This window comes from Pseudomonas sp. BGI-2, from assembly GCF_004310295.1.
Lineage (GTDB): Bacteria > Pseudomonadota > Gammaproteobacteria > Pseudomonadales > Pseudomonadaceae > Aquipseudomonas.
Genome location: NZ_SISB01000021.1, coordinates 57,672 through 109,970, shown reverse-complemented (window position 1 = coordinate 109,970; position 52,299 = coordinate 57,672). Strand labels below are relative to the sequence as shown.

53 protein-coding genes are annotated in these 52,299 nt (G+C 60.0%); 30 read left to right on the top strand and 23 right to left on the bottom strand.

The genetic code is table 11. The annotated features are described in order from the left end of the window. Positions 1–220: 220 nt before the first annotated feature. Positions 221–1,162, top strand: coding sequence for an AEC family transporter (locus EYC95_RS16000; protein WP_131061230.1), 942 nt, complete (start codon positions 221–223; stop codon positions 1,160–1,162). A gap of 134 nt (positions 1,163–1,296) precedes the next feature. Here EYC95_RS16000 and EYC95_RS15995 read toward each other — a convergent pair whose 3' ends face one another. The 6 genes from EYC95_RS15995 to gatC form a co-directional block, all read right to left on the bottom strand. Further along, complete coding sequence (locus tag EYC95_RS15995; protein ID WP_095129461.1) at positions 1,297–1,677, bottom strand: carboxymuconolactone decarboxylase family protein; 381 nt, start codon at positions 1,675–1,677, stop codon at positions 1,297–1,299. Then, positions 1,674–2,732: a calcium/sodium antiporter gene (locus tag EYC95_RS15990; protein ID WP_131061229.1), complete on the bottom strand. Its 1,059-nt coding sequence runs from the start codon at positions 2,730–2,732 to the stop codon at positions 1,674–1,676. Before EYC95_RS15990 ends, EYC95_RS15995 begins: the two co-directional genes overlap by 4 nt. A gap of 50 nt (positions 2,733–2,782) precedes the next feature. Beyond that, positions 2,783–3,157 (bottom strand): septal ring lytic transglycosylase RlpA family protein, encoded by a 375-nt coding sequence (locus EYC95_RS15985; protein WP_131061228.1) that lies wholly within the window; start codon positions 3,155–3,157, stop codon positions 2,783–2,785. A 149-nt stretch (positions 3,158–3,306) separates the two neighbouring features. Next, on the bottom strand, positions 3,307–4,752 hold the full coding sequence (gene gatB, locus EYC95_RS15975) for an Asp-tRNA(Asn)/Glu-tRNA(Gln) amidotransferase subunit GatB (RefSeq protein ID WP_131061227.1): 1,446 nt from the start codon (positions 4,750–4,752) through the stop codon (positions 3,307–3,309). A 149-nt stretch (positions 4,753–4,901) separates the two neighbouring features. Continuing rightward, positions 4,902–6,353, bottom strand: coding sequence for an Asp-tRNA(Asn)/Glu-tRNA(Gln) amidotransferase subunit GatA (gatA, locus tag EYC95_RS15970; RefSeq protein ID WP_131061226.1), 1,452 nt, complete (start codon positions 6,351–6,353; stop codon positions 4,902–4,904). Between the two features lie 16 nt (positions 6,354–6,369). After that, positions 6,370–6,657, bottom strand: a complete 288-nt coding sequence (gene gatC / locus EYC95_RS15965; RefSeq protein ID WP_007901429.1) for an Asp-tRNA(Asn)/Glu-tRNA(Gln) amidotransferase subunit GatC — start codon at positions 6,655–6,657, stop codon at positions 6,370–6,372. Between the two features lie 210 nt (positions 6,658–6,867). On the opposite strand from gatC, the gene mreB reads away from it, so the two are divergent. The 8 genes from mreB (at position 6,868) to tldD (ending at position 18,153) form a co-directional block, all read left to right on the top strand. Further along, positions 6,868–7,905, top strand: coding sequence for a rod shape-determining protein MreB (mreB, locus tag EYC95_RS15960; RefSeq protein WP_002555108.1), 1,038 nt, complete (start codon positions 6,868–6,870; stop codon positions 7,903–7,905). Between the two features lie 141 nt (positions 7,906–8,046). Beyond that, positions 8,047–9,201, top strand: a complete 1,155-nt coding sequence (mreC, locus tag EYC95_RS15955) for a rod shape-determining protein MreC (RefSeq protein ID WP_131061225.1) — start codon at positions 8,047–8,049, stop codon at positions 9,199–9,201. After that, a complete protein-coding gene (mreD, locus tag EYC95_RS15950) occupies positions 9,201–9,692 on the top strand; it encodes a rod shape-determining protein MreD (protein WP_109627971.1) in 492 nt (163 codons plus the stop codon). The genes mreC and mreD overlap by 1 nt, the downstream gene beginning before the upstream one ends. A gap of 43 nt (positions 9,693–9,735) precedes the next feature. Then, a complete protein-coding gene (locus EYC95_RS15945; protein WP_131061224.1) occupies positions 9,736–10,332 on the top strand; it encodes a nucleoside triphosphate pyrophosphatase in 597 nt (198 codons plus the stop codon). Between the two features lie 57 nt (positions 10,333–10,389). After that, entirely contained in the window at positions 10,390–11,847 is a 1,458-nt protein-coding gene (gene rng / locus EYC95_RS15940; RefSeq protein WP_131061223.1) for a ribonuclease G, read from the top strand. Positions 11,848–11,922: 75 nt separating this feature from the next. Continuing rightward, complete coding sequence (locus tag EYC95_RS15935) at positions 11,923–15,726, top strand: YhdP family protein (RefSeq protein WP_131061222.1); 3,804 nt, start codon at positions 11,923–11,925, stop codon at positions 15,724–15,726. A 119-nt stretch (positions 15,727–15,845) separates the two neighbouring features. After that, a complete protein-coding gene (locus EYC95_RS15930) occupies positions 15,846–16,706 on the top strand; it encodes a carbon-nitrogen hydrolase family protein (protein ID WP_131061221.1) in 861 nt (286 codons plus the stop codon). A 4-nt stretch (positions 16,707–16,710) separates the two neighbouring features. Continuing rightward, positions 16,711–18,153 carry a metalloprotease TldD gene (gene tldD / locus EYC95_RS15925; protein ID WP_131061220.1) on the top strand — a complete coding sequence of 481 codons (1,443 nt, stop codon included), beginning with the start codon at positions 16,711–16,713 and terminating at the stop codon, positions 18,151–18,153. Positions 18,154–18,201: 48 nt separating this feature from the next. On the opposite strand, the gene yjgA is transcribed toward tldD, so the two are convergent. Further along, positions 18,202–18,726, bottom strand: coding sequence for a ribosome biogenesis factor YjgA (gene yjgA, locus EYC95_RS15920; protein WP_131061219.1), 525 nt, complete (start codon positions 18,724–18,726; stop codon positions 18,202–18,204). Between the two features lie 108 nt (positions 18,727–18,834). Here yjgA and pmbA point away from each other — a divergent pair, with 108 nt between their 5' ends. From pmbA to EYC95_RS15885, 6 genes are all read left to right on the top strand, one after another. Further along, complete coding sequence (gene pmbA / locus EYC95_RS15915) at positions 18,835–20,181, top strand: metalloprotease PmbA (protein ID WP_131061218.1); 1,347 nt, start codon at positions 18,835–18,837, stop codon at positions 20,179–20,181. 248 nt (positions 20,182–20,429) lie between these two features. After that, positions 20,430–20,837 carry a FagA protein gene (locus tag EYC95_RS15905; RefSeq protein ID WP_131061217.1) on the top strand — a complete coding sequence of 136 codons (408 nt, stop codon included), beginning with the start codon at positions 20,430–20,432 and terminating at the stop codon, positions 20,835–20,837. Continuing rightward, on the top strand, positions 20,818–22,194 hold the full coding sequence (locus EYC95_RS15900) for an aspartate ammonia-lyase (protein ID WP_131061216.1): 1,377 nt from the start codon (positions 20,818–20,820) through the stop codon (positions 22,192–22,194). Before EYC95_RS15905 ends, EYC95_RS15900 begins: the two co-directional genes overlap by 20 nt. Before the next feature lie 27 nt (positions 22,195–22,221). Continuing rightward, positions 22,222–22,650: a hypothetical protein gene (locus EYC95_RS15895; protein WP_131061215.1), complete on the top strand. Its 429-nt coding sequence runs from the start codon at positions 22,222–22,224 to the stop codon at positions 22,648–22,650. A 1-nt stretch (position 22,651) separates the two neighbouring features. Then, the gene (locus EYC95_RS15890; RefSeq protein ID WP_131061214.1) at positions 22,652–23,263 is read left to right on the top strand and encodes a superoxide dismutase; all 612 of its coding nucleotides are present in this window, start codon (positions 22,652–22,654) and stop codon (positions 23,261–23,263) included. Between the two features lie 30 nt (positions 23,264–23,293). Next, positions 23,294–24,187, top strand: a complete 894-nt coding sequence (locus EYC95_RS15885; RefSeq protein ID WP_131061213.1) for a ZIP family metal transporter — start codon at positions 23,294–23,296, stop codon at positions 24,185–24,187. Between the two features lie 8 nt (positions 24,188–24,195). Here the strand turns inward: EYC95_RS15885 and EYC95_RS15880 are convergent, their stop codons facing one another. The 10 genes from EYC95_RS15880 to EYC95_RS15835 all read right to left on the bottom strand — a co-directional run bounded on the left by EYC95_RS15880 (position 24,196) and on the right by EYC95_RS15835 (position 31,223). Continuing rightward, entirely contained in the window at positions 24,196–24,471 is a 276-nt protein-coding gene (locus tag EYC95_RS15880; protein WP_131061212.1) for an HPr family phosphocarrier protein, read from the bottom strand. A gap of 15 nt (positions 24,472–24,486) precedes the next feature. Next, complete coding sequence (gene rapZ / locus EYC95_RS15875) at positions 24,487–25,344, bottom strand: RNase adapter RapZ (RefSeq protein WP_131061211.1); 858 nt, start codon at positions 25,342–25,344, stop codon at positions 24,487–24,489. 2 nt (positions 25,345–25,346) lie between these two features. Then, positions 25,347–25,811, bottom strand: coding sequence for a PTS IIA-like nitrogen regulatory protein PtsN (gene ptsN, locus EYC95_RS15870; RefSeq protein WP_131061210.1), 465 nt, complete (start codon positions 25,809–25,811; stop codon positions 25,347–25,349). Between the two features lie 12 nt (positions 25,812–25,823). Next, positions 25,824–26,132, bottom strand: a complete 309-nt coding sequence (gene hpf / locus EYC95_RS15865; protein WP_131061209.1) for a ribosome hibernation-promoting factor, HPF/YfiA family — start codon at positions 26,130–26,132, stop codon at positions 25,824–25,826. A gap of 74 nt (positions 26,133–26,206) precedes the next feature. Next, the gene (locus EYC95_RS15860; RefSeq protein WP_131061208.1) at positions 26,207–27,700 is read right to left on the bottom strand and encodes an RNA polymerase factor sigma-54; all 1,494 of its coding nucleotides are present in this window, start codon (positions 27,698–27,700) and stop codon (positions 26,207–26,209) included. 184 nt (positions 27,701–27,884) lie between these two features. After that, the gene (gene lptB, locus EYC95_RS15855) at positions 27,885–28,610 is read right to left on the bottom strand and encodes an LPS export ABC transporter ATP-binding protein (RefSeq protein WP_109627985.1); all 726 of its coding nucleotides are present in this window, start codon (positions 28,608–28,610) and stop codon (positions 27,885–27,887) included. Beyond that, positions 28,610–29,158 (bottom strand): lipopolysaccharide transport periplasmic protein LptA, encoded by a 549-nt coding sequence (gene lptA / locus EYC95_RS15850; protein WP_131061207.1) that lies wholly within the window; start codon positions 29,156–29,158, stop codon positions 28,610–28,612. Before lptA ends, lptB begins: the two co-directional genes overlap by 1 nt. Then, positions 29,145–29,717: an LPS export ABC transporter periplasmic protein LptC gene (lptC, locus tag EYC95_RS15845; protein ID WP_131061206.1), complete on the bottom strand. Its 573-nt coding sequence runs from the start codon at positions 29,715–29,717 to the stop codon at positions 29,145–29,147. The genes lptA and lptC overlap by 14 nt, the downstream gene beginning before the upstream one ends. Before the next feature lie 7 nt (positions 29,718–29,724). Further along, positions 29,725–30,249: an HAD family hydrolase gene (locus EYC95_RS15840; protein ID WP_131061205.1), complete on the bottom strand. Its 525-nt coding sequence runs from the start codon at positions 30,247–30,249 to the stop codon at positions 29,725–29,727. Beyond that, on the bottom strand, positions 30,249–31,223 hold the full coding sequence (locus EYC95_RS15835; protein ID WP_131061204.1) for a KpsF/GutQ family sugar-phosphate isomerase: 975 nt from the start codon (positions 31,221–31,223) through the stop codon (positions 30,249–30,251). The genes EYC95_RS15840 and EYC95_RS15835 overlap by 1 nt, the downstream gene beginning before the upstream one ends. A 277-nt stretch (positions 31,224–31,500) precedes the next feature. Between EYC95_RS15835 and EYC95_RS15830 the strand changes: the two genes are divergently transcribed. From EYC95_RS15830 to hisC, 10 genes are all read left to right on the top strand, one after another. Next, positions 31,501–32,310, top strand: coding sequence for an ATP-binding cassette domain-containing protein (locus EYC95_RS15830; RefSeq protein WP_131061203.1), 810 nt, complete (start codon positions 31,501–31,503; stop codon positions 32,308–32,310). Next, the gene (gene mlaE / locus EYC95_RS15825; RefSeq protein WP_131061202.1) at positions 32,310–33,107 is read left to right on the top strand and encodes a lipid asymmetry maintenance ABC transporter permease subunit MlaE; all 798 of its coding nucleotides are present in this window, start codon (positions 32,310–32,312) and stop codon (positions 33,105–33,107) included. Before EYC95_RS15830 ends, mlaE begins: the two co-directional genes overlap by 1 nt. Then, positions 33,107–33,574 carry an outer membrane lipid asymmetry maintenance protein MlaD gene (gene mlaD, locus EYC95_RS15820; RefSeq protein ID WP_131061201.1) on the top strand — a complete coding sequence of 156 codons (468 nt, stop codon included), beginning with the start codon at positions 33,107–33,109 and terminating at the stop codon, positions 33,572–33,574. The genes mlaE and mlaD overlap by 1 nt, the downstream gene beginning before the upstream one ends. A gap of 11 nt (positions 33,575–33,585) precedes the next feature. Continuing rightward, the gene (locus EYC95_RS15815) at positions 33,586–34,239 is read left to right on the top strand and encodes a phospholipid-binding protein MlaC (RefSeq protein WP_131061200.1); all 654 of its coding nucleotides are present in this window, start codon (positions 33,586–33,588) and stop codon (positions 34,237–34,239) included. Further along, positions 34,236–34,541 carry a lipid asymmetry maintenance protein MlaB gene (locus tag EYC95_RS15810; protein ID WP_131061199.1) on the top strand — a complete coding sequence of 102 codons (306 nt, stop codon included), beginning with the start codon at positions 34,236–34,238 and terminating at the stop codon, positions 34,539–34,541. Before EYC95_RS15815 ends, EYC95_RS15810 begins: the two co-directional genes overlap by 4 nt. A 113-nt stretch (positions 34,542–34,654) precedes the next feature. Continuing rightward, on the top strand, positions 34,655–34,894 hold the full coding sequence (locus tag EYC95_RS15805; protein ID WP_131061198.1) for a BolA family protein: 240 nt from the start codon (positions 34,655–34,657) through the stop codon (positions 34,892–34,894). 22 nt (positions 34,895–34,916) lie between these two features. Next, a complete protein-coding gene (gene murA / locus EYC95_RS15800; protein WP_131061197.1) occupies positions 34,917–36,182 on the top strand; it encodes a UDP-N-acetylglucosamine 1-carboxyvinyltransferase in 1,266 nt (421 codons plus the stop codon). Positions 36,183–36,325: 143 nt separating this feature from the next. Then, positions 36,326–36,961, top strand: a complete 636-nt coding sequence (hisG, locus tag EYC95_RS15795; RefSeq protein WP_007901570.1) for an ATP phosphoribosyltransferase — start codon at positions 36,326–36,328, stop codon at positions 36,959–36,961. 126 nt (positions 36,962–37,087) lie between these two features. After that, positions 37,088–38,425 carry a histidinol dehydrogenase gene (gene hisD / locus EYC95_RS15790; RefSeq protein ID WP_131061196.1) on the top strand — a complete coding sequence of 446 codons (1,338 nt, stop codon included), beginning with the start codon at positions 37,088–37,090 and terminating at the stop codon, positions 38,423–38,425. 1 nt (position 38,426) lies between these two features. Next, positions 38,427–39,479 carry a histidinol-phosphate transaminase gene (gene hisC / locus EYC95_RS15785; RefSeq protein ID WP_131061195.1) on the top strand — a complete coding sequence of 351 codons (1,053 nt, stop codon included), beginning with the start codon at positions 38,427–38,429 and terminating at the stop codon, positions 39,477–39,479. Positions 39,480–39,612: 133 nt separating this feature from the next. On the opposite strand, the gene EYC95_RS15780 is transcribed toward hisC, so the two are convergent. The 3 genes from EYC95_RS15780 to algW all read right to left on the bottom strand — a co-directional run bounded on the left by EYC95_RS15780 (position 39,613) and on the right by algW (position 43,698). Beyond that, complete coding sequence (locus EYC95_RS15780) at positions 39,613–40,332, bottom strand: DUF4198 domain-containing protein (RefSeq protein WP_131061194.1); 720 nt, start codon at positions 40,330–40,332, stop codon at positions 39,613–39,615. Between the two features lie 13 nt (positions 40,333–40,345). Beyond that, complete coding sequence (locus EYC95_RS15775) at positions 40,346–42,451, bottom strand: TonB-dependent siderophore receptor (RefSeq protein ID WP_131061193.1); 2,106 nt, start codon at positions 42,449–42,451, stop codon at positions 40,346–40,348. Positions 42,452–42,537: 86 nt separating this feature from the next. After that, positions 42,538–43,698 carry a Do family serine endopeptidase AlgW gene (algW, locus tag EYC95_RS15770; protein ID WP_131061192.1) on the bottom strand — a complete coding sequence of 387 codons (1,161 nt, stop codon included), beginning with the start codon at positions 43,696–43,698 and terminating at the stop codon, positions 42,538–42,540. A 102-nt stretch (positions 43,699–43,800) separates the two neighbouring features. Here algW and EYC95_RS15765 point away from each other — a divergent pair, with 102 nt between their 5' ends. The 3 genes from EYC95_RS15765 to cysN all read left to right on the top strand — a co-directional run bounded on the left by EYC95_RS15765 (position 43,801) and on the right by cysN (position 47,648). After that, entirely contained in the window at positions 43,801–44,559 is a 759-nt protein-coding gene (locus EYC95_RS15765; RefSeq protein ID WP_131061191.1) for a Nif3-like dinuclear metal center hexameric protein, read from the top strand. A 263-nt stretch (positions 44,560–44,822) separates the two neighbouring features. After that, on the top strand, positions 44,823–45,740 hold the full coding sequence (gene cysD / locus EYC95_RS15755) for a sulfate adenylyltransferase subunit CysD (RefSeq protein WP_131061189.1): 918 nt from the start codon (positions 44,823–44,825) through the stop codon (positions 45,738–45,740). A gap of 9 nt (positions 45,741–45,749) precedes the next feature. Beyond that, entirely contained in the window at positions 45,750–47,648 is a 1,899-nt protein-coding gene (cysN, locus tag EYC95_RS15750) for a sulfate adenylyltransferase subunit CysN (protein WP_131061188.1), read from the top strand. A 178-nt stretch (positions 47,649–47,826) separates the two neighbouring features. Here cysN and EYC95_RS15745 read toward each other — a convergent pair whose 3' ends face one another. The 3 genes from EYC95_RS15745 to EYC95_RS15735 form a co-directional block, all read right to left on the bottom strand. After that, positions 47,827–48,729, bottom strand: a complete 903-nt coding sequence (locus tag EYC95_RS15745; RefSeq protein ID WP_131061187.1) for an acyltransferase — start codon at positions 48,727–48,729, stop codon at positions 47,827–47,829. Further along, positions 48,730–50,829 carry a phosphate acetyltransferase gene (gene pta, locus EYC95_RS15740; RefSeq protein ID WP_131061186.1) on the bottom strand — a complete coding sequence of 700 codons (2,100 nt, stop codon included), beginning with the start codon at positions 50,827–50,829 and terminating at the stop codon, positions 48,730–48,732. A gap of 61 nt (positions 50,830–50,890) precedes the next feature. Continuing rightward, positions 50,891–51,229 carry a DUF3565 domain-containing protein gene (locus tag EYC95_RS15735; RefSeq protein ID WP_131061185.1) on the bottom strand — a complete coding sequence of 113 codons (339 nt, stop codon included), beginning with the start codon at positions 51,227–51,229 and terminating at the stop codon, positions 50,891–50,893. Between EYC95_RS15735 and EYC95_RS15730 the strand changes: the two genes are divergently transcribed. Both EYC95_RS15730 and EYC95_RS15725 read left to right on the top strand, forming a co-directional pair. After that, positions 51,198–51,683 carry a peptidylprolyl isomerase gene (locus EYC95_RS15730; protein WP_045061434.1) on the top strand — a complete coding sequence of 162 codons (486 nt, stop codon included), beginning with the start codon at positions 51,198–51,200 and terminating at the stop codon, positions 51,681–51,683. The two genes, EYC95_RS15735 and EYC95_RS15730, sit on opposite strands and share 32 nt — an antisense overlap. 123 nt (positions 51,684–51,806) lie before the next feature. Further along, entirely contained in the window at positions 51,807–52,289 is a 483-nt protein-coding gene (locus EYC95_RS15725) for a glutathione peroxidase (protein ID WP_131061184.1), read from the top strand. The last annotated feature ends 10 nt before the right edge of the window (positions 52,290–52,299 follow it).

The following is a 52,299-nucleotide window of genomic DNA, read 5'->3' as shown; positions in this document are numbered from 1 at the left end:
AGATCGGATTGAGTTTGGTAACTTCTTGAAGGGCGTTTTGTAGGGACATGAAGCGGGCTCATAAAAACATAAGCCCGTTTCTATTACTGCTGGGCGGGCAAGTCAATTTCTTAACTGACTGGCATTAAGGCTTGCCCGCGAAAGCGGTCTACCAGACGGCAGAGGGGTTGGTGGCTTATCATTAGCCCCCTAACGACGCTCACCCAAGGTTACCCCCGGCATGCTGGCTATCTTCCTCGAAACCCTGAACATCACCGCGCCGGTGTTTGCCATGCTGTTTCTGGGTGTGGTGCTCAAACGCATCAACTGGATCAACGACAACTTCATCCACACCGCCTCGGCCCTGGTGTTCAACGTCACCATGCCGGCGTTGCTGTTTCTGGGCATCCTGCATGCCGACCTGCACGCCGCGCTGCAACCGGCGCTGCTGATCTATTTCTCGCTCGCCACCCTGGTGGGTTTCGCCATCGCCTGGGGCTGGGCGATCTGGAAGTGCCCGCGCGAAGACCGGGGGATCTACACCCAGGGTGCATTTCGCGGCAACAACGGCGTCATTGGCCTCGCATTGGCGGCGAGCATGTACGGCGACTACGGGATTTCCCTCGGGGCGATTCTCGCGGCGCTGGTGATCCTGTTTTACAACACGCTCTCGACCATCGTGCTGGCGGTGTACAGCCCGGTGATCAAGTCCGATCCGTGGAGCATCTGCAAAAGCGTGATGGTCAACCCGCTGATCATTAGCGTGTTTGCGGCGGCACCGTTTGCCTATTTCAAGATCGGCTTGCCGGGATGGCTGGAGACATCCGGTCAGTACCTGGCACAAACCACGTTGCCATTGGCGCTGATCTGCATCGGCGGCACATTGTCGCTGGCGGTGATGCGCAAGAGCGGCTCGATGGCGCTGAGCTCAAGCCTGGTGAAGATGATCGGCCTGCCGGTACTGGCGACGCTGGGGGCGTGGCTCTGGGGTTTTCGCGGCGCGGAGTTGGGGATTTTGTTTCTGTACTTCGGCAGCCCGACGGCGGCGGCCAGTTTTGTCATGGCCCGTCAGGCGGATGGCAATCATGAACTGGCGGCGGCGATCATCGTCATCACCACGTTGATGGCGGCGGTCACCACCAACATCGGGATTTTTTTGTTGCAGTGGGGTGGGTGGATTTAACGTCAGATTTTTTTGTGTTCTTTAAATCGCCTTCGCGGGCAAGCCTCGCTCCTACAGGTCCGTGTCGTGCGGGGGAAATATTTACGACTCGGACTTGTAGGAGCGAGGCTTGCCCGCGAAGGCGATAGACCCTCTTACTCAGGCTTCTGATAGGTGTCGATCACTTCCTGCGCCGCGCGAAACGCATCGATCGCCGCCGGCACACCGGCATACACCGCGCAATGCAGCAGCGCCTCACGAATCTCTTCCACGGTGCAGCCGTTGTTCAGCGCACCGCGCACGTGACCTTTCAGTTCCTGCGGGCACTTCAACGCGGTCAGCGCGGCGAGGGTGATCAGGCTGCGGGTTTTCAGCGGCAGACCTTCGCGATTCCACACACCGCCCCACGCGTGTTCATTGACGAAGTCCTGCAACGGCTGGGTGAACTCGGTGGCATTGCCCAGCGCGCGGTCGACGAACGCATCGCCCATCACTTGGCGGCGGACTTCAACGCCAGGCTTCTTATTGTCGGTCATGGCATTTCCCTCTTGTGGTGTTGGCGACGCCAGGCGCGCAGTGATGTGAACAGCAGATAGGCCACCAGCGCCGGCAGGACGAAAAACAGCATCAGGTGTTCAAGCTTGCCGGCCAGTGGCATGCCGGTAGTGAACGACACCACGTGCAGACCGTAAGCGAGATACAGTCCCAAAAACAGCAGACCTTCGGCGCGGGTCACCCGGTAACCGGTGTAGAACAGCGGCAGGCACAGCATCGCGACACCGAGCATCACCGGCAAGTCGAAATCCAGTGCATTGGGCGAGACCGACAGCGGCGAGGGTGCGACGAGCGCGGTCAGGCCAAGCACGCCCAAAAGGTTGAACAGGTTGCTGCCGATCACGTTGCCCACGGCAATGTCCCGTTGACCGCGCAATGCGGCGATCAATGAAGTGGCCAGTTCCGGCAGGGACGTGCTGATGGCGACGATGGTCAGGCCGATGATCCGCTCCGACAGCCCCAGATCGGTCGCGACCGCCACGGCGGCGCCCAGCAACAAGTGGCCGGCGTAGACCAGCATCGCCAGTCCGGCGACGATCATCAGCAAGCTGCTGAACCACGGCACCTGGTGTGTTTCATCATGGGAGGGCGGACGGGTCGAGTTCCGCGACTGGCGCAGCAGCAAGCCCAGATACAGCGCCAGTGCGGCCAGCAGAATCATGCCGTCCACGCGGTTCAGCTCTTCATTCCACGCCAATACAAACACCAGCAGGCTGGCGCCGATCATCAGCGGAATATCCAGGCGCACCAGTTGGCGGGAAACCCGCAATGGAATGATCAGCGCCGAGAGCCCGAGGGTGACGAGGATGTTGAAGATGCTGCTGCCGATCACGCTGCCGACGGCGATGTCGGCGTTTTGCGCCAGGGTGGCTTGCAGGCTGACCGCCATTTGCGGTGCGCTGCTGCCCAAGGCGACGATGGTCAGGCCGATGATCAGCGGCCGCACTTGCAAGCGCGCAGCCAAGCGCACGGCGCCACGGACCATCAGCTCGGCACCGGCGATCAGCAACAGCAGGCCGCCGAGCAACTCAATCACGCTGATCAGGGGTAAATCGGCAAGTCCGAAAATGGTCGGGGCTCCGTCTGTTAATCGTCGATGGCTTGCACGCGAACCCGCGCAGTACCGCTACGGAGCATACCCAATTGTTCGGCGGCCTCGTGTGAAAGATCAATCAGGCGTCCACGGGTGTGCGGCCCGCGATCGTTGATACGGACCACGCAGGACTTGTCGTTGTTCAGATTGGTGACCTTCACCCGCGTGCCGAACGGCAACTGGCGGTGGGCGGCGGTCAGGGAATTCTTGTTGAAAACCTCGCCACTGGCGGTGCGTTTACCTTGGTGTTTGGCGCCGTAATACGAGGCAACGCCGGTCTTGTCATAGCCGTGTGGATCGATGGCATCGGTGCTGGCGCAACCGGCCAGCAAAGAGAGCAGGGCGCAGGCACCCAGTAGACGCTTCATTCAAAGGTTCCCACATACGAATGTGGGAGCGGGCTTGCTCGCGAAGAGGCCATCACATTCAACTTAACTGTTGGCTGTAATACCGCCTTCGCGAGCAAGCCCGCTCCCACAGGGGTTTGAGCCAGGCTTGGGATCTGGCTCAACGCTCATCAGCCTTCGAGCTTGCTTTTCAGCAGTTCGTTGACCTGTTGCGGGTTGGCCTTGCCTTTGGAGGCTTTCATGGCCTGTCCGACGAAGAAGCCGAACATCTTGCCGCGTTTGGCTTCGTCTGCCGCGCGGTATTGCTCGACCTGCTCGGCGTTGGCCGCCAGCATGTCGTCCAGCACCGCGGAGATCGCGCCGCTGTCGGTCACTTGCTTCAGGCCGCGCTTGTCGATGATCTCGTCCGCGCTACCTTCGCCGTTGGCCATCGCTTCGAACACGACCTTGGCGATTTTGCCGGAGATGGTGTTGTCCTTGATGCGAAGCAGCATGCCGCCCAGTTGCTCGGCCGAGACCGGCGACTGGTCGATTTCCACGCCTTGCTTGTTCAGCAGGCTGCCCAATTCAACCATGACCCAGTTGGCCGCCAGCTTGGCGTCGCCGCTGATGCTCACGACTTTCTCGAAGTAATCGGCTTGCTCGCGGCTGGTGGCCAAGACGCTGGCGTCATACACCGACAGGCCGAATTGCGCCTGGAAGCGCTCGCGTTTCTGCGGTGGCAATTCCGGCAGGGTGGCGCGCACGTCGTCGAGGAACGAGTCCTCGATGACCACTGGCAGCAGGTCCGGATCGGGGAAGTAACGGTAGTCGTTGGCTTCCTCTTTGCTGCGCATCGGACGGGTTTCGTCCTTGTTCGGATCGTACAGGCGAGTCTGCTGGATCACCTTGCCGCCGTCTTCGATCAGCTCGATCTGACGGCGCACTTCGCTGTTGATCGCCTTCTCGATGAAGCGGAACGAGTTGACGTTCTTGATCTCGCAGCGGGTGCCATATTCAGCCTGGCCCTTCGGACGGATCGACACGTTGCAGTCGCAACGTAGCGAGCCTTCGGCCATGTTGCCGTCGCAGATGCCCAGGTAACGCACCAGCGCGTGGATGGTCTTGACGTAGGCCACGGCTTCCTTGGCGCTGCGCATGTCCGGCTCGGAAACGATTTCCAGCAGCGGCGTACCGGCACGGTTCAGGTCGATGCCGGTGGCACCGTTGAATTCTTCGTGCAGGCTTTTGCCGGCGTCTTCTTCCAGGTGCGCACGGGTGACGCCGACACGTTTGATCGTGCCGTCTTCCATGGCGATGTCCAGGTGGCCCTTGCCGACGATCGGCAATTCCATCTGGCTGATCTGGTAGCCCTTCGGCAGGTCCGGGTAAAAATAGTTCTTACGGGCGAACACGTTGTGCTGGCCGATTTCGGCATCGATGGCCAGGCCGAACATCACCGCCATGCGCACCGCTTCCTGGTTCAGCACCGGCAATACGCCGGGCATGCCGAGGTCAACCAGACTGGCCTGAGTGTTCGGCTCGGAACCAAACGTGGTGGAACTACCGGAAAAGATTTTCGACCGGGTGGTGAGCTGGGTGTGAATCTCCAGCCCGATCACGACTTCCCATTGCATGTGTTTCTCCTCAGAAGCCTAAACAGGGGATTTTGAAACGTCGCGAGCGAAGGTAAGGCAAGGCGAAAACTGGCGAGTAAGCGGAGTTGACTTTAGTCAATGAGCATTACGAGCCAGTTTTCAACGCTGCATTACCGAGCGCAGCAGTTTCAAAACCCCTGTGGGGTGCGGGTGTGCCAGTCAGTGTGTAACTGATACTGATGGGCAACGTTCAACAGGCGGCCTTCCTGGAAATACGGGGCGAGCAGTTGCACGCCGACCGGCAGACCATCGACAAAACCGGCTGGCATGGACAAGCCCGGCAGGCCCGCGAGGTTGGCGGTGATGGTGTAGACGTCTTCCAGGTACGCAGCAACCGGGTCGCTGTTCTTGGCGCCGAGCTTCCAGGCCGGGTTCGGCGTGGTTGGGCCGAGGATGATGTCGACCTCATTGAAGGCCGCCATGAAGTCGTTCTTGATCAAGCGACGAATCTTCTGCGCCTTCAGGTAATAAGCATCGTAGTAACCGGCCGACAGCGCGTAGGCACCGACCATGATCCGACGCTGCACTTCCGGGCCGAAACCTTCGCCACGGGAACGCTTGTACAGGTCTTCCAGATTCTTCGGATCTTCGCAGCGATGGCCGAAGCGCACGCCGTCGAAACGCGACAGATTGGACGAGGCTTCCGCCGGGGCGATCACGTAGTACGCAGGAATCGCATGCTGCATGTTCGGCAGGCTGATTTCCTTGATTACGGCGCCAAGCTTTTTCAGCTCTTCGACACTGGCCATGACCAGGTCGGCGATGCGCGGGTCCAGGCCGGCGCTGAAGTATTCCTTCGGCACGCCGATGCGCAGACCTTGCAGCGAACCGTTGAGGCCGGCGCTGTAATCAGGCACGGGCTCGTCGATGCTGGTGGAATCCTGCGGGTCGAAACCGGCCATGCCTTGCAGCAGGATCGCGCAGTCTTCGGCGGTGCGGGCCAGAGGGCCGCCCTGATCGAGGCTGGAGGCGTAGGCGATCATGCCCCAGCGCGAAACGCGACCGTACGTCGGTTTCAGGCCGGTGAGGTTGGTCAGTGCGGCGGGCTGTCGGATCGAGCCGCCCGTGTCGGTGCCGGTGGCCGCAGGCAGCAGGCGTGCGGCAACCGCAGCCGCCGAACCGCCGGACGAACCGCCCGGTACGTGTTCCAGGTTCCACGGGTTTTTCACCGGGCCGTAGTAGCTCGATTCGTTGGCCGAACCCATGGCGAATTCGTCCATGTTGGTCTTGCCCAGGGTCACGGCCCCGGCGGTGGCCAGCTTGGCAACGACAGTGGCGTCGTACGGTGCTTTAAAGTTGTCGAGCATCTTCGAACCGCAGCTGGTGCGGATGCCCTGAGTGCAGAACAAGTCTTTGTGCGCGATCGGCGCGCCGAGCAGGGCGCCGCTCTCACCCTTGGCACGGCGTGCGTCAGCGGCTTTCGCCTGCTGGAGCGCCAGGTCTTCGGTGAGGCTGATGAAGCTGTTGAGCTGAGGATCGAGCTGGGCGATACGCGCCAGCAGAGTTTTGGTCAGCTCTTCGGAAGAAAACTTTTTATCGGCGAGTCCGCGGGCGATCTCGGCCAGAGTCAATTGATGCATTGCAGGCTCTTTCCCTTTAGTCGATGACTTTCGGAACCAGGTACAGGCCGTTTTCGACCGCTGGTGCGATGGACTGATAGGCCTCGCGATGATTGGTCTCGGTCACGACGTCTGCACGCAGGCGCTGGCTGGCTTCCAGTGGGTGGGCGAGCGGCTCGATACCGTCGGTATTGACCGCCTGCATTTCGTCAACCAGCCCCAGAATGCTGTTCAGGGCCGAAGTGATGTGTGGAAGATCGGCATCATTGAGGCCAAGACAGGCCAAATGAGCGATTTTTTCCACGTCGGAGCGTTCAAGCGCCATGGGAATCTCCAGTGGAAAACAGAACGGACGGCGTCCGTGTGTTAGATTGTCGGAACACTACCGCATTTCTACGGTCATAAGGCCGCGATTGTGGGGGTTGGTGCACAGAAAAGCGGCCAATTTAACATATTGGCGCCTTGCCCAAAATCCCTGTCGTTGTTAGAGTTTGCCGCACTTTTTTACCCACGCGTTGCCTAGGGTCCCTTTCCCATGTTCAAGAAACTGCGTGGCATGTTTTCCAGCGATCTTTCCATTGACCTGGGCACTGCCAACACCCTTATTTACGTGCGCGAGCGCGGTATCGTCCTGAATGAGCCATCGGTTGTGGCTATTCGGACACACGGTAACCAGAAAAGTGTCGTTGCTGTCGGCACCGAGGCGAAGCGCATGCTCGGCCGTACGCCGGGCAACATTGCTGCCATTCGTCCGATGAAGGACGGCGTCATTGCCGACTTCAGCGTCTGCGAAAAGATGCTGCAATACTTTATCAACAAGGTTCACGAAAACAGCTTCCTGCAGCCTAGCCCGCGGGTGCTGATCTGCGTTCCGTGCAAATCCACCCAGGTTGAGCGTCGTGCCATCCGTGAATCGGCCCTTGGCGCCGGTGCTCGCGAAGTGTTCCTGATCGAAGAGCCAATGGCTGCTGCGATCGGTGCCGGCCTGCCGGTTGAAGAAGCACGCGGTTCGATGGTCGTCGATATCGGTGGCGGTACCACTGAAATCGCACTGATCTCCCTGAACGGTGTGGTTTACGCCGAATCCGTACGGGTTGGCGGCGACCGCTTCGACGAAGCGATCATCACCTACGTGCGTCGCAACTACGGCAGCCTGATCGGTGAATCCACCGCTGAGCGCATCAAGCAGGAAATCGGTACGGCCTACCCGGGCGGCGAAGTTCGTGAAGTCGACGTTCGTGGCCGTAACCTGGCCGAAGGCGTTCCACGTGCCTTCACCCTGAACTCCAATGAAGTGCTGGAAGCTCTGCAAGAGTCCCTGGCCACCATCGTTCAGGCCGTGAAAAGTGCGCTGGAGCAATCGCCTCCGGAACTGGCTTCCGATATCGCCGAACGTGGCCTGGTACTGACCGGTGGTGGCGCCTTGCTGCGTGACCTCGACAAGTTGCTGGCCCAGGAAACAGGTCTGCCGGTGATCGTTGCCGAAGATCCGCTGACCTGCGTTGCTCGCGGCGGTGGCCGTGCATTGGAAATGATGGATAAACACACCATGGACCTGCTTTCAAGCGAGTGATCTCGCAGGTTGCATCTATGCTGTGGCGCGCAGGCAGCACTTTGCAGTGCTGCCTGTTGGCGTTTATCTTCTGTCACTCTGCATCCAGGCCGGTTTGATGCCGTATGAATAAAGAAAACAATTGCCTGGGAGGAGCGGCTTATTAAACCGCTTTTCACCAAAGGGCCTTCACTGGGCGTGCGCTTGTTGGTGCTGGTCGTGCTATCGGTCGCGCTGATGGTGGTCGATGCCCGCTTCACACTGCTCAAGCCAGTGCGTAGCCAGATGTCGCTGGTGCTGATGCAGTCTTACTGGATCACCGACCTGCCGCAGCGGCTATGGCAGGGTGTGGCCAGCCAATTCGGCAGCCGTACCGAGCTTGTCGCCGAAAACGAAAAACTCAAGACCGAAAACCTGCTGTTGCAGGGCCGCATGCAAAAGCTTGCCGCCCTCACCGAGCAGAACGTTCGGCTGCGCGAGTTGCTCAATTCCTCTGCGCTGGTCAACGAGAAGGTCGAAGTGGCCGAGTTGATCGGCATGGACCCCAACCCGTTCACCCATCGCATCATCATCAACAAAGGTGAGCGCGACGGTGTGGTCCTCGGTCAGCCGGTGCTCGATGCCCGCGGCCTGATGGGCCAGGTGGTCGAGTTGATGCCGTACACCTCCCGCGTGCTGCTGTTGACTGACACCACCCACAGCATTCCGGTGCAGGTAAACCGCAACGGGCTGCGGGCGATTGCCAGTGGCACAGGCAACCCGGAACGCCTGGAATTGCGTCACGTCGCTGATACGGCTGATATCAAGGAAGGTGATCTGCTGGTCAGTTCCGGCCTCGGTCAGCGGTTCCCGGCCGGGTATCCGGTGGCGACGGTCAAGGAAGTGATCCACGATTCCGGCCAGCCGTTTGCCATTGTGCGTGCTGTGCCGACCGCCGCGTTGAACCGCAGCCGTTACTTGCTGCTGGTGTTCACTGACGGCCGCACCGCCGAAGAGCGGGCCAACGACGCTGCCCAGGCGCAAGAAGCGCTGGACCAGCACGGTGGTGGGCCGATCATTCCGGCGACCGTTCCAAAACCAGTGCCTGCCACCGTCGTGGTGCCCGCCGCAGCCGCAGCCGCAGCGCCCGCTGCAACTCCAGCGGCACCTGCACCGGCACCGGCGACTACCCCGGCCAAACCTGCACATCCCGCAGCCGCCAAGCCGCCAGCATCGCAACCTGCCGCAACCAAACCGCCAGCCGCTCAACCGGCTGCGGTGAAGCCTGCCGCCAAACCGCCTGTCTCCGCACCGGCTTCCACTGGGGGACGAGAATAATGGTCGGTGCTACCGCATCCCGAAATGGCTGGATGATCTGGCTGACGTTTGCCATTGGCCTGCTGCTCAGCGTTTCGCCGCTGCCGCAATTCATGGAAATCCTCCGTCCGCTGTGGCTGGCCTTGCTGCTGGCTTTCTGGGCGTTGTACTTGCCGCAGAAAGTCGGGATGGTCACCGCCTGGTGCCTGGGCCTGGCCGAAGACGTGCTCTACGGCACATTACTGGGCCAGAACGCGTTGATTCTGTGCCTGATCACCTTTCTGGTGCTGTCGTTGCAACAGCGCCTGCGCATGTTCCCGATGTGGCAACAGAGCCTGGTGATCCTGGTGATCTTCGGCCTCGCGCAGCTTGTTCAACTCTGGCTGAGCGCCTTGACCGGCAACCGTCAGCCAACCCTGGCGCTAGTGCTGCCGGCCTTGGTCAGCGCCTTGCTCTGGCCTTGGATCAGCTACGGTTTGCGCGGTTTGCGTCGACGCTACAAGATCAATTAATTCGGTCAGGCATCTGCCAATACCTCGACAGGGAGATGTCTAGATGAAAGTGCTTTACCTCGCCTCAGGCTCACCGCGTCGGCGTGAACTGCTCACGCAGATCGGCGTGCCGTTCTGCGCCATCAGCGCGGACATCGATGAAACCCCTTTAGCTCAAGAATCCCCGTCGGCCTATGTCGAGCGCCTCGCGCGCGGCAAGGCCGAGGCCGGGCGCGGCACGGTCGTGTCCGCCGCCGATTTTTGCGTGCTGGGCGCCGACACCGCTGTGGTACTCAACGGGAAAATTCTCGGCAAACCGGTGGACGAAGCTGGCGCGTGCGCCATGCTTATGATGTTGGCGGGGCAAGAGCATGAAGTGCTGACCGCCATTGCAGTGCTTGACGGCGAGCGTTGTGAGTCCCGGGTGGTGCGCAGTCTGGTGCGCTTTCGCAACATCGCTCGCGATGAAGCGGCGGCTTACTGGGCCAGTGGCGAACCCCGGGACAAGGCGGGTGGCTATGGCATTCAAGGACTGGGCGCGGTGTTTGTCGCCCAGCTGATTGGAAGCTACTCGGCGGTGGTCGGACTGCCGCTGTGCGAAACCGCTGAGCTGCTCGGCCATTTCGGCATACCCTGTTGGCAAACCCTTAACGCGCGCTGAGCGTCGTACTGACAAGATGCGGCCATTATCGTGAACATGCCTGAACGAGACCCTGCCATGAGTGAAGAGATCCTGATCAACATCACGCCGATGGAATCGCGCGTGGCGGTGGTCGAAAACGGTGTCCTGCAAGAGGTCCACGTCGAGCGCACGCAAAAACGCGGGATCGTCGGCAACATCTATAAAGGCAAGGTCGTGCGGGTATTGCCGGGCATGCAGGCGGCCTTCGTCGATATCGGTCTGGACCGCGCCGCGTTCATTCATGCCTCGGAAATTTCCCTGCGTGAAGGCCCTACGGTGGAGAGCATCAGCGCGCTGGTCCACGAAGGCCAGAGCCTGGTGGTCCAGGTCACCAAGGACCCGATCGGCTCCAAAGGAGCACGCCTGACCACTCAGTTGTCGATTCCTTCCCGCTATCTGGTGTACATGCCGCGTACGGCTCACGTCGGCATTTCGCTGAAGATTGAAGACGAAGCCGAACGCGAACGTCTCAAGCAAGTCGTCACCGATTGTGTGGCCAAAGAAGGCATCAAAGAGGCGGGCGGTTTCATTCTGCGTACCGCCGCCGAAGGGGCCGGTGCCGATGAAATCCTCATGGACATCCGCTACCTGCGCCGTCTCTGGGACCAGATCAACGAACAGATCAAAACCATCGGCGCACCGAGTGTGATCTATGAAGACCTCGGCCTTGCGCTGCGCACTTTGCGCGACCTGGTGAGCCCGAAGATCGAGAAGATCCGCATCGACTCCAGGGAAACCTTCCAGAAAACCACGCAGTTCGTCGCCGAACTGATGCCGGAAATCGCTGATCGTCTTGAGCATTATCCGGGCGAGCGGCCGATTTTCGACCTGTACGGCGTCGAAGACGAAATCCAGAAAGCCCTTGAGCGCAAAGTGCCGCTCAAGTCCGGCGGTTATCTGGTGGTCGATCCGGCGGAAGCCATGAGCACCATCGACGTCAACACCGGGGCGTTCGTCGGCCATCGCAACCTCGAAGAAACCATCTTCAAGACCAACCTCGAAGCCGCGACCGCCATCGCCCGCCAGCTGCGCCTGCGCAATCTGGGCGGGATCATCATTATCGACTTCATCGACATGGAAGACGAAGAGCACCAGCGCCAGGTCCTGCGCACGCTGGAAAAACAACTGGAGCGCGATCACGCCAAGACCAACATCATCGGCATCACCGAGTTGGGCCTGGTGCAGATGACGCGCAAGCGCACCCGAGAAAGCCTCGAACAAGTGCTGTGCGAGCCGTGCAGCAGCTGTCAGGGCCGCGGCAAGCTGAAGACGCCGGAAACGGTCTGCTACGAGATTTTCCGCGAAATCCTCCGCGAGGCGCGTGCCTATCAAGCGGAAGGCTATCGTGTATTGGCGAACCAGAAAGTCGTCGACCGTTTGCTTGATGAAGAGTCGGGTAATGTCGCCGAGCTTGAAGGATTTATCGGACGCACCATTCGGTTCCAGGTGGAAACCATGTATTCCCAGGAACAATACGACGTGGTGCTGCTCTGAATCGCGGTGTTTCACCCTTACTAGAACGGCTGGCCTCAGCTTTTTGCAGTATTTTCGCTATGGGAGCCAACTGACATGGAACGTCTGACACGCATTTTGGCCGCACTGACCCGCTGGGGTCTTGGCCTGTGCGCGTTGGTCTTGGTGTTGATGGCGTTGTACGTCAGCCTCGGCCGGGAGCTGACGCCTCTGGTGGCCGAATACCGTGCCGACGTCGAAACCAAAGCCAGCGCCGCCTTGGGCATGCCGCTGCTGATCGGCAAGTTGGAAGGTAACTGGAGCGGTTTCGCGCCGATTTTGCTGGCGCACGATGTGACAGTCGGCGAGGGCGCCAACGCCCTGCACCTGGATCAGGTACGAGCGGTGCCGGACCTTTGGGAAAGCCTGCTGGCTCGCGACGTTCGCATCGCTCACCTGGAGCTCAACGGCCTGAAGATCAGCCTCAAGGAAGGCGCGGACGGACATTGGGCGCTGGAAGGGTTGCCGGTGCAACAGGACCAGCCGCTGGATCCGGAGCAGCTACTCAATCGCATGCAAATGGTCCGGCAACTGTCGGTGATTGACAGCCAGGTGACCTTGCAGCCACTGGACCATCCACCGCTGACCCTGACCTACGTTGGCCTGAACCTGAAAACCGGCGTCTCCCGTCAACGCCTCGATGCCCGTTTGACCCTGCCCGACGGCCAGCCAGTGGCCATGACCCTGCGCACCCGTCTGCGCGCCAGCCAGTGGAAGGACGGCGAGGCCGAGGCCTACCTGAGCCTGCCGCAAAGCGACTGGTCGAAATGGCTGCCCGAGCGCGTGACCCGGCAGTGGAATTTCTCCGAGCTCAAGGCCGGAGGCGAACTCTGGGTGAATTGGGGCAAGGGCGTACTGCAAAGCGGCGCGATTCGCTTGAACGCGCCGCAACTCAAGGGTGCCTACGCCGAACGCAAGCCGATCCAGATCAACAATCTGGCGCTCAATGGCTATTTCCAGCGTAGCTCCGAAGGCATGCTGGTGACGCTGGACTCCTTGGCCATGAACTTTGGCGAGACCCGTTGGGAATCACACCTGCAACTCCGACAGACCGCCGCCACCGACAAGGCTGAAGAACTCTGGCACTTGCAAGCCGACCGCCTCGATCTCACACCGCTCACCCCGCTGATCAACGCTTTGGGGCCCCTGCCCGAAGGCGTTGCCACGGCGGTCGAGCGACTCAAGGTGACCGGCGGGCTGCGCAACGTGCTGATCGATCTGCGGCCCAATGCCACCGATGACAGCAAGTTCAGCTTTGCCGCCAACCTCGATCAGGTCGGCTTCGATGCCTATCACGGCGCTCCGGCAGCACGCAACGTCAGCGGCAGCATCAGCGGTGACCTCGGTCAAGGCGAATTGCGGATGGACAGCAAGGACTTCGTCCTGCACCTGGACCCGATTTTCGCCAAGCCATGGCAATACATCCAGGCCAACGCCCGGCTGACCTGGAAGCTCGACAAAGAAAGCTTCACCCTGATCGCGCCGTACCTGAAGGTGCTGGGCGAGGAGGGCAAGATTGCCGGTGACTTCCTGATCCGCCTGCATTTCGACCACACCCAGGAAGACTACATGGACCTGCGGGTCGGCCTAGTGGACGGCGACGGTCGCTACACCGCCAAGTACCTGCCGACCATGCTCAGCCCGGCGCTGGACGAATGGCTGCGCACGGCCATTCTCAAAGGCGCGGTGGACCAAGGCTTCTTCCAGTACCAGGGCTCGCTGAACCATGGCGCCGCCGACACTGCGCGCAGCATCAGCCTGTTCTTCAAGGTTCACGATGCCGAACTGGCGTTCCAGCCGGGTTGGCCGCATGTCAGCAAAGTTACCGGTGACGTGTTTGTTGAGGACAGCGGCGTGCGGGTCCTGGCGAGCAAAGGCCAGTTGCTCGATACTCAGGTTCGCGACATTTACGTCAATATTCCCCATGCGCCGGAAGGGCAGAGTGTTCACCTGTTCCTCGACGGCGGGTTCTCCGGTGGGTTAGGTGATGGCCTGAAGATTCTCCAGGAAGCGCCGATCGGCACCGCTGAAACTTTTGCCGGATGGGAAGGCGAGGGTGATTTGCAAGGCAAGCTGAAGCTGGATATTCCGCTGGTCAAAGGTGAGCAGCCGAAGATTCTTGTCGACTTCAAGACCTCCAAGGCGCGTTTGAAGCTGGCCGAGCCCTCCCTGGAGCTGACGCAACTCAAGGGTGACTTCCGCTTCGACAGCGCCAAGGGTTTGAGCGGAAAGAACATCACCGCGCGCGCCTTCGATAAACCGGTCACCGCGCAGATATTTGCCGATGGCAGCGCAGGCAACCTCAAGACCCGCGTCACTGCATCCGGTCAGGTCGAGGTCAAGAAACTCACGGATTGGTTGAGCGTCACCCAGTCACTGCCGGTGTCCGGCGTGATTCCGTATCAGCTGCAATTGAGCCTGGATGGCGCCGACAGCCAGTTGATGGTCAGTTCCAGCCTCAAAGGCGTGGCGATCGATTTGCCAGCGCCGTTCGGCATGACCGCAGATGCGGGCCGCGACACCACGTTCCGCATGACCCTACAGGGACCGGAACGACGCTACTGGGTCACCTATGGTGAGCTGGCAGACTTCACGTTTGCGGCGCCGGCCGGCAATTTTGCCGACGGTCGTGGCGAGTTGTTCCTGGGCGGCGGCAGTGCCGTGCTGCCCGGTGCCAAAGGGCTGCGAGTGCGCGGCGTGCTGTCGGAACTGGATGTCGGCCCGTGGAAGGATCTGTTGGACAAGTACGCCGGCCAGGATCCGGGTGGCAGTGCCAAGCAGTTGCTCAGCAGTGCGGACTTCAAGGTCGGCAAGCTCAGCGGTATCGGCACGACGCTCGATCAGGCATCGGTGCAGTTGAACCGCAAAGCCGCGGCGTGGGCCTTGCAACTCGACAGTCAGCAGGTCAAGGGCAGCGCGAGCATCCCTGATGCGAAAGGCGCGCCGATTGCGATCAATCTGCAATCCGTGCGGTTGCCGGCACCGGACCCTACGGTCCTGGCCGACGAGAACTCACCGGATCCGCTGGCTTCAGTCGATCCGACCAAGATTCCGGCGCTGGATATCACCATCAATCAGCTGTTCCAGGGGCAGGATCTCGTAGGCGCCTGGTACCTGAAAATCCGTCCGACCGCCAAGGGTATTGCGCTCAATACACTGGACCTGGGCCTCAAGGGCATTCTGTTGCAGGGCACTGGCGGCTGGGAAGGCATGCCCGGCAGCTCCAGCAGTTGGTACAAAGGGCGGATCAGCGGCAAGAACCTCGCTGACGTGCTGAAGGGCTGGGGCTTTGCGCCAAGCGTCACCAGTGAAGAGTTTCATATGGATGTCGACGGTCGCTGGCCGGGTTCACCCGCGTGGCTGGCCACCAAACGTTTCTCCGGTACGCTCGATGCCTCTTTGAATAAAGGCCAGTTCGTTGAAGTCGAGGGCAGCGCTCAGGCCCTGCGGGTATTCGGCCTGCTCAACTTCAATTCCATCGGTCGCCGTCTGCGCCTGGACTTCTCCGACCTGTTCGGCAAAGGCTTGAGTTATGACCGGGTCAAAGGTCTGCTGGCCGCGACCAACGGGGTTTATGTGACGAAAGAGCCGATCCTGCTGACTGGCCCGTCGAGCAACATTGAACTCAACGGTACCCTGAATCTGGTGGCCGATCAGGTTGACGCGAAACTGCTGGTGACGTTGCCGGTGACCAACAACCTGCCGATTGCCGCGCTGATTGTCGGCGCCCCGGCCATCGGCGGCGCGCTGTTCCTGATCGACAAGCTGATCGGTGACCGCGTGGCACGCTTCGCCAGCGTCAAATACACCGTCAAAGGCCCTTGGAAAGAGCCGAAAATCACCTTCGACAAGCCTTTTTGACCACGCCGATGGAGTAGCATGGTCCTGGGGTCTGATGCTTCGCCCCTGATTCCTGTAGGAGCGATCGCCGCACCGCTCGCTCCTACAGGGATGTGTTGATTCCCGATAAGGAAAAGGCCATGTCTTTTGCGGTGATTCAAATGGTCAGCCAGAGCGATGTGCTGGCCAACCTGGCCCAGGCCCGTCGTCTGCTTGAGCAGGCCGCGGCCGGTGGTGCGCAACTCGCCGTCCTGCCGGAAAACTTCGCCGCCATGGGCCGTCGCGACATTGCCGACATCGGCCGCGCCGAGGCGTCGGGCGAAGGCCCGATCCTGCCATGGTTGAAACAGACCGCCCGCGACCTTAAGTTATGGATAGTGGCCGGCACGTTGCCGTTGCCGCCAGTGGATCAGCCGACGGCCAAAGTGCATGCCTGTTCGCTGCTGGTGAATGACCACGGCGAAACCGTTGCGCGATATGACAAGCTGCACCTCTTCGACGTCGATGTGGCGGACAATCGCGGGCGTTATCGCGAATCCGATGACTATGCTTATGGCAGTGGGGTGGTGGTGGCGGACACGCCCGTCGGTCGAGTCGGGCTGACCGTGTGTTACGACCTGCGCTTCCCGGAGCTGTACAGCGAATTGCGCGCTGCCGGTGCGCAGTTGATTACCGCGCCGTCGGCCTTTACCGCGGTGACCGGCGCGGCGCATTGGGATGTATTGATTCGCGCGCGGGCCATCGAAACTCAATGTTATGTGCTCGCGGCCGCTCAGGGTGGAAACCATCCGGGGCCGCGAGAAACCTGGGGTCATGCGGCAATCATCGACCCGTGGGGGCGTGTGTTGGCGCAACAGGACCAAGGCGAGGCCGTGCTGCTGGCCGAACGCGATAGCAGCGAACAGGCGTCCATCAGGGCGCGGATGCCGGTGTCCAGTCACCGGCGCTTTTTCTCGCAGGGCGCACAGCGACCTGCCCGGAACGACGAATTTAAGGCGTAAAAATATGAGCGAGTTGTTGTCCTCTGTCAGTGAACACCTCCTGGCGCCCGGTGGCGTAACGATCGAGAGCCTGCAAGGTGTGCTCGGCGATCTGGCCGGTCCGGGCATCGATGCCGCGGATCTGTATTTCCAGGGGCAGATTTCCGAGTCCTGGGCGCTGGAAGACGGGATCGTCAAGGAAGGCAGCTTCAACCTCGACCAAGGTGTGGGTGTGCGTGCGCAATCGGGTGAAAAAACCGGTTTCGCCTACAGCAATGCCATCACCCTCGAAGCCCTTGGCGCAGCGGCTCGTGCGGCCCGTTCGATCTCCCGCGCCGGGCAGAACGGCACGGTGCAGGCCTTCACCACTGCGGATGTCGCCCAGTTGTACGGGCCGGACAACCCGCTGGAAGTGATGAGCCGCGCCGAAAAAGTCGAGCTGCTCAAGCGCATCGACGTCGCGACTCGCGCCCTCGACCCGCGTATCCAGCAAGTCACCGTCAGCATGGCCGGGGTCTGGGAACGCATTCTTGTCGCTTCGACCGACGGCAGCCTGGCCGCCGATGTGAGACCGCTGGTGCGCTTCAACGTCAGCGTGATCGTCGAGCAAAACGGTCGCCGCGAGCGCGGTGGTCATGGCGGCGGCGGGCGTACCGATTACCGGTACTTCCTCAGCGATGACCGCGCCATGGGCTACGCCCGTGAAGCGCTGCGCCAGGCGCTGGTCAACCTTGAAGCCATTCCCGCGCCGGCCGGTACGTTACCGGTGGTGTTGGGTTCGGGCTGGTCCGGCGTGCTGTTGCACGAAGCGGTCGGCCACGGTCTGGAAGGCGATTTCAACCGCAAGGGCAGTTCGGCCTACAGCGGACGCATGGGCGAGATGGTTGCCTCCAAGCTTTGCACCATCGTCGATGACGGCACGCTGGCCGGTCGTCGCGGTTCCCTGAGCGTCGACGACGAAGGCACCCCGACCGAGTGCACCACGCTGATCGAAAACGGCGTACTCAAGGGTTACATGCAGGACAAGCTCAACGCACGCCTGATGGGTGTCGCCCGCACCGGCAACGGTCGTCGCGAATCCTACGCGCACCTGCCGATGCCGCGGATGACCAACACCTACATGCTGGCGGGCGAAAGCGACCCGGCGGAAATCATCGCCTCGGTCAAGCGCGGTATCTACTGCGCCAACCTCGGCGGCGGGCAGGTGGACATCACCAGCGGCAAATTCGTGTTCTCCACCAGCGAGGCGTACCTGATCGAAGACGGCAAAATCACCGCCCCGGTCAAAGGCGCGACGTTGATCGGCAACGGCCCGGAAGCCATGAGCAAGGTGTCGATGGTCGGTAACGACCTGGCGCTGGACAGCGGCGTAGGGACGTGTGGCAAGGATGGGCAGTCGGTGCCGGTGGGTGTCGGCCAGCCAACGCTGAAAATTGATGCGATCACTGTGGGTGGCACAGGATCATAAAGGATGGAGCTTCGGGTGAATCGCTTGGCGATTCACCCGATTCGGGACTTAACGCAGACCGCGTTGAGTCTCGTCCAGCTCACGGATGTACTTGAAGATTTTACGGTTCGATGCCGGTGGCTTGTTGGTCGCCAGTTCGTGCTGGGCCTGACGGATCAGGGAGCGCAACTGCTGACGATCAGCCTCCGGGTAGTCGAGCACGAACTTCTCCAGGACTGCATCGTCGCCCGCGATCAAGCGATCGCGCCAGCGTTCCAGGCCATGGAAACGTTCGTTGTACTGCCGGGTGGAGGCATCGAGTTGGTCGAGCAAAGTCAGAATGGCGTCAGTGTCCTGATCGCGCATCAGTTTGCCGATGAACATGAGGTGCCGTTTACGCGCGATATTCGCGGTGTGCTTGGGCGCATCGGCCAGTGCCCGGCGCATAGCGTCGGTCAACGGCAGTTTTGCCAGCAAGTCAGGCTTGAGCGTTGTAAGGCGCTCGCCGAGGTCAACCAGAGCATGAAGCTCGCGTTTGACCTGGGATTTGCTTTTTTCTCCCGTATCGAGGGAGTCGTCGTAAGAATCAACCATGGTGGCCGTCCGCAAAGAAACGCCGCCATGATAACCAGTCGGGGGCCGCTTGTCCGGCCCGGTCGCTCGAAGGCCCCAGCCGAAAGCAGAATTTAAGTGGAGAACAGCATGAGTGCAGTTGAAAGCGTCGGCCCACAAGCGTTGCCGGCACTGCAAGAACAAGTCGAGCAGATCATCGCTGAAGCCAAGCGCCAGGGTGCCAGTGCCTGTGAAGTCGCCGTGTCCCTTGAGCAGGGCCTGTCCACTTCGGTGCGTCAGCGTGAAGTCGAAACCGTCGAATTCAACCGCGACCAGGGCTTTGGCATCACCTTGTACGTCGGTCAGCGCAAAGGCTCGGCCAGCACCTCGGCCAGTGGTCCTGAGGCGATTCGTGAAACCGTCGCTGCTGCGTTGGCCATCGCCAAGCACACCTCCGAAGACGAAGCTTCCGGCCTGGCAGATGCCGCGTTGATGGCCAGGGATCTGCAGGATTTCGACCTGTTCCATCAATGGGACATCACCCCGGAGCAAGCCATCGAGCAGGCCCTTGCCTGTGAAGCAGCGGCATTTGCTGCCGACAGCCGGATCAAGAATGCCGACGGCACCACCCTCAGCACCCATCAAGGCTGCCGTGTTTACGGCAACAGTCACGGCTTTATCGGTGGCTATGCGTCGACCCGTCACAGCCTGAGCTGCGTGATGATCGCCGAGGCCGACGGCCAGATGCAGCGCGATTACTGGTACGACGTGAACCGTCAGGGCAACTTGCTGGCCGACCCGGTGAGCATTGGCCAGCGTGCTGCGCAACGGGCCGCGAGCCGACTGGGTGCGCGTCCGGTGCCGACCTGCGAAGTGCCGGTGCTGTTTTCCGCGGAACTGGCCGGTGGCTTGTTCGGCAGTTTCCTCTCAGCGATTTCCGGCGGCAGCCTGTATCGCAAATCGTCGTTCCTTGAAGGCACGCTGGGTCAGAAACTGTTCCCGGAATGGCTGACCATCGATGAGCGTCCGCACTTGATGCGCGCCATGGGCAGTTCGGCGTTCGATGGCGATGGCCTGGCGACTTACGCCAAACCGTTCGTCGAAAAAGGCGAGTTGGTGTCCTACATCCTCGGCACCTATTCCGGCCGCAAACTCGGCATGCCGAGCACCGCGAACGCGGGTGGCGTGCACAACCTGTTCGTCACCCATGGTGATGAAGATCAGGCCGCCTTGCTGCGCCGCATGGGTCGCGGCTTGCTGGTCACCGAACTTATGGGCCAAGGGCTGAACATGGTCACCGGCGATTACTCCCGTGGCGCGGCGGGTTTCTGGGTCGAGAACGGTGAAATCCAGTTCGCGGTCCAGGAAGTGACCATCGCCGGCAACATGCGCGACATGTTCAAGCAGATCGTTGCAGTGGGTAATGATTTGGAGTTGCGCAGCAACATTCGTACAGGTTCGGTGTTGATTGAGCGGATGACAGTCGCGGGCAGCTAAACCCTTAGCGCTACACAAAAAGGCGCGCCACCCATTGGGTGGCGCGCCTTTTTTATGCGCCTTGCACCGGCCCCCTGTGGGAGCGGGCTTGCTCGCGAAGGCGGTGTATCAGTCAACGAAGAGGTTGAATGTGATGACCCCTTCGCGAGCAAGCCCGCTCCCACACTAAATCTCGCTAATGCTCTCGGGGTTGTGTTGGTTCTCATTATCATCTAATAATAAATCTCATTACCGAATGGGCCCGGATCATGAGTTCTGCCTTGCACGAGATGCCTTACCTCAAAAGCTGGCGCTGGATGAGTCGCCAGATCCGTTGCGCGATGGACCCCGATGAACCGCGCCTGATCGAACATTACCTGGCTGAAGGCCGGTATCTGGCGTGCTGCACGGCCACCTCTGCCTGGACCATCGCCGAAACATCTTTCCGTTTGTTGCTCGACACGGCCGCCGATGTCGCGCTGCCCTGGCATTGGCGGACTTACTGCCTGGACCAGGCCTGGCGTCCTTTGCGCGATCTGGAACGCCTCTCTCTGTGCAAATGCCGCCTCAAGCGCTGGCAAAGCTACACCTGGCAACTGGCGACCTGCGAGTTGCAACCCTCGATTCCTCTCATAGAACTGGTGCAAGGATTTTCTGATGAACAAGACTCGTATTGAGCGCGACAGCATGGGCGAGCTTCAGGTCCCGGTGGATGCGCTCTATGGCGCGCAGACCCAGCGCGCAGTGGATAACTTCCCGATCAGCGGCAAGCCGATGCCGGTGCAGTTCATCCGCGCGTTGATTCTGGCCAAGGCTGCCGCCGCCCAAGCCAACGTCGAGCTCAAGCAAATCAGCGAGTCGCAGGGCAAGGCCATCGTCGATGCGTCATTGGGTCTGCTTCAGGGCGACTTCATGCAGCATTTTCCTGTGGACATCTTCCAGACCGGATCCGGCACCAGTTCCAACATGAACGCCAATGAAGTGATTGCCACCCTGGCCAGCCGTCTGCTCGGCGAGCCGGTGAACCCGAACGACCACGTGAATTGCGGCCAAAGCAGCAACGACATCATCCCGACCACCATCCATGTCAGCGCCGCACTGGCGTTGCACGAGCAACTGCTGCCGGCGCTGGTGCGTCTGGTGCAGGTGATCGAGCACAAGGCTGAAGAGGTTCATCACCACGTCAAAACCGGTCGCACGCACTTGATGGACGCCATGCCCGTGCGCATGAGCCAGGTGCTCAATGGCTGGGCGCAACAGCTCAAGGCCAACATCGGCCATTTGCAGGACTTGCTGCCGAGCCTGCAATCCCTGGCTCAGGGCGGCACGGCGGTGGGCACCGGGGTCAATGCGCATCCGCAATTCGCTGCGCGTTTCAGCCAACAGTTGAGCGAGCTGACCCACGTTCAATTCACGCCGGGCAAGGATCTGTTTGCGCTGATCGGCTCCCAGGACACCGCAGTTGCGGTCTCCGGACAGCTTAAAGCGACAGCGGTTTCGTTGATGAAAATCGCCAACGATCTGCGCTGGATGAACTCCGGCCCGCTGGCCGGCCTCGGCGAAATCGAACTCGAAGCCTTGCAGCCGGGTTCTTCGATCATGCCCGGCAAGGTCAACCCGGTCATCCCGGAAGCCACCGCCATGGTCGCCGCCCAGGTGATCGGCAATGACACCGTCATCACCATCGCCGGTCAGTCGGGCAATTTCGAATTGAACGTGATGCTGCCGATCATCGCGCAGAACCTGCTGAGCAGCATCGAACTGCTGGCCAACGCCAGTCATCTGTTGGGTGAAAAGGCCATCGCCAGCTTCAAGGTCAATGAGGCGCGAATTAAAGAGGCGCTGTCGCGCAATCCGATTCTGGTGACCGCACTCAACCCGATCATTGGTTACCAAAAAGCCGCTGAAATCGCCAAGAAGGCCTATCAGCAGGGCCGACCGGTGATTGATGTCGCCCTGGAACACACGGACCTGACGCGCAGCCAACTGGAAGAATTACTCAACCCAGAGAAGCTCACCGCAGGTGGCGTGTAATCACCGCTACCGCTTTGGAGGCTCACCATGGAGCACTGGAAACGCACGATCGAAAGGGCTAATCGCCATTTCATGCTGGGCGAACTCGTCGATGCCCGCGAGGCTTACTTGCAGGCCCTGGCGTTGGCCCAGGTGTTGTTCGAGCGCTGGGCGGATGCCGACGAAGCGGTGGCGGCCTGCGTGATTTCCCACCACAACCTGGCAGACCTGCATTTGCGTCTTAACCAGCCGGAGGAGAGCGCCGAGTATTTGTGCGCGATCCATCAGCGGTTATTGCAGACCATGCAGGACCCGCGCCTGGCCCCGGCCCTGCGCGAAGCCGCGTTGCGTCAAAGCAGCAAAACCTATGTCGAGCTGCTGAATTTCATCAGCGAGCATGGCGAATACCCGCGCACACACCGTTTGCTGCACACCGATACCGCATCGCCTGCGCCTCTACATCATGGAGTCCATTGAAATGGCTTTTACCTTGCCCGCCTTGCCTTACGCTTACGATGCCCTGGAACCGCACATCGATGCGCAGACCATGGAGATCCACTACACCAAGCACCACCAGACCTACATCAATAATCTCAACGCCGCGGTCGAAGGCACCGAGTTTGCCGAGTGGTCGGTGGAAAAACTGGTCGCCAGCGTCCAGCAACTGCCGGAAAAACTCCGCGCGGCGGTGATCAATCAGGGCGGCGGCCATGCCAACCATTCGTTGTTCTGGGAAGTGATGGCGCCGCACGGCGGTGGCAAACCGGAAGGTGCGCTGGCCACGGCGATTGATGAGCAACTGGGTGGTCTGGACAGTTTCAAGGAAGCCTTCACCAAAGCCGCGCTGACCCGCTTCGGCAGTGGCTGGGCCTGGTTGAGTGTCACGCCGAAAAAGACCCTGATCGTGGAAAGTAGCGGTAACCAGGACAGCCCGTTGATGAATGGCAATACGCCAATTCTCGGCCTGGATGTCTGGGAGCACGCCTACTACCTGCAATACCAGAACCGCCGTCCGGAATACATCAACGCGTTCTACAACGTCATCAATTGGCCCGAAGTCGCTGCGCGTTATCAGGCTGCGCTGGTTTAAGTCCTCTATAAAAACAATCCAAGGCTGACTATGGGCACTGAAACACTGGCGAGCGGAAGCGGACGAATGTTTCGTTACGCGTTGGGATCGCTGTTGCTGCTGGCGGGCATGACGCTGTTGGTCGCCCATGGGCTGGCGTGGCTCGATCTCGAACCAAAACTGCTGCGCGCGCTGCAGGGCGGGGCGATTTGTGCCTTGGGTACTGCGTTGGGCGCGGTGCCGGTGCTGGTGATTCGGCGGATGCCGCAGGCGGTCAGCGATACGCTGCTCGGTTTCGGTGCCGGGGTCATGCTGGCGGCGACGGCATTTTCGCTGATCGTTCCGGGTATTTCCGCCGCTGAAAGCCTGGGGCTGACGCCTTGGGCGGCCAGCGGCCTGATCAGCTTTGGCATCATGCTCGGCGCGTTCGGGTTGTTTCTGGTGGACCGAAAGGTGTCTGGCGCTTCGCCTGAAATGCTCGTCGGAACGCTGGAGCGGCCGGTCATCCCGCCACGGATCTGGTTGTTTGTGTTTGCCATCATTGCCCACAACATTCCTGAAGGCATGGCCGTCGGCGTCTCGGCCGGTGGTGGAATGCCGGATGCTGACAGCCTGGCCATGGGCATTGCGTTGCAAGATGTACCGGAAGGTCTGGTGATCGCGCTGGTACTGGCAGGGGCGGGTATGTCGCGGGTGAAGGCGTTCCTGATCGGTGCCGCATCAGGTCTGGTCGAGCCGGTCTTCGCCCTGTTGTGCGCCTGGCTGGTAAGCCTGGCCGAATTGCTGTTGCCGTTGGGGTTGGCACTGGCGGCGGGAGCGATGCTGCTGGTGGTTACCCATGAAATCATCCCGGAGTCGCGGCGCAATGGTCACGACAAGCTGGCGAGCCTTGGGTTGCTGATCGGGTTTTGTTTGATGATGGTGATGGATACGGCGTTGGCCTAGGCGAGTGTTTAACCACCTTCGCCGAAGTAGTCATTGATCAAGTCGACCAAAGCCTGCAAGGCCTCGTCAGCCTGCTCACCTTCGGTGCTTAGGTGAATTATCGTTCCCTTGCCGGCGGCGAGCATCATCATGGCCATGATGCTTTTACCGTCTACCATGGCCTCGGGAGTACGTCCGACCCGGATCGTGCAGTCCTTGAACTCACCGGCAACGCCAACGAATTTTGCCGAAGCACGGGCATGCAGGCCCAGCTTGTTGATGATTTCGATTTCCAGAGCAGGCATCGCGATGTGAATCCTTTAGCTGAGGTCGCGGTGGCGAACCTGGACGTTCTTCAGGGATTGTTGCAGGACCTGGCCCAGACGTTCGGTCAGGTAGACGGAGCGGTGATGCCCGCCGGTGCAGCCAATGGCAATGGTGACATAAGCGCGGTTGCTGGCGGCAAAGCGCGGCAACCACTTGAGCAGGTACGTGGAAATATCCTGGAACATCTCTTCGACGTCCGGTTGTGCCGCCAGATACTCGGCCACCGGTTGATCAAGCCCGGACTGATCGCGCAGTTCCGGCTTCCAGTAAGGGTTGGGCAGGCAGCGCACATCGAACACCAGGTCCGCGTCCACCGGCATGCCACGCTTGAACCCGAATGACTCCACCAGGAATGCAGTGCCGGCTTCCGGCTGGTTCAGCAGACGCAGCTTGATGGTATCGCGCAGCTGATACAGGTTCAGGTTGGTGGTGTTGACCTTGAGGTCGGCCAGGTCGGCGATGGGGCCCAGCAACTGGGTCTCGTCCTGAATCGCCTCGGCCAGTGAGCGATTGGCGTTGCTCAGAGGGTGGCGACGACGGGTTTCCGAGAAGCGTTTGAGCAATGTTTCTTCATCGGCGTCCAGATACAGCACATCACATTTGATGTGCCGGCTGCGGACTTCTTCCAGCAGCTCCGGAAACCGCGATAGATGACTCGGCAGGTTGCGCGCATCGATGGATACAGCAACCAGCGGTTGCGCCAGCTCGGTATGAATCAGTGCGCGCTCGGCCAGTTCCGGCAGCAATCCGGCAGGCAGGTTGTCGATGCAGTAGTAGCCGTTGTCCTCGAGAACATCGAGTGCGGTACTTTTACCTGAGCCGGAACGGCCACTGACAATGATCAAGCGCATGATTACTGACCGTTTTGCTCGTCCAGGACAACCTGATACAAGGCTTCATTGCTCGGGGCGCTGCGCAGTTTTTCGCGCACTTCCTTGCGATCGAGCATGCTGGCGATCTGGCGCAGTAGCTCCAGGTGCGCATCGGTGGCGGCTTGCGGGACCAGCAGAACGAACAGCAGGTCAACCGGGGCGCCGTCGATGGCGTCGAAATCGATGGGGGCGTCCAGGTGCATCAAGGCACTGATGGGCGAGTTACAACCCTTGAGACGACAGTGGGGGATGGCGATGCCGTTTCCAAAACCGGTCGAGCCAAGTTTTTCACGGGCGATCAGAGCCTCGAAGACATCTTGCATCTCCAGATCCGGTACTTCTTTATGGATAAGGTTGGCAATTTGCTCGAGGGCTTTCTTTTTACTGCCGCCCGGCACGTTCACAAGAGAACGGCCGGGGGTCAGGATACTTTCAAGTCGGATCATGGGTGGGGAGTGTTAACGACCGGTTGCGCCCTGAAGGACACGCTGGGTCTTTTCCTTATGCTTTTTGAGTTGGCGATCCAGCTTGTCGGTCAACAGATCGATAGCCGCATACATGTCTGAGTGTTCGGCATTGGCGACCGCTTCTCCGCCGGGGAAATGCAACGTGGCTTCGATTTTCTGCAGCAGCTTTTCGACGGTCATCGTGACTTGCACGTTGGTGATCTTGTCGAAGTGCCTCTCTAATCGGTCGAGTTTTTCGCCGATGTAGGCGCGCAGGGGTTCGGTCACTTCCAGTTGGTGTCCACTGATGTTGACTTGCATACAGCTTCTCCTTCGTTGCCAGTGCATAAAGCGGCAGGCAGAAATGCCTGCCACTGGAACGCTGTGGCGTGGCTCTACATCAACCGCTTGCGTTCGCTCGAAGGCGCGATCCCGAGGGATTCGCGGTACTTGGCGACGGTGCGGCGAGCCACCTGAATGCCTTGTGCCTCCAGTAAACCAGCGATCTTGCTGTCACTCAACGGCTTTTTCTGATTTTCCGCGGCAACCAGTTTTTTGATGATCGCGCGGATCGCTGTGGACGAGCATTCACCGCCTTCGGAAGTGCTGACGTGGCTGGAGAAAAAGTATTTCAGTTCATATATGCCCCGAGGGGTATGCATGAATTTCTGCGTGGTCACCCGCGAAATCGTCGACTCATGCATCCCCACCGCTTCGGCGATGTCATGCAGCACCAGCGGTTTCATCGCTTCGTCGCCGTACTCCAGGAAGCCGCGCTGGTGCTCGACAATCTGGGTGGCCACTTTCATCAGTGTTTCGTTGCGGCTTTGCAGGCTCTTGATAAACCAGCGAGCCTCTTGCAACTGATTGCGCATGAAGGTGTTGTCGGCGCTGGTGTCGGCGCGGCGTACAAAACCGGCGTACTGGGCGTTGACCCGCAGCCGTGGCACCGATTCCTGGTTCAGTTCGACCAGCCAGCGCTCGTTATCCTTGCGCACGATCACGTCAGGGACAACGTACTCGGCTTCGCTGGACTCGATCTGCGAGCCCGGACGAGGGTTGAGGCTCTGCACCAGCTCGATCACCTGGCGCAGTTCATCTTCCTTGAGCTTCATGCGGCGCATCAGCTGGCTGTAGTCGCGGCTGCCGAGCAGGTCGATGTAGTCGGTGACCAGACGTTTGGCTTCGGCCAGCCAAGGTGTCTTGGCAGGCAGTTGGCGCAGTTGCAGCAGCAGGCATTCGCCCAGGTTGCGGGCGCCTATGCCGGCCGGTTCGAATTGCTGGATGCGGTGCAGGACGGCTTCGATTTCGTCCAGTTCGATGTCCAGTTCCGGATCGAAGGCCTCGAGAATTTCCTCGAGGGTTTCGTCCAGGTAGCCCTGATTGTTGATGCAGTCGATCAGGGTCACGGCGATCAGGCGATCGGTGTCGGACATCGGTGCCAGGTTCAGTTGCCATAGCAAATGACTTTGCAGGCTTTCGCCGGCCGATGTGCGGGTGGTGAAGTCCCACTCGTCGTCATCGTTGCTCGGCAGGCTGCTGGCACTGGTCTGGTAGACGTCTTCCCACGCGGTATCGACGGGCAGTTCGTTGGGAATGCGCTCGTTCCAGTCACCTTCCTCGAGGTTATCCACCGTCGGGGCGGTTTCCTGGTAGGAGGGTTCCGAAACATCGGCGTTGGGTAGTTGTTCGGCTTTGTCGGCCAAGGGGTCGGCGTTATCGAAGTCGTCGCCTTCTTCCTGGCGTTCGAGCATCGGATTGGACTCCAGGGCCTCCTGGATTTCCTGTTGCAGGTCCAGGGTCGACAATTGGAGCAGGCGGATGGCCTGTTGCAGCTGCGGTGTCATCGTCAGCTGCTGGCCCATTCTCAAGACTAGCGATGGTTTCATGGCAGGGGCTTAACACCTTATTCGCCGGCGCACATGCGCCATCCACTACAGGGCGCCGGAGCGCCAAACATAAGCAAATTATATGCCCGAAACTGCAGCGTTTGCCTAGAGCGCTGTAACAATAAAAAAGTATTGATTTTTTATCGAGACGAGCGCCCGGACAATCAGCCAGACACCTCAGTGCTTAAAGGCGGAACTCATGGCCCAGGTACACTTCCTTGACCAGTTCGTTGGCCAAGATGGTGGCGGAGTCACCTTCGGCGATCAGCTGGCCATCGTTGACGATGTAGGCGGTTTCGCAGATGTCCAGGGTTTCACGGACGTTGTGGTCGGTGATCAGCACGCCAATGCCTTTGGCCTTGAGGTGGTAGATGATCTGTTTGATGTCGCCCACCGAAATCGGGTCCACGCCGGCGAAAGGTTCGTCGAGCAGGATGAATTTCGGGTTGGTGGCCAATGCCCGTGCAATTTCCACGCGGCGGCGTTCACCACCGGACAGGCTCATGCCGAGGTTGTCGCGGATGTGGCTGATGTGGAATTCCTGCAGCAGGCTTTCCAGCTCCTTGCGACGATCGGCCTTGTCGAGTTCCTTGCGAGTCTCGAGGATGGCCATGATGTTGTCGGCCACCGACAGTTTGCGGAAGATCGACGCTTCCTGCGGAAGATAGCCGATGCCGGCCTTTGCTCGACCGTGCATCGGCTGGTGGCTGACGTCCAGGTCGTCGATCAATACGCGACCCTGATCGGCCTGCACCAGGCCGACGATCATGTAGAAACAGGTGGTCTTGCCGGCGCCGTTAGGGCCCAGCAGGCCGACGATCTGACCGCTGTCGATGGACAGGCTGACGTCACGCACGACCTGGCGGCTCTTGTAGCTCTTGGCCAGATGCTGAGCTTTCAGAGTTGCCATTACGGGGCCTTTTTCTCGTCGGTTTTCGGCTTGGGCTGGATCACCATGTCGATGCGCGGACGCGACTCAGTGACCTTGCTGCCCGTAGCACGCCCGGCGCTCGCAAGCTTTTTCTCGGTGTCGTAGACGATTTTCTCGCCTTGGGTGGTGTTGTTGTCCTTATCGATGACTTTCGCCTTGTCGATCAGCACAACGCGATTCTGCGAGGCGTGGTACTGGATAGTCACCCCCCAACCCTGGACAGGCTTGGTGTCACCGGCAGTTTGCAGTTGCTCGAAGTAGGCGAGGTTGCCCACCGAAGTCACCACGTCGATGTCGCCAGCCGCGGTGCGGGTGATGGTCACGGTGTTGCCGGTGACCTTCATCGAGCCCTGAGTAATGATCACGTCACCCTTATAGGTGGCAACGCCATTCTTGTCGTCCAGTTGGGCGTCGTCGGCCTGAATGCGGATAGGCTGCTCTTGATCGTTCGGCAGAGCCCAGGCGCTCACGCTTCCCAGTGCTGCGCCCAGACTGAGCAAAATAGGGAGAGTTTTAACGAGCCTCATACTGTCCTCTTACGTTCGATAGCAGGTGTATCCTGCTTTCTTTCAAATACGCTTTCATTCCGTTGCCTGTCGATACACCGCCAGCGCCGTCGATTCTAACGGGTTGATCGGTCTGCGCATATTGTTGCTGCGGGAACACTGTCATTCGGGTGGTGGTAATCAGGGTTTTGCGGTTTTTCTCGTCGAAACGCGTGATGCGTACCGAGTCGATCAGCTCGACCTGAGTGCCGTCCGGGTTGACTTCGCCGTGCTCGCTCTGGACGTGCCAGGGAAACTCGGTGCCACGAAACATGTTCAGGTCGGGATTGGTCAGCAACGTCACCTCGCTCACTTTCAGGTGTTCGACCTTGTCGGACGTCATTTCGTACTGCAATTTGCCGTCCGGCAGGTACTGCACGCTGTGGGCGTTGAGGGCGTAATAGTCGATCGCGCTTTCATCGACCTTGACCACCGGTTTGTCGAGGAAGCGTTCCGGGCTTATGTTCCAGTAGCCGACCGCGGCAAACAGCGCCGCGATGCAGCCGAACACCAGGATGTTACGAATCTTTTTGCTCAGCATAATGGGCTCACAGGTACGCGGCGTTGGCCGCATCGAGGCGGCCCTGGGCGCGCAGGATCAATTCACAGAATTCGCGAGCGGCACCCTCGCCACCACGGGCGTGGGTGATGCCATGGGCGTGTTCACGCACGAAGCTGGCGGCGTTTGCTACGGCCATGCCCAGGCCAACACGCCGAATCACCGGCAGGTCCGGCAAGTCGTCGCCCAGATAGGCGACCTGCTCATAGCTTAGGTTGAGCTGAGCCAGAAGTTCGTCGAGCACCACCAGTTTGTCTTCGCGCCCCTGGTAAAGATGAGGAATGCCGAGATTCTTCGCTCGACGTTCGACCACCGGGGTCTTGCGGCCGCTGATGATAGCTGTCTGCACGCCGGCTGCCATCAACATCTTGATGCCTTGGCCGTCGAGGGTGCTGAACGTCTTGAATTCGCTGCCGTCTTCGAGGAAGTACAGGCGCCCGTCGGTCAGCACGCCATCGACGTCGAACACCGCGAGTTTGATCTGTTTGCCGCGTTGCAGCAGGTCCGTGCTCATTACATTACTCCCGCACGCAGCAAGTCGTGCATGTTCAAGGCGCCGACCGGGCGGTCTTCGCTGTCGACCACGACCAGTGCGTTGATCTTGTGGTCTTCCATGATTTTCAGGGCTTCGGCGGCGAGCATCTCGGCGCGAGCGGTTTTGCCGTGCGCGGTCATGACCTGATCGATGGTGGCGCTGTGGATATCGATGCTGCGGTCCAGTGTGCGGCGCAAATCACCGTCGGTGAAGATTCCGGCCAGTTTGCCGTCGGCTTCCAGGATCACGGTCATGCCCAGGCCCTTGCGGGTCATTTCCATCAGCGCGTCCTTGAGCAGCGTGCCGCGCTGAACCTGCGGCAGCTCTTGACCAGCGTGCATGACGTTTTCGACTTTCAGCAGCAGGCGTCGGCCCAGCGCTCCGCCTGGATGGGAAAAGGCGAAATCTTCAGCGGTAAAGCCGCGGGCTTCCAGCAGTGCAACGGCCAGGGCATCGCCCATGACCAGCGCGGCGGTGGTCGACGAGGTCGGTGCCAGGTTCAGCGGGCAGGCTTCGTGCTCGACGTGGACGTTGAGATTGACCTCGGCAGCCTTGGCCAGCGCCGAGTCCGGATTGCCGGTCATGCTGATCAATTTGATGCCCAGACGCTTGATCAGGGGCAGCAGGGTGACGATTTCATTGGTGGAGCCGGAGTTCGACAGGGCCAGGATGATGTCGTCGCGAGTGATCATGCCCATGTCGCCGTGACTGGCTTCGGCCGGGTGCACAAAAAACGCCGTGGTGCCGGTGCTGGCCAGGGTGGCGGCGATCTTGTTGCCGATGTGCCCCGATTTGCCCATGCCGACCACGACCACGCGGCCTTTGCTGTCCAGAATCATCTCGCAAGCGCGTACGAAATCTGCGTCGATATGGGGCAGCAAGCCTTGGACGGCTTCCAGTTCGAGGCGGATGGTGCGTTGTGCAGATTGAATCAGGTCGCTGGATTGGCTCATGTCAGAAATCGTATAGCCTGATGAAAAGGCGGCGATTATAGCGGTAATGATCAAAACCCTCACGCAAGTTCGTCACGCTTTGTCATTCCCTGTTACCTAATCCCCTCCGGACGAGGCTTTTTGCCTGTCATGTTGCTGAACATGGGCCGGCTTGGGCCTTGGGCGCTTGGCCTTTGCAGTGATATAGTTCGCCGCCAGTTCGGCCTGCCCGGGGAGGTATGTGCTTTCGTCAGGAAGCCAGGCGTCCGAGTGTGAGGCTGCATCGCAAGGAGTTTAGATGAGTGCCGATAACGCCTACGCGGTCGAGCTGAAGGGACTGTCCTTCAAGCGCGGTGCGCGCAGCATTTTCAATAACGTCGATATCCGTATCCCGCGCGGCAAGGTCACCGGCATCATGGGGCCTTCCGGGTGTGGCAAGACCACGCTGTTGCGGTTGATGGGCGCACAGTTGCGGCCCACCAAGGGCGAGGTCTGGGTCAATGGCCAGAACCTGCCGAAGCTGTCGCGCAGCGATTTGTTCGATGCGCGCAAGCACATGGGCGTGCTGTTCCAGAGCGGCGCGCTGTTTACCGACCTCGATGTGTTCGAGAACGTCGCCTTTCCGCTGCGCGTTCATACCGAGCTGCCGGAAGAAATGATCCGTGACATCGTCCTGCTCAAATTGCAGGCCGTGGGCTTGCGTGGCGCCATCGACCTGATGCCCGACGAACTGTCCGGTGGCATGAAGCGCCGTGTCGCGCTGGCGCGGGCGATTGCCCTCGATCCGCAGATCCTCATGTATGACGAACCCTTCGTCGGCCAGGACCCAATCGCCATGGGCGTGTTGGTGCGCCTGATCCGTTTGCTCAACGATGCGCTGGGCATCACCAGTATCGTGGTCTCCCATGATCTGGCCGAGACCGCCAGCATTGCCGATTACATTTATGTGGTGGGCGACGGGCAAGTGTTGGGGCAGGGCACTCCCGAGGAGCTGATGAACTCGCAGGAACCGCGTATTCGTCAATTCATGACCGGCGATCCCGACGGTCCGGTCGCATACCACTTTCCAGCGACGGATTACCGCGCAGATCTTCTGGGGAAGCGTTGATGCGCAAGATTTCACTATTGGAACGCGTGCGTCGATTCGGCCATGCCGGCATCGATGTGCTGGCGGTGTTCGGGCGTTCGGCGATTTTCCTGTTTCACGCCTTGCTCGGCCGCGGTGGTATCGGCGGCGGTTTTGGCCTGCTGATCAAGCAACTGCATTCGGTGGGCGTAATGTCCCTGGTGATCATTGTGGTCTCCGGGGTGTTCATCGGCATGGTGCTGGCGCTGCAAGGCTTCAACATTCTGTCCAGCTACGGTTCGGAGCAGGCGGTCGGGCAGATGGTTGCGCTGACGCTGTTGCGTGAACTCGGCCCCGTGGTCACGGCATTGCTGTTCGCCGGTCGCGCAGGTTCGGCGTTGACCGCCGAAATCGGCAACATGAAGTCCACCGAACAGTTGTCCAGTCTGGAAATGATTGGCGTCGACCCGCTCAAGTACATCATTGCTCCGCGCCTGTGGGCCGGCTTCATTTCGCTGCCGGTGCTGGCGATGATTTTCAGCGTGGTGGGTATCTGGGGCGGTTCGTGGGTGGCCGTCGACTGGCTGGGTGTCTATGAAGGTTCCTACTGGTCCAACATGCAGAACAGCGTGACCTTTGCTGACGATGTGCTCAACGGCATCATCAAAAGCATCGTTTTCGCCTTCGTCGTGACCTGGATCGCCGTATTCCAAGGCTATGACTGCGAGCCCACTTCCGAGGGGATCAGTCGTGCCACTACCAAGACCGTGGTGTATGCCTCTTTGGCTGTACTCGGCCTGGACTTTATTCTGACCGCCTTGATGTTTGGAGATTTCTGATGCAAAACCGCACCCTGGAAATTGGTGTCGGCCTTTTCTTGCTGGCTGGCATCCTGGCTTTGCTGTTGCTGGCGTTGCGGGTGAGTGGCCTGTCCCCGAGTGCAACCACCGATACTTATAAAACTTATGCGTATTTCGACAATATCGCTGGTTTGACTGTCAGAGCTAAAGTGACCATGGCCGGTGTGACCATCGGCAAGGTTACGGCGATCGATCTGGACCGCGACAGTTTCACCGGTCGAGTGACCATGCAGCTGGAAAAGCGCGTAGATAACCTGCCGACTGACTCCACTGCATCTATCCTGACCGCTGGCCTGTTGGGCGAGAAGTACATCGGTATCAGCGTGGGCGGGGAAGAAACCTTGCTCAAGGATGGTTCAACCATCCACGACACCCAGTCGTCGCTGGTGCTCGAGGACCTGATCGGTAAATTTCTGCTCAATACCGTTAGCAAAGACGCCAAATGAGGAGCTTTTGAATGATCTCTACCTTGCGACGTGGCCTGTTGGTATTACTCTCGGCCCTGCCGCTGATGGCTAACGCCGTGGCAGCGCCCTCAGCGCACGAAATCGTGCAGGACACCACCACTCGGTTGCTGGCCGACCTGGCGGCCAACAAAGAGAAGTACAAGCAGGACCCGCAAGACTTTTACACGGCGCTGAACACCATCGTCGGGCCGGTCGTGGATGCCGAGGGCATTTCCAAAAGCATCATGACGGTCAAGTACTCACGCAAAGCCACGCCTGCGCAGATGAAAACCTTTGAAGAAAACTTCAAAAAGGGTCTGTTCCAGTTCTATGGCAACGCCTTGCTCGAGTTCAACAACCAGGGCATCACCGTCGACCCTGCCAAGGATGAGTCGGGAGACCGTACCAGCGTTGCCATGACGGTCAAAGGCACCAACGGCTCGATCTATCCCGTGTCGTACACACTCGAGAAGATCAGTGGCGAGTGGAAACTGCGTAATGTGATCATCAACGGTATCAACATCGGCAAGCTGTTCCGCGATCAGTTCGCTGACGCGATGCAGCGCAATGGCAATGACCTGGACAAGACCATCAACGGTTGGGCCGGGGAAGTCGCCAAGGCCAAGGAAAAAACTGCAGACGCCACCGAGAAGTCGATCCAATGAGTGTGTCGGCCATTCGCATGAGCGATTCCGGCGAACTGCGGCTTAGCGGCATGCTGGATTACCGCACCGGCCCTGGTCTGCGCAAGCAGGGGCAGGCGTTGATCAAGTCCAGCCAGGCTGCCGAAGTGGTGGTCGATTGTTCGGCAGTGTTGAAGTCCAGCAGCGTGGGCTTGTCCCTGCTGCTGTGTTTCATGCGCGATGCTGAGGCGGCCGGTAAGGCGCTGACCATCCGCGGGATGCCAGAAGACATGCGCGAAATCGCTCAGGTCAGTGAATTGACCGAGCTGTTGGCGCATCCCTAACCGCATCTATAAAGAAGCCCCCCGTCAGAGTCCTGCTTCGCGGGGTTCGCAGGCGCGGGGCTTTTTTGTATGATGTCCGACCCGCGCGCACAGGGCGCCGATTGAGGTTGAGCATGCAGGCCGTAGAAGTGAAGAGCTTCCTTGAAGGAAAGCTGCCCGGAACGCACGTAGAAGTTGAGGGCGAAGGCTGCAACTTTCAGCTGAACGTGATTAGCGATGAACTGGCGGCGTTGAGCCCGGTGAAGCGTCAGCAGCAGATCTATGCCCATTTGAACCCATGGATCACCGATGGCAGCATCCATGCGGTCACTATGAAATTTTTCAGCAGCGCGGCCTGGGCCGAGCGCACCTGAGCCCAAGGGCGTCGAGATTCTTATGGATAAATTGATTATTACTGGCGGCGTTCGTCTTGATGGCGAAATCCGCATCTCCGGGGCAAAGAACTCTGCCCTGCCGATCCTGGCTGCAACCCTGCTGTGCGATGGCCCGGTAACCGTTGCCAACCTGCCGCACCTGCACGACATCACCACCATGATCGAGCTGTTCGGTCGCATGGGTATCGAGCCGGTGATCGACGAGAAGCTCAGCGTCGAAATCGACCCGCGCACCATCAAGACCCTGATCGCACCGTACGAACTGGTGAAAACCATGCGTGCGTCGATCCTGGTGCTGGGCCCGATGGTTGCCCGCTTCGGTGAAGCCGAAGTCGCACTGCCTGGCGGTTGCGCCATCGGCTCGCGTCCGGTTGACCTGCACATCCGCGGTCTCGAAGCCATGGGCGCGGTCATCGACGTCGAAGGCGGCTACATCAAGGCCAAGGCGCCAGAAGGCGGCTTGCGCGGTGCGCACTTCTTCTTCGACACCGTCAGCGTAACCGGTACCGAAAACATCATGATGGCCGCCGCTCTGGCCAAGGGCCGCAGCGTTCTGGCCAACGCCGCGCGCGAGCCTGAAGTCGTCGACCTGGCGAACTTCCTGATCGCCATGGGTGCCAAGATTACTGGCGCCGGCACCGACACCATCACCATCGATGGCGTTGAGCGTCTGCACCCGACCACTTACAAAGTGATGCCGGACCGTATCGAAACCGGAACTTACCTGGTCGCCGCTGCCGTGACCGGCGGTCGTGTGAAGGTCAAGGACACCGATCCGACGATCCTCGAAGCCGTTCTGGAAAAGCTCCGCGAGTCGGGTGCTGAAATCACCTGCGGCGAAGACTGGATCGAGCTGAACATGCACGGCAAGCGGCCAAAAGCCGTCAACGTGCGGACTGCTCCGTACCCGGCGTTCCCGACGGACATGCAAGCGCAGTTCATCTCCCTCAACGCCATTGCCGAAGGCACGGGCGCAGTGATCGAGACGATCTTCGAAAACCGCTTCATGCACGTTTACGAACTGCACCGCATGGGCGCTCACATTCAGGTCGAGGGCAACACGGCCATCGTCACCGGCATCGAGAAACTCAAGGGCGCGCCAGTCATGGCCACCGACCTGCGTGCCTCGGCCAGCCTGGTGATCTCGGCGCTGATCGCCGAAGGCGACACCCTGATCGACCGCATCTACCACATCGACCGTGGTTACGAGTGCATCGAAGAGAAACTGCAGATGCTCGGCGCCAAGATCCGCCGCGTACCGGGTTAGTTTCTGCTGTATGGGCACAGGGACGTGCCCGTTGGTTTCGTTTCAAGTCGAGGGTGTCTTTTCATTATTGAGAAAGCCCTCGAAGTGTGTCCGGCGCCGTTTGCGACCGGGCATCAGTAGCCTGATAAGGACTGACGTTTCCCATGTTGACCATCGCACTGTCCAAGGGCCGCATCCTTGACGACACCCTGCCGCTTCTGGCTGAAGCGGGCATTGTGCCGACCGAGAATCCGGACAAGAGCCGCAAGCTGATCATCCCCACGACTCAGGCCGACGTACGTCTGCTGATCGTGCGCGCCACCGATGTGCCGACCTACGTCGAGCATGGTGCCGCGGACCTGGGCGTCGCCGGTAAAGATGTGCTGATGGAATATGGTGGCCAGGGTCTGTACGAACCGCTGGACTTGCGAATTGCCCTCTGCAAGCTGATGACCGCCGGCCGTGTCGGCGACGTCGAGCCCAAGGGCCGTCTGCGCGTTGCGACCAAGTTCGTCAACGTTGCCAAGCGTTACTACGCCGAGCAGGGCCGTCAGGTCGACATTATCAAGCTTTACGGCTCGATGGAGCTGGCGCCGCTGATCGGTCTGGCGGACAAGATCATCGACGTGGTCGACACCGGTAACACCTTGCGTGCCAATGGCCTGGAACCCCAGGATTTCATTGCCGACATCAGCTCCCGGCTGATCGTCAACAAAGCTTCGATGAAAATGCAGCACGCCCGTATCCAGGCGTTGATCGACACCCTGCGCAAGGCAGTGGAGTCTCGACACCGCGGCTGATTCACCCGCGCGATGTTAAGTCGCGCCCGTCTATCCGCCTCATAGCCAGAATTCTCAGGTGCCCAAGCGGAAACGACTGCTAAGTTAGGGCGCCTGAGTTTTTGCCAATCCTATGAGGCTCTCGCTATGACTGCACCGACTGCAATTCGCCGACTCAACGCTGCTGACCCGGATTTCGCGCATCATCTGGATCATCTGCTGAGCTGGGAAAGTGTGTCTGACGACTCGGTCAATCAGCGAGTGCTGGACATCATCAAAGCCGTGCGCGAGCGTGGCGATGCGGCGCTGGTGGACTTCACCCGGCAGTTCGACGGCCTGGACGTTGCGTCCATGGCGGATCTGATCCTGCCGCGCGAACGCCTGGAACTGGCCCTGACCCGGATCACCGTGCCTCAGCGCGAAGCGCTGGAAAAAGCCGCGACCCGAGTCCGCAGCTACCACGAAAAACAGAAGCAGGATTCCTGGAGCTACACCGAAGCCGACGGCACGGTGCTGGGCCAGAAAGTCACGCCGCTGGATCGAGCCGGCCTATACGTCCCGGGCGGCAAGGCATCGTACCCATCCTCGGTGCTGATGAACGCGATTCCGGCAAAGGTCGCCGGTGTGACCGAAGTGGTCATGGTGGTGCCGACCCCGCGCGGTGAAATCAATGAACTGGTGCTGGCCGCGGCCTGCATCGCCGGTGTCGACCGCGTCTTCACCATTGGCGGCGCGCAAGCGGTTGCCGCGTTGGCTTACGGCACCGAAAGCGTGCCGAAGGTCGACAAGGTGGTCGGCCCTGGCAACATCTACGTCGCCACGGCCAAGCGCCACGTGTTCGGCCAGGTCGGCATCGACATGATCGCTGGCCCGTCGGAAATCCTCGTGGTGTGCGACGGCCATACCGATCCGGACTGGATCGCCATGGACCTGTTCTCTCAGGCCGAGCACGACGAAGACGCCCAGGCGATTCTGGTCAGCCCGGACGCCGAGTTCCTCGACAAGGTCGCCGCCAGCATCGCCAAACTGCTGCCGACCATGGAGCGTGCCGAGATCATCGAAACGTCGATCAATGGCCGTGGTGCGCTGATCAAGGTTCGTGACATGGACCAAGCCATCGAAGTGGCCAACCGCATCGCGCCGGAACACCTTGAGTTGTCCGTTGCTGATCCGCAGGCCTGGCTGCCGAAGATTCGCCACGCTGGCGCGATCTTCATGGGCCGTCACACCTCCGAAGCCTTGGGCGACTACTGCGCCGGTCCGAACCACGTGTTGCCAACTTCCGGCACCGCGCGCTTCTCCTCGCCGCTGGGCGTGTACGACTTCCAGAAACGTTCGTCGATCATCTTCTGCTCCGAGCAGGGTGCGTCGGAACTGGGTAAAACCGCTTCCGTGCTGGCCCGTGGCGAGTCGCTGACCGCGCACGCGCGCAGTGCCGAATACCGCATCGTTGACGAGCTCTTTAATGAAGGGCAGGGGAACTGAGATGAGTAAATTCTGGAGCCCGTTCGTCAAGGATCTGGTGCCTTACGTACCGGGCGAGCAGCCGAAGCTGGCGAAGCTGGTGAAGCTCAACACCAACGAAAACCCATACGGCCCATCGCCAAAAGCCTTGGCGGCGATGCAAACCGAATTGAACGACAACTTGCGTCTGTACCCGGACCCGAACAGCGACGTGCTCAAGCAAGCCGTTGCCAAGTATTACGGCGTGCAGGGCAATCAGGTGTTCCTCGGCAACGGTTCCGATGAAGTCCTGGCGCACATTTTTCATGGTTTGCTGCAACATGATCAGCCGCTGCTGTTCCCGGACATCAGCTACAGCTTCTATCCGGTCTATTGCGGGTTGTATGGCATCAAGTTCGACGCGGTGCCGCTGGACGAGCAGTTCCAGATCAACCCGGCGGACTACGCCAAGCCGAACGGCGGGATCATCTTCCCGAACCCGAACGCGCCAACCGGTTGCCTGCTGGCACTCGACGCAGTGGAGCAAATCCTCAAGGCCAGCCCGGATTCGGTGGTCGTGGTGGATGAGGCTTACATCGACTTTGGCGGCGAGACGGCGATCAGTCTCGTGGACCGTTATCCGAACCTGCTGGTGACTCAGACCTTGTCCAAGTCCCGTTCGCTGGCTGGGCTGCGAGTTGGATTGGCGGTTGGGCATCCCGACTTGATCGAGGCGCTGGAGCGGATCAAGAACAGCTTCAACTCCTATCCGCTGGATCGTCTGGCGAATGTCGGGGCTGCGGCGGCGTTCGAGGATCGCGAGTACTTCGACAAGACCTGCCGGTTGGTCATCGAGCATCGTGAGTGGGTTGTTGCGCAACTGGAAGGGAAGGGCTTTGAAGTGCTGCCTTCGGCGGCGAACTTCATTTTCGCTCGTCATCCGAAACATGACGCGGCCGGGTTGGCGGCGAAGTTGCGCGAGCAAGGTGTGATTGTTCGGCACTTCAAGCAGGAGCGGATTGCGCAGTTCTTGCGGATCTCGATTGGTACGCCTGAGCAGAATCAGGCGTTGATCGACGGTTTAGGCGACCTCTGATCCACCGTTGATCCCGTAGGAGCGAGGCTTGCCCGCGAAGAACGATGACACGGTTTACCTGTTACACCGAGTTATCGTTCTTCGCGGGCAAGTCGGATCGCCGCACCGCTCGCTCCTACAGGGGGTTGGTGGGTTACTCGTGATGCGGTTCGCCCAGGAACGTCAACGAACTGAACACCCCGCGCGTCGCCACATCCGGATTGCCCTTCAGCACAATCTCCATCTGCGCCGAAATCACATTCAACCCCTCATTACGCACCACCACCTGCGCCCGGCCTTCCTTATCCGTCTCGGTACTCAACGTATTCGGCGCGCTGCGATAGTCGCCAGTCAATTTCACCCCCGCCGCCGGTTTCCCATCCAGAAGCACCCGCACTGGCAGCAACTTGCCCGGCCCGACCGTCAGCGGATCAACCTCCGGAAGAATCAACAGTTTCATCTGATCAAGCTTCGGCAACTTCGCCCCGGGCTGATAAATCGCCAGACTGTATTTGAAGGTCTGGGTCGACTCGATGGCCCCCGGCACTTTGCTGCGTCCTTCGTTGATCCATTTTTTATCCGCCGTCTGCGACCACATGCCGTTGTCCAGCGCCACCGCCATCACGGCGGGCGGCTTCAGCGGTTGCAGACGTGCATGATCAGCCAGGCGTTGCACGGTCACCGGGATCATTTTGCCGTTGACGTCATACGCCCAGGCGCCGCTGATTTTCTGCGCCTTGAAGGCGTTGTCTTCGGCGCCGTGGCCGTAAATCACTTCGATGTTGCCGCGACGTTGTTCGGTCCAGAGGCCATGAGCCGAGACCTGGGTGGCGAATAGCAGGCCGAGCAGCGCCAGGGGTTTGAGTTGTTGCATGGGGAACTTCCTTTTATAGATTGAGTGTGAGGCTGACGGTGAAATTGCGCGGTTCGCCGGGGTTGACCCAGTAATTGCTGTACGAGCGCTCGTAGTATTTCTCGTCGAATAGGTTGTTCAGGTTCAGGCCGACAGTGACGTTTTCACTGGCCTTGTAATGCGCCAGCAAGTCGACGGTGTGGTAGGCCGGCAGCTCGAAATCGCTGCCGGATTCGCCCGAGCGATCACCGACGTAAGTGAACGCCGCGCCGACATCGGAGCCGCGCAACTGGCCATTCTGAAATTCATAAACGCCCAGCAGACTGCCGCTGCGTTTGGCGACGCCGAGGATTCGGCTACCGGTGGGGATCACCTTGTCGCCCTCGGTGACCTTCGCGTCGATGTAGGCGAAGGCACCGATTACCCGCACGGCGTCGGTCACTTGCCCGGTGACTTGCAGGTCGAAACCCTGGCTGCGGGCCTTGCCCATGGCGCGGCTGGTGTCCGTGCCCGGGTCGAGTGCGAGGACATTTTCCTTTTCGATATGAAAGGCGGCGAGGGTGGTGCTCAAGCGGTCCTCGAACAGCTCGCTCTTGATCCCGACTTCGTAACCGACGCCTTCTTCCGGGTCGAAGGATTTGCCGCCAGCGTCCAGACCGTTGTTCGGTTTGAACGAGGTGGAGGCGTTGGCGAACAGCCCGACTTCGGGTGTGAGCTGATAGAGCAGGCCGGCCCGCTGGGTCAACGCGTCGTGGCTCTGGCGGCTGGTGGCGCCGCGGCTGTGATCGTCGATGCTTTGCTCAAAGTGTTCGAAACGTGCACCGAGCATGCCGCGCAATTTTTCGGTGAAGACGATCTGATCCTGCAGGTTCAGTGCCTGGCTTTCGACGTGTTCAAAAAGGTCAGTGCCGGAACGCGCGCCGTTGGGTTTCGGCTGACCGTAGATTGGGTGATAAATGTCGATGGCGTAGGGGCCGCCGGCAATGGTCGTGACCCGTTCGTTTTTGCGGAAGTTCTCGTACTCGGTGCCAATCAGCAGTTCGTGCTGCCAGCTACCGAGGTCGAACAGACCGCGCAATTCGAGTTGGGTGATGCTGTCGTGCCAATCTGTATCGCGCTCGCGATAACGTCGATTGAGCGTGTGGCCGTCGGCGTTCAGCGGGCGATTTTCGGAGGCGTAGCCCCAGAGTTTGCCTTCCTTGTAGTGGCTGGCCAGGCGCAGTTTCCAGCTGTCGTTGAGATGGTGTTCGAGCGTGGCTTGCAGCAGGTTGTTGTGGTTATCGATGTTGCCATCGTTGGGTTCGCCTAGGAAAGTCGAGCGAGAAACGCCGCTCCATTCATTGTTAGGCGCGACGATGCCGCGATCGAACGTGGAGCTGTGACGGACGAACTCGCTTTCCACCAAGAGGCTGGTGTCCGGGTTCAGTTGCCAGCTGAAGGAGGGTGCGACGAACACTCGCTGGCTGTTCACATGATCGCGAAAGCTGTGGTTGTCTTCGACGGCCACGTTGATTCGAGACAGCACGTTGGCGTCGTCATCCAGCGGCGTGTTGACGTCCAGCGCGGTGCGATAACGGTCCCAACTGCCAGCGCTGGTCTGCAGAGTGGTGAAGGCTTCGGGTTGGGGTTTCTTGGTGACGATATTGACCGTGCCACCCGGATCGCCTCGTCCGTAGAGGCTGGCGGCGGGTCCTTTGAGCACTTCGATGCGCTCGATGTTGGCCACGTCCGGCGTACTCGGGTAACCACGGTTGGCACTGAAGCCATCCTTGTAGAACTCCGACGTAGTGAAGCCGCGCACGCTGTATTCGTAAAGTGTCAGGCCGCCGAAGTTGTTCTGCTTCGACACGCCGCCGGCAAAATCCAGGGCACGCTCGACGCTGGTGCTGCCCAGGTCGTTGAGCACGCTGACAGGAACGACGCTGATGGATTGTGGGATATCGCGAATGGCGGTGTCAGTTTTGGTTGCGCTGGAAGAACGCGTAGCGCGGTAGCCCTTGACCGGGCCGATGGGTGATTCGTAGTCGGAGGTGACGCTGATGGCGTCCAGTTCAAGGGTGCCGGACTCTTCGGCGAAGACCGGATCCCCCAGCAGGCCGAGGGCAAGACTTGCCACGAAAGCCATTGTTCGAGACGACATGTTATGTTGTTCCAATAGAGACATTGAAACAATATAACATGCCTAATGAGAATGTCTTCTATTAGCCCGAGAGCCTCGGGCTAGCGTCAGTTTTCTTCTTTCTCTTTAACCGGCGCCGGTGGCGGACGCAGGCCGATTTCAGCCGTGAGTTTCAGCTCCTTGCCGTTGCGCATCACCTGAATAGTGACCTTGTCGGTCGGTTTGATCCGCGCGACCTGGTTCATCGAACGACGACCATCGCCGGCCGGTTCGCCGTCGATGCTGAGAATAACGTCACCCAGTTGCAGGCCGGCCTTCTGCGCCGGACCGTCACGGAAAATCCCCGCGACCACAATGCCCGGGCGCCCCGACAGACCAAACGATTCCGCCAGTTCCTGGGTCAACGGCTGCACTTCAATGCCCAGCCAACCGCGAATCACCTGGCCGTGTTCGATAATAGACTTCATCACTTCCATGGCCAGTTTGACCGGGATCGCAAAACCGATGCCTTGCGAGCCGCCGGACTTGGAGAAGATCGCGGTGTTGATGCCGGTCAGGTTGCCGTTGGCATCCACCAGCGCACCGCCGGAGTTGCCGGGGTTGATTGCGGCGTCGGTCTGGATGAAGTCTTCGTAGTTGTTCAGCCCCAACTGGTTACGCCCGGTGGCGCTGATGATGCCCATGGTCACGGTCTGGCCGACGCCGAACGGGTTGCCGATGGCCAGGGCGACGTCGCCGATACGGATGTTGTCGGAGCGGCCGACGGTGATCGACGGCAGGTTTTTCAGATCGATCTTAAGGACGGCGAGGTCGGTTTCCGGGTCGCTGCCGATCACGCGGGCCAGGGTTTCGCGGCCATCCTTGAGCGCGACCACAATTTGGTCGGCGCCGCTGGTGACGTGGTTGTTGGTCAGCAAGTAGCCTTCCGGGCTCATGATCACGCCCGAACCCAGGCTCGACTCCATGCGCTTCTGCTTGGGCGAGTTGTCGCCGAAGAAGCGGCGGAACTGCGGGTCTTCGAACAATGGATGGTTTGGTTTGTTGATGACTTTGGTGGTGTACAGGTTCACCACCGACGGCGCAGCTATGGTCACTGCGTCGGCATAGGACACCGGACCCTGTTGCGCGGTGGTGCTTTGCGGCGCTTGCTGCAGGTTGACGTCGAGACTCGGCAGCCCGACCCACTCCGGAAAACGCTGGATGATCAGTAAAGCGATAAGCACGCCGGCCAACAACGGCCAGCCGGAAAAACGCAGCGCCTTGAGCATTAAGCACGTCCTGAAAGGTTGCAGGCGGTATGAGACCGCCCATAATGTCGCGCATTATACGAGGCGCAGCTCGCCTCTGAACGGGATATTTAGGAGTCTTTTATGGCCGTCGCCTTGAGTACCCTGGTCGAAGAAGCCGACCGTTACCTTAACAGTGCCAGGATTGCCGATTACTGCCCCAACGGCTTGCAGGTCGAAGGCCGGCCGCAGGTGATGCGCATCGTCAGTGGCGTCACCGCCAGCCAGGCATTGCTGGACGCCGCCGTCGAAGCCCAGGCCGATCTGGTGCTGGTGCACCACGGCTATTTCTGGAAGGGCGAGAACCCGTGCATCACCGGCATGAAGCAGCGCCGGTTGAAAACCCTGCTCAAGCACGACATCAGCCTGCTGTCCTATCACTTGCCACTGGATCTGCACCCGGACGTCGGCAACAACGTGCAGTTGGCGCGTCAGCTCGACATCACGGTCGAAGGCCCGCTGGATCCGGACAACCTCAAAGTGGTCGGCCTGGTCGGCTCGTTGAACGAACCGATGACGCCCCGTGATTTCGCCCGTCGTGTGCAGGAAGTCATGGGGCGCGAGCCCCTGCTGATTGAAGGCAGCGAGATGATTCGCCGCGTGGGCTGGTGCACCGGTGGCGGCCAGGGCTACATCGATCAGGCGGTGCTGGCCGGTGTCGATCTGTACCTCAGCGGCGAAGCGTCCGAGCAGACCTTCCACAGCGCTCGGGAAAACGACATCAGCTTCATCGCCGCCGGCCATCACGCCACCGAGCGTTACGGTGTGCAGGCATTGGGTGATTACCTGGCGCGGCGGTTTGCCGTTGAGCACATCTTCATCGATTGCCCGAATCCGATTTGATAACGGATTCGCGTGACATCCCCAATTCTGTAGGAGCGAGGCTTGCCCGCGAAGAACGATAACGCGGTGTGTCAGGTAGTCCGCGTTATCGTTCTTCGCGGGCAAGCCTCGCTCCTACAAGGTCCGTGCAACCCAAACGAGGGGGTATATTCATATACCCTTTCGATCTAGCCCGCGTCCTGATTAGAAGAGGTCGCTGTGCTAGGATTCCTCGCTCGAACACGGCCCGCTGGCCGTCCATAAGATCGTTTTCGTGAGTAGCCATGGTCGACAAACTGACGCATCTGAAACAGCTGGAGGCCGAAAGCATCCACATCATCCGCGAGGTCGCCGCCGAGTTCGATAACCCGGTGATGCTGTACTCCGTCGGTAAAGACTCCGCCGTGATGCTGCACCTTGCGCGCAAGGCATTCTTCCCCGGCAAATTGCCGTTCCCGGTGATGCACGTCGACACCCGGTGGAAGTTCAAGGAAATGTACGCGTTCCGCGACCGCATGGTCGAAGAACTCGGCCTGGACCTGATCGTGCACGTGAACCCCGATGGCGTTGCGCAGGGCATCAACCCGCTGACCCACGGCAGTGCCAAGCACACCGACATCATGAAAACCGAAGGCCTGAAACAAGCCCTCGACAAGTACGGTTTCGACGCCGCCTTCGGGGGCGCTCGCCGCGACGAAGAGAAGTCCCGCGCCAAAGAGCGCGTGTATTCCTTCCGCGACACCAAGCACCGCTGGGACCCGAAAAACCAGCGTCCCGAGTTGTGGAACGTCTACAACGGCAAGGTCAACAAGGGCGAATCGATCCGCGTATTCCCTTTGTCGAACTGGACCGAGCTGGACATCTGGCAGTACATCTACCTCGAAGGCATCCCGATCGTGCCGCTGTATTTCGCCGCCGAGCGCGACGTCATCGAGATGAATGGCACCTGGATCATGATCGACGACGAACGCCTGCTCAATCACCTGAGCGACGAAGACAAGGCGCGCATCGTCAAGAAGAAAGTCCGTTTCCGCACACTGGGTGACTACCCGCTGACCGGTGCGGTCGAATCCGAGGCCACCAGCCTGACCGACATCATTCAGGAAATGCTCCTGACGCGAACTTCCGAACGCCAGGGCCGGGTCATCGACCACGATGGCGCAGGCTCGATGGAAGAAAAGAAACGTCAGGGTTATTTCTAAGGGGTTGTCATGTCGCACGTATCTGATTTGATCAGCGAGGACATCCTCGCCTACCTGGGCCAGCACGAACGCAAGGAAATGCTGCGCTTTCTGACCTGTGGCAACGTCGACGACGGCAAGAGCACCCTGATCGGGCGCCTGCTGCACGACTCCAAAATGATCTACGAAGATCACCTGGAAGCCATTACCCGCGATTCGAAAAAAGTCGGCACCACCGGCGATGACATCGACCTGGCATTGCTGGTCGACGGCCTGCAGGCCGAGCGGGAGCAGGGCATCACCATCGATGTCGCTTACCGCTACTTTTCCACCTCCAAGCGTAAATTCATCATCGCCGACACCCCCGGCCATGAGCAGTACACCCGCAACATGGCCACCGGTGCGTCCACCTGTGACCTGGCGATCATCCTGGTCGACGCCCGTTACGGCGTGCAGACCCAGACCCGTCGCCACAGCTTCATTGCCTCGTTGCTGGGCATCAAGCACATCGTTGTCGCCATCAACAAGATGGACCTCAACGGCTTCGACGAAACAGTCTTCGAGTCGATCAAGGCCGATTACCTGAAGTTCGCCGAAGGTATCGCGTTCAAACCGACCACCATGGCCTTCGTGCCGATGTCGGCGCTGAAGGGCGACAACGTGGTGAACAAGTCCGAGCGCTCGCCGTGGTACACCGGCCAGTCGCTGATGGAAATTCTTGAAACCGTCGAAATTGCCAGCGACCGCAACTACAGCGACCTGCGTTTCCCGGTGCAGTACGTCAACCGTCCGAACCTGAACTTCCGTGGTTTCGCCGGTACCTTGGCCAGCGGCGTCGTGCACAAGGGAGATGAAGTCGTTGTGCTGCCGTCGGGCAAGAGCAGCCGGGTGAAATCCATTGTCACCTTCGAAGGTGAGCTGGAACACGCCGGTCCTGGTCAAGCGGTGACGCTGACCATGGAAGACGAGATCGACATCTCTCGCGGCGACTTGCTGGTGCACGCCGACAACCTGCCGCAAGTGACCGACGCTTTCGACGCCATGCTGGTGTGGATGGCCGAAGAACCGATGCTGCCGGGCAAGAAATACGACATCAAGCGCGCCACGAGTTACGTGCCGGGTTCGATCACCAGCATCGTCAACCGCGTTGACGTGAACACCCTGGAAGAGGGTCCTGCCAGCTCGTTGCAACTGAACGAGATCGGTCGGGTCAAGGTCAGCCTAGACGCCGCGATCGCGCTGGACGGTTACGCGAGCAACCGCACCACCGGTTCGTTCATCGTCATCGACCGTTTGACCAACGGCACCGTCGCCGCCGGCATGATCATCGCCCAGCCGTTGGCGCATGGAAGCAGCACGCACCACGGCAAACTCGCGCACGTTGCCACCGAAGAACGCGCCCAGCGTTTCGGCCAGCAGCCGGCCACCGTGTTGTTCAGCGGCTTGTCGGGCGCGGGCAAAAGCACGCTGGCCTACGCGGTTGAACGCAAGCTGTTCGACATGGGCCGTGCGGTGTTTGTACTCGATGGTCAGAACCTGCGTCACGACCTGAACAAAGGTCTGCCACAGGACCGCGCCGGGCGTACCGAGAACTGGCGCCGTGCCGCGCACGTTGCGCGTCAGTTCAACGAAGCTGGTCTGGTGACGTTGGCTGCGTTTGTTGCGCCGAGTGCTGAAGGGCGTGAGCAGGCCAAGGACTTGATCGGCAAAGAGCGTCTGCTGACGGTCTACGTCCAGGCCTCGCCGACGGTCTGTGCCGAGCGTGATCCGCAAGGTCTGTACGCGGCGGCCGGGGACAACATTCCGGGCGATTCCTTCCCGTACGACGTGCCGCTGGACGCCGACCTCGTGGTCGACACCCAGTCGCTGTCACTGGAAGAAAGCGTCAAGCAAGTGCTGGATCTGCTGCGCAAGCGTGGCGCGATCTAAGCGTTAGCCGTTAATAAAAAACCCGCCGATGAGTGATCATCGGCGGGTTTTTTGTGTCCGGGAAAATGCCTTCGCGGGCAAGCCTCGCTCCTACGGATTTGCGTCGTGCCACATGCCGCGATCCCCCCATCCTGTAGGAGCGAGGCTTGCCCGCGAAGAGGCCGGAACAGGCACCTGACTACTTGGACGGATACTCCCGATGCATCTGCGCAAGCAGCGCATCCTTGTCTTCCCACAACTGATTGATCCAGCCCTGAAACTGCAATCGATACTCCCCATCCTGGTCGTAGTTCTTGCCAATGAACAGCGGCGGAATCTTCAGCTCCTGAAAATGCACCACCACATCCGCAACGTTCCCACAGAGCAAATCCCAATACCCAGGACGCCCGGCCGGGTAGTGAATGGTCACGTTGACGATCGACTCAAGCTGTTCACCCATCGCATCCAGCACAAACGCAATGCCGCCGGCCTTGGGCTTGAGCAGGTACTTGAACGGTGATTTCTGCTGGGCATGCTTGCCTTCAGTGAAGCGCGTACCTTCGACAAAATTGAAAATCCCCACCGGGTTATTGCGGAACTTGTCGCACGTCTTGCGGGTGGTTTCCAGGTCCTTGCCTTTCTTCTCTGGGTGCTTTTCCAGGTAGGCCTTGGAGTAGCGCTTCATGAATGGAAAGCCGAGTGCCCACCAGGCCAGGCCAATCACCGGCACCCAGATCAGTTCCTGTTTGAGGAAGAACTTCAGCGGCTGGATGCGCCGGTTGAGCACGTACTGCAACACCATGATGTCGACCCAGCTCTGGTGGTTGCTGGTGATCAGGTAGGAGTGCTGATAATCCAGCCCTTGCAGACCGCTGAGGTGCCAGCGGGTGCGGCAGACCAGGTTCATCCAGGCCTTGTTGTTGCTGATCCAGGCTTCATGGGTATGGCTCATCAGCCAAAGCGTGAAACGCTGGGTGAGGGCAAAGGGCAACACCTTGAAAATCGCCACGCAGAACAGAAACGAGCACAGCGCAATGGTATTCAGTGCCAAAAGCAGCGAGGCAATTACGCCGCGCACGGGTGCAGGTAGAAAAGCCAGCATTTAAAGATCCATAGGTCGGTTGGCAGCTTGAATCGCGGTCAACGCGATGGTGTACACGATGTCATCGACTTGCGCGCCACGCGGCAGGTCGTTCACCGGTTTGCGCAGGCCTTGCAGCATCGGCCCGAGGCTGACGCAATCGGCACTGCGCTGCACGGCTTTGTGCGTGGTGTTGCCGGTGTTCAGGTCCGGGAAGACGAACACCGTGGCGCGACCGGCCACCTGGCTGTTCGGCGCCAGTTGCCTGGCCACGGTTTCGTTGGCGGCGGCATCGTACTGCAACGGGCCGTCGATCAGCAGCGAGTTCTGCTGTTCGTGGGCGAGCAGCGTTGCTTCGCGAACCTTCTCGACTTCTTCGCCGCTGGCCGATTCTCCGCTGGAATAACTGATCATCGCCACGCGCGGGATGATGCCGAATGCGGCAGCCGAGTCGGCGCTTTGCAGGGCGATCTCGGCCAATTCGCTGGCGCTCGGGTGCGGGTTCATCACGCAGTCGCCGTAAACCAGCACTTCTTCAGGAAACAGCATGAAGAACACCGACGACACCAGGGTGCAGCCCGGCGCCGTTTTAATCAGCTGCAAGGCCGGGCGGATGGTGTTGGCGGTGGAGTGGATGACCCCGGACACTAGGCCGTCGACCTCATCCAGCGCCAGCATCATGGTGCCGATCACCACGGTGTCCTCCAGTTGCTGCTCGGCCATGGGTGCGTTGAGGCTTTTGCTTTTGCGCAGCGCAACCATCGGTTCGACGTAGCGCTCGCGAATCAGGTCCGGGTCGAGAATCTCCAGCCCCGGCGGCAACTCGATGCCTTGGGCGCGGGCGACGGCTTCGACGTCCTCCGGCTTCGCCAGCAACACACAACGGGCGATACCGCGTGCCTGACAGATCGCTGCGGCTTGCACCGTCAGCGGCTCGCTGCCTTCGGGCAGAACGATGCGCTTGTTGGCGGCCTGGGCACGCTGAATCAATTGATAGCGGAACACCGCTGGCGACAAGCGCATTTCCCGTGGCGTACCGCAGCGCTGGTGCAGCCAGTTCGCGTCCAGATGGCTGGCAACGAAATCGGTGATGATCTCCGCGCGCTCGCGGTCGTCGATCGGTATTTCCTTGTTCAGCCCGTTCAACTGGTTGGCAGTGTCATAGGAGCCAGTGCTCACCGACAACACCGGCAGGCCAGCCTGCAACGCGCCACGGCACAGGTCCATGATGCGTGGGTCGGGCAGGGTGTCGCTGGTCAGCAACAGGCCGGCCAGGGGCACGCCGTTCATGGCGGCGAGGCTGACGGCGAGGATGATGTCGTCGCGATCGCCAGGCGTCACCACCAGCACGCCGGGCTTGAGCAGCTCCACGGTGTTGCGCATGGTGCGGGCGCAGATGATGATTTTGGTCATGCGCCGGGTTTCGTAATCGCCGGCATTGAGAATTTGCGCGCCCATCAGATCGGCGACATCGCGGGTGCGCGGGGCGTTCAGTTCCGGCTGGAAAGGAATGCAGCCAAGCAAACGGAAATCACCGCTGCGCAGCAACGGCGAGTGCTCTTTCAGTCGCGAAGCGAAGGCCTCCATGCTTTCTTCGGTCTTGACCTTGTTGAGGATCACGCCGAGGACTTTCGGGTCTTTCGGACCGCCAAACAATTGCGCCTGCAATTCCACCCGTCCAGACAGTTCGGTCAGCACTTCGTTTTCCGGCGCCGAGACTAGGATCACTTCGGCATCGAGGCTCTTGGCCAAATGCAGATTGACCCGTGCGGCGTAACTGGCGCTGCGGGTCGGGACCATGCCTTCGACGATCAGCACGTCCTTGCCGACGGCGGCTTGCTGATAAAGGGTGATGATTTCTTCGAGCAGCTCATCCAGCTGACCGTCGCCGAGCATGCGCTCGACGTGAGCCAGGCCGAGTGGCTGAGGCGGTTTCAAGCCGTGAGTGCGCGCCACCAGTTCGGTGGAGCGCTCCGGGCCGGTGTCACCTGGATGCGGCTGGGCAATCGGTTTGAAAAAGCCGACTTTGAGGCCGGCTCGCTCAAGGGTGCGTACCAGCCCGAGGCTGATGGAGGTCAGACCCACACCAAAATCGGTGGGCGCGATAAAAAAAGTTTGCATGCGGATTCTCTAAGGGAGCATGGCAGTGGTGATCATCTATATCTGACTGATCTACCGAAATTCAGTCGCCAAGGTTATCGCTAACCGAGCCTTGTGCGCACCAACCGCAATCAAAGGGCTGGCCTATTTTTTCAATGCGTTGCGCGGGGTCCAGGACCCAGGCGCGCGATTGCCAGGGCGGCTGGTGGCGCAGGTGCTGGGTGTGACCGCAGGAAAGCTCGGCCACCCAGTGCCCGTCCTCATCCTGATGGAAACCGGTGACCGTCGAGCCTTTCGCCGCGATCCGTCTGTCCGGGTTGTGTTCGCTTTCGGACGATTGCTTCGCTAAACTTGGCCTTTCTTCATTCTTATGCAAAAGGTCTCGCCCCATGCTGATCGCCGCCAATAAGGCTGTCTCCATCGACTATACCCTGACCAACGACGCTGGTGAGGTCATCGACAGTTCCGCCGGCGGCGCGCCGCTGGTCTACCTGCAAGGCGCAGGTAACATCATCCCGGGCCTGGAAAAGGCACTGGAAGGCAAAGCAGTCGGCGACGAGCTGACCGTAGCCGTTGAGCCTGAAGATGCTTACGGCGAATACGCTGCCGAACTGGTCAGCACCCTGAGCCGCAGCATGTTCGAAGGCGTCGACGAACTGGAAGTGGGCATGCAGTTCCACGCATCCGCTCCAGACGGCCAGATGCAGATCGTCACCATTCGCGATCTGGACGGCGACGATGTCACCGTCGACGGCAACCACCCGTTGGCCGGTCAGCGCCTGAATTTCCAGGTCAAGATCATCGACATCCGTGACGCCAGCCAGGAAGAAGTCGCTCATGGTCACGTCCATGGCGAAGGTGGCCATCACCACTGATTTTCTGCGCTAAGCTCAGAGAACTGGAGAGGCGCCCGAGGGGCGCCTTTTTAGTCCGCGGCTGTCCCTGGCGACATCGCCAAGTGGCTGTTTCGAGTAGAAAACGGGAATCTGGAGTTCGTCATGAGTGCTTTTCACGACCTTAAATTGACAGCCCTGGATGGACAGGAGCTACCGCTGGCGCCCTTTAAAGGGAACGTCGTGCTGGTGGTCAACGTCGCCTCCAAATGTGGCTTGACCCCACAATACGCGGCACTGGAAAACCTTTACCAGAAATACAAAGGCCAGGGTTTCAGTGTGCTGGGCTTGCCGTGCAACCAGTTTGCCGGGCAGGAACCGGGCACCGAGCAAGAGATCCAGGATTTCTGCCGCCTTAATTATGGCGTGACCTTTCCGTTGTCCAGCAAGCTGGAAGTCAACGGTCACGATCGTCATCAGTTGTACCGTCTGCTGGCGGGCGAGGGCGCGGAGTTTCCGGGGGACATTACCTGGAACTTCGAGAAATTCCTGCTCGGCAAAGACGGGCGTGTGTTGGCGCGGTTTTCGCCGCGTACGCCGCCGGATGATCCGACGGTCATCCATGCGATTGAAAAAGCGCTGAGCTGATTTCCCCTTC

Coding starts and splice junctions, on each gene's coding strand:
- rapZ (WP_131061211.1), bottom strand. CDS start 25,344: ATGCGCTTGATCATTGTCAGTGGCCGTTCCGGCTCAGGTAAAAGTACC.
- cysN (WP_131061188.1), top strand. CDS start 45,750: ATGTCGCACGTATCTGATTTGATCAGCGAGGACATCCTCGCCTACCTG.
- EYC95_RS15900 (WP_131061216.1), top strand. CDS start 20,818: ATGAACAAGACTCGTATTGAGCGCGACAGCATGGGCGAGCTTCAGGTC.
- tldD (WP_131061220.1), top strand. CDS start 16,711: ATGAGCGAGTTGTTGTCCTCTGTCAGTGAACACCTCCTGGCGCCCGGT.
- hisD (WP_131061196.1), top strand. CDS start 37,088: ATGACTGCACCGACTGCAATTCGCCGACTCAACGCTGCTGACCCGGAT.
- EYC95_RS15815 (WP_131061200.1), top strand. CDS start 33,586: ATGATCTCTACCTTGCGACGTGGCCTGTTGGTATTACTCTCGGCCCTG.
- EYC95_RS15745 (WP_131061187.1), bottom strand. CDS start 48,729: ATGCTGGCTTTTCTACCTGCACCCGTGCGCGGCGTAATTGCCTCGCTG.
- EYC95_RS15995 (WP_095129461.1), bottom strand. CDS start 1,677: ATGACCGACAATAAGAAGCCTGGCGTTGAAGTCCGCCGCCAAGTGATG.
- EYC95_RS15730 (WP_045061434.1), top strand. CDS start 51,198: ATGCTGATCGCCGCCAATAAGGCTGTCTCCATCGACTATACCCTGACC.
- EYC95_RS15860 (WP_131061208.1), bottom strand. CDS start 27,700: ATGAAACCATCGCTAGTCTTGAGAATGGGCCAGCAGCTGACGATGACA.
- EYC95_RS15945 (WP_131061224.1), top strand. CDS start 9,736: ATGAAAGTGCTTTACCTCGCCTCAGGCTCACCGCGTCGGCGTGAACTG.
- cysD (WP_131061189.1), top strand. CDS start 44,823: ATGGTCGACAAACTGACGCATCTGAAACAGCTGGAGGCCGAAAGCATC.
- mlaE (WP_131061202.1), top strand. CDS start 32,310: ATGCGCAAGATTTCACTATTGGAACGCGTGCGTCGATTCGGCCATGCC.
- EYC95_RS15905 (WP_131061217.1), top strand. CDS start 20,430: ATGAGTTCTGCCTTGCACGAGATGCCTTACCTCAAAAGCTGGCGCTGG.
- EYC95_RS15895 (WP_131061215.1), top strand. CDS start 22,222: ATGGAGCACTGGAAACGCACGATCGAAAGGGCTAATCGCCATTTCATG.
- murA (WP_131061197.1), top strand. CDS start 34,917: ATGGATAAATTGATTATTACTGGCGGCGTTCGTCTTGATGGCGAAATC.
- algW (WP_131061192.1), bottom strand. CDS start 43,698: ATGCTCAAGGCGCTGCGTTTTTCCGGCTGGCCGTTGTTGGCCGGCGTG.
- lptB (WP_109627985.1), bottom strand. CDS start 28,610: ATGGCAACTCTGAAAGCTCAGCATCTGGCCAAGAGCTACAAGAGCCGC.
- EYC95_RS15880 (WP_131061212.1), bottom strand. CDS start 24,471: ATGCCTGCTCTGGAAATCGAAATCATCAACAAGCTGGGCCTGCATGCC.
- EYC95_RS15935 (WP_131061222.1), top strand. CDS start 11,923: ATGGAACGTCTGACACGCATTTTGGCCGCACTGACCCGCTGGGGTCTT.
- mreD (WP_109627971.1), top strand. CDS start 9,201: ATGGTCGGTGCTACCGCATCCCGAAATGGCTGGATGATCTGGCTGACG.
- mlaD (WP_131061201.1), top strand. CDS start 33,107: ATGCAAAACCGCACCCTGGAAATTGGTGTCGGCCTTTTCTTGCTGGCT.
- EYC95_RS15810 (WP_131061199.1), top strand. CDS start 34,236: ATGAGTGTGTCGGCCATTCGCATGAGCGATTCCGGCGAACTGCGGCTT.
- hisG (WP_007901570.1), top strand. CDS start 36,326: ATGTTGACCATCGCACTGTCCAAGGGCCGCATCCTTGACGACACCCTG.
- EYC95_RS15885 (WP_131061213.1), top strand. CDS start 23,294: ATGGGCACTGAAACACTGGCGAGCGGAAGCGGACGAATGTTTCGTTAC.
- EYC95_RS15840 (WP_131061205.1), bottom strand. CDS start 30,249: ATGAGCACGGACCTGCTGCAACGCGGCAAACAGATCAAACTCGCGGTG.
- pta (WP_131061186.1), bottom strand. CDS start 50,829: ATGCAAACTTTTTTTATCGCGCCCACCGATTTTGGTGTGGGTCTGACC.
- EYC95_RS16000 (WP_131061230.1), top strand. CDS start 221: ATGCTGGCTATCTTCCTCGAAACCCTGAACATCACCGCGCCGGTGTTT.
- rng (WP_131061223.1), top strand. CDS start 10,390: ATGAGTGAAGAGATCCTGATCAACATCACGCCGATGGAATCGCGCGTG.
- EYC95_RS15775 (WP_131061193.1), bottom strand. CDS start 42,451: ATGTCGTCTCGAACAATGGCTTTCGTGGCAAGTCTTGCCCTCGGCCTG.
- gatC (WP_007901429.1), bottom strand. CDS start 6,657: ATGGCGCTTGAACGCTCCGACGTGGAAAAAATCGCTCATTTGGCCTGT.
- EYC95_RS15780 (WP_131061194.1), bottom strand. CDS start 40,332: ATGCAACAACTCAAACCCCTGGCGCTGCTCGGCCTGCTATTCGCCACC.
- EYC95_RS15805 (WP_131061198.1), top strand. CDS start 34,655: ATGCAGGCCGTAGAAGTGAAGAGCTTCCTTGAAGGAAAGCTGCCCGGA.
- hisC (WP_131061195.1), top strand. CDS start 38,427: ATGAGTAAATTCTGGAGCCCGTTCGTCAAGGATCTGGTGCCTTACGTA.
- gatA (WP_131061226.1), bottom strand. CDS start 6,353: ATGCATCAATTGACTCTGGCCGAGATCGCCCGCGGACTCGCCGATAAA.
- EYC95_RS15930 (WP_131061221.1), top strand. CDS start 15,846: ATGTCTTTTGCGGTGATTCAAATGGTCAGCCAGAGCGATGTGCTGGCC.
- EYC95_RS15765 (WP_131061191.1), top strand. CDS start 43,801: ATGGCCGTCGCCTTGAGTACCCTGGTCGAAGAAGCCGACCGTTACCTT.
- EYC95_RS15735 (WP_131061185.1), bottom strand. CDS start 51,229: ATGGAGACAGCCTTATTGGCGGCGATCAGCATGGGGCGAGACCTTTTG.
- lptC (WP_131061206.1), bottom strand. CDS start 29,717: ATGCTGAGCAAAAAGATTCGTAACATCCTGGTGTTCGGCTGCATCGCG.
- EYC95_RS15890 (WP_131061214.1), top strand. CDS start 22,652: ATGGCTTTTACCTTGCCCGCCTTGCCTTACGCTTACGATGCCCTGGAA.
- EYC95_RS15725 (WP_131061184.1), top strand. CDS start 51,807: ATGAGTGCTTTTCACGACCTTAAATTGACAGCCCTGGATGGACAGGAG.
- mreB (WP_002555108.1), top strand. CDS start 6,868: ATGTTCAAGAAACTGCGTGGCATGTTTTCCAGCGATCTTTCCATTGAC.
- pmbA (WP_131061218.1), top strand. CDS start 18,835: ATGAGTGCAGTTGAAAGCGTCGGCCCACAAGCGTTGCCGGCACTGCAA.
- lptA (WP_131061207.1), bottom strand. CDS start 29,158: ATGAGGCTCGTTAAAACTCTCCCTATTTTGCTCAGTCTGGGCGCAGCA.
- EYC95_RS15830 (WP_131061203.1), top strand. CDS start 31,501: ATGAGTGCCGATAACGCCTACGCGGTCGAGCTGAAGGGACTGTCCTTC.
- EYC95_RS15985 (WP_131061228.1), bottom strand. CDS start 3,157: ATGAAGCGTCTACTGGGTGCCTGCGCCCTGCTCTCTTTGCTGGCCGGT.
- gatB (WP_131061227.1), bottom strand. CDS start 4,752: ATGCAATGGGAAGTCGTGATCGGGCTGGAGATTCACACCCAGCTCACC.
- EYC95_RS15835 (WP_131061204.1), bottom strand. CDS start 31,223: ATGAGCCAATCCAGCGACCTGATTCAATCTGCACAACGCACCATCCGC.
- ptsN (WP_131061210.1), bottom strand. CDS start 25,811: ATGATCCGACTTGAAAGTATCCTGACCCCCGGCCGTTCTCTTGTGAAC.
- yjgA (WP_131061219.1), bottom strand. CDS start 18,726: ATGGTTGATTCTTACGACGACTCCCTCGATACGGGAGAAAAAAGCAAA.
- hpf (WP_131061209.1), bottom strand. CDS start 26,132: ATGCAAGTCAACATCAGTGGACACCAACTGGAAGTGACCGAACCCCTG.